This is a genomic window from Aeromonas simiae, assembly GCF_000820125.1.
Lineage (GTDB): Bacteria > Pseudomonadota > Gammaproteobacteria > Enterobacterales > Aeromonadaceae > Aeromonas > Aeromonas simiae.
In genome coordinates this window covers 1-57,671 of sequence record NZ_CDBY01000039.1, presented here as the reverse complement: position 1 = coordinate 57,671, position 57,671 = coordinate 1, and the positions used below count along the sequence as shown (strand labels likewise).

Here is a 57,671-nt window from a genome sequence, read left to right as displayed (position 1 = left end):
TGGAGCCCTGCCGCCCGCAGGAGGCCGAGATCGCCAGCCTGCTGCCCCACAGGGAACCCCATCCGCAGGATCATCTGCTGCACGAGCGAGTGCGCCAGATCAGCCATGTCGGCCTGCTGCAACCGGTCGACAACGAGCTGATCCGCGACGATTACCTGCAATATGGCGCGACAGGGCACAACGCCAACGAGTTGCAATGCTTCGGCCACCCCGTGGAGGTCGAGCCGTTCGAGATTGAAACCCTCTACTACCTGCAACTGCGCAGCGAGCCGCGTTACAGCCACCGCACCGCGGTGGTGGTCCAGCAGGGGGAGAAGAGCTACCTGGGGTGGTCGCGCGACATTTCGGTGCAAGGGCTCTGTCTGGAGATGGAGCAGGGGGTACCCTGCCAGCGGGGAGAGGTGCTGCACATTGCACTGCCGCGCTTACAAGCGCTGTCGAAAAACATGGAGCTGCGCCAGCTCCCTTATCGGGTGGTCGGCCTCAACAGCAATGGCACCGTGCTGCACCTGTGCATAGAGGGAGCGGCGGAGACCCACGTCGGGCGCCAGTTCTTCGCCCTGCTCATCGAGAGCAACCTCAACAAGCTCAAGGAGGTGCGGGAGGGACGGCGCTATCGCGGTTATGCCAGGGCGCTGCGCAACCTCTACGCCCATCACCTGTTTACCCACCCCTTCTACATCAACCGCCTCAAACAGGGGCAGCGCGTGACCGCCATCGCCCATGCCGGGGCGCCGCGCGCTCTCGATGCCCTGCTGGCCGCCCAGGCCGAGCAGGAGGGCAACGACAACCTGACCCCGCTGCTGGCCGGGGAGCGTTTCAAACTGCTGGTGCAAGAGCCGCTGCGCGATCGCCAGCGTGAGGATACCCCCCTTGAGCAGGAACTCTACGTAGCGCTGTGGCAAGAGAAAGCGGGGGGCTGGGAGAGCGATGCCATGCTGCTCACCGCCTTCCCCGATGCGGCGGCGCGCCGCGCCTTCGTCACCCAGGCGCTGACACGGGGGCGCTTCTTCTCGGTGCGGATGATGCTCTCGCGCACCGGGCGCCCCGATATCCACTTCATCGGCAACGAACTCGACTACATTGCCAAGTTCGCCATCCACAAAGCCAAGCAACTGGAAGAGGAGCTGTGGAGCGTAATCGGCCTCGGCGAGCTCATCGACACCACGGCCGCCACCCTGGCCGCCCTCGGGATCAGCGCGCCGGCGGCGCCTTGAGCCACTCGGCGATGGCCGGGAAGTGATCCTCCTGGGCCTGGGGGGCGGTCAGCATGTTGATGTGGTCGTAGTCGAGCCGGTTGCCGTTGGCCTGGGCCAGCAGGGTGAAGCGCCCCTTGGCCCCCATCTCATCGAGAAAACGCTGCACGTCGATAGGGTGGCCGAGCACCTTGTCACGCCGGGCGGCAATCATCCAGACCGGCGGCCACGACACTGCCGCGGCGGCACTGTCGTAGGCAAAACCGTCATAGGGATCGACCCAGGGCTCCCCCTTGACCCAGGGGATGCTCTCCTCGAGATAGCGCAGCGGCTCGTCGTCAGCCCCCACCTTGTAACGGCGGGCGGCAAAAAAGCCCTGACGGCGAGCCAGCCAGGGCGCCAGCCGGTTCCACACCAGATCCACCTTGAACCAGCGCTCCGGCCCCTGCACCGAGACGCTGCGCTTGGTGCCAAAGAAGAGCAGGCTCGCCACCTGTGTGGCCAGCTCGGGGTAGCGCACCAGCGTCGACGCCATCAGCACCCCGCCCCATGAGTGGGCCAGCCAGTGCACGTTCGCTCCCGCGTGGCGCTCACGCACCCAGCGGTGCAGGGCGGGGATGTCCTCGGTAATGAGTTCAAACTGGCCGTGCTCCGCCTGCTCGGCAATGGCCGGCTGGCTGGCTCCGCGCCCGCGCAGATCGGCCACATAGACCTGATAGCCGTGACGGGCCAGGAAGCAGGCGAGCCCCTTGCCAGACTCGGTATAGAAGATGCGGCCGTTCTCGATGGCGCCGTGCACCATCAGCAGCGGCTCGCCATGAACGGGCACGGCGGGCCCGATGGCCCGCACATGCAGGGTATGGCCGCCAACGGCGACGTAATGAGATTTCTGCTCCAGTGACATCTCCCCTCCTTGGGAATCTGGCCTCAGCGCGTCCAGCGCAGGGTGGCGGCGCGGCTCGCCTGTAGCAGACAGAGCACCCCATCGAGATCGTGATGCTCGATGCTGGCCGCCGCCTGGGCCCGCACCACCGGCTTGGCGTGGATGGCGATGCCAAGGCCCGCGGCCGCCATCATCTTGAGGTCGTTGGCCCCATCCCCCACCGCCACCCGCTGGGTGAGCGCAATACCATACTGCTCGCCAAGCGCGGTCAGCTCTTCGGCCTTGACGGCGGCATCGACGATGCGCCCCGTCACCTTGCCGGTCAGGCGTCCCTCCGCCACCGCCAGCTCATTGGCGTGAATGGCATCGAGCCCCAGCGCGCGCTGCAACTCACCGGCGAAGCGGGTAAAGCCACCGGAGGCAATGGCCACCTTCCACCCCGCCCCCTTGAGGGTCTCCACCAGCTCGGGCAGCCCCGGCATCCAGGGCATGTTGGCCGCCACCTCGTCGAGAATGGAGACCGGCGCCCCTTCCAGCAGGGCCACCCGGTTGCGCAGGCTGTCGGCGAACTCCAGCTTGCCCTGCATGGCGGCGGCGGTGACGGCGGCCACCTGCTCCCCCACCCCAGCCAGACGGGCAATCTCGTCGATGCACTCGATGCGGATCGCGGTCGAGTCCATGTCCATCACCAGCAGACCCGGCTGCGCCAGGGTCGGCAAGGTGCGCAGATGGCAGACATCGAAGGCAAAGGTGCGTTCGCGCAGGGCCGCCACCAACTCGGGAGAGAAGCGATCGCACCCCAGCAGCAGGGTGGGACGGGCCGCCTCGGGCAGCGGATAGAGCACGGCGCTCACCCGCTGTTCGTCGAGCAGCGCCCCCAGTTGGCTCAGGGCCGCCGGGTTGAGCGCCTCACCGACCGCCACCAGCCAGGCAGAGTCCTGAGCGTGCTCGGTCGCCACCAGTGTGTCATCGGCCAATTGCCAGAGAGGAGCAGTACAGAGCGTCCGCTGCCACTCGGAGAGGGCCTCGGGAAGGGTCGAAATCCATATCACGGCACAGGTTTCCTATTAACGAAATGGGGTCAGGGTAGCGTATTGCTTTTTGCCGAGGCAAGGGCGAAGATCCCGCCACCTCAGCCCACGGAGCCCAACCCTTGCGTTACCTGCCTCTCAAACGAGCCCTCAGTCTTGCCGCCGGCGCCCTGCTCTGTGCCTGGGTACTGGTCATGCTGCTGCGGCTGCAATCCGAGAGCCAGCAGGCGATGCACGTCCAGGCTCGCGAGCAGGCGCAGGCGCTGGTCAGCTATGCCGCCCGCAACATGAGCCGCTGGTTGCAGGAGAAAAACAAGAGCGAGCTGGCGCTGCTGGCCGACAATCTGGCCAAGGACCCACTCATCACCGACGTCACCCTCTACGATCAACGCGGGGTGCCGATCGCCCAGTCCGGCAATGCCCTGCCGCTGGAATCCCTGCTCCCCATCGGCAGCGAGAACGCCACCAGGCCCAAGCAGGGTGAAGGGCGCCAGCCGTTCATCGAGGAGATCAATCTGGAGGGCAAGACCCTCGGCTACCTGCGCATCACCCTGGAGGAGCAGCAACTGCTCGAGCCATTGCAGACCAAGCTGCGCAGCGATCTGGAACGACTGCGATTGATGCTGCTGGTGATGCTGCTGGCCGGATTGTTCATCTCGTTCGGGGTGCGCCGCAACTATGTCCGGGTACGCAAGCACCGTAAAAAGGAGAGTGCGCCCACGCCGAAAGAGGAGGCGTGACGCTGGATTGCCCCTCACGACTTGTATATAACTCTGGCTAGCCTACTGCACGGAGCCCTGCATGCACGTCGCCCCACTGCCCCTGGACGAAGCTGACCGCTTGCAGCGGTTGCGCGTCCTCGGCCTGTTTGACCATGAGCCCATCGCCTCCCTGGATCGCCTCACCCGGTTGCTGACCCGCCATTTTGATCTCCCCATCGCCCTGGTCTCCCTGGCCGACAGCGAGCGCCAATGGTTCCTCTCTCATGCCGGCACGTCGCTTTGTGAAATCCCCCGTGCACTCTCCTTCTGCGGCCATGCCATGCTGCGCCCCGACATCATGCAGGTGGAAGACGCCCGCCTTGATGCGCGTTTTGCCGACAACCCGCTGGTGACCGGTGCACCCCATGTGGTCTTCTACGCCGGACGGCCACTGCACGCCAGCGACGGCACCGTGCTCGGCACCCTCTGCCTGGTCGATCACCAGCCGCGCCGCCTTGATGCGCAGCAGTGCCAGGATCTGGATGACTTCGGCCATCTGGTGGAGAACACGCTACACGATATGGAGCGGCGCATTCAGCTCGACTGCCTGAGCCGGGAGCTCGACGACAAGACCAACCTGTTTGCCCGCATCTTCACCCACAGCTCGGTCGGCATGGCCCTCACCGCCCTCGACGGCAGCTGGCTGCGGGTCAACCCAGGCCTGCAACAGCTGCTCGGCTACAGCGAGACCGAGCTGCTGACCCGCACCTGGCAGTCGATGACCCATCCGGACGATCTGCCGATCGAAGCGACGCTCTTTCACTCCCTGCTCGCCGGCGAGCGTGGTCACTACCGGCTAGAGAAACGGCTGCGCCGCGCCGATGGGGGATACTGCTGGGTGCAGCTGAGCGTGGCCCTCTGCCAGGGGGGCAGCGAGCCTCCCTACCTGGCGGCAGTGTTTGCCGACCTAAGCGAGCGCAAACAGATAGAGGCCGAGTTGCGCACCCTGCAAGGGGAGCTGGAGCAGCAGGTTGCCGCGCGCACCCGGGATCTCACCGACACCATCTCCCGCCTTGATGAGGAGCGCATCCAGCGCGAAGCGATGCAGACCCATCTCTGGCAGCAGCAGCGGCGCTTTGAGCACATGTTGCGCCACACCAGCAACGCCTTTCTCGAAATCGATGACCAGGAGCGCCTGACCGGCTGGAACCCGGCCGCCAGCCGCCTGTTTGGCTACACCCAGGAGCAGGCCATCGGCCAGCCACTGCGCGCCCTGCTGGGCGACGATAGCCCGCTGGCCGACCTGCTCTGCTCGCCGCTGACCGAGCCGCAGCGGCTCGAGAGCCACATCACCACCCGCCATCACGAGCCACTCTGTGTCGAGGTGGTGGCCGAGCGCCACGACTTCGGCGGCGCGGCCCGCCGCATCGCCTTCCTGCACGATATCTCGGAGCGGGTACAGGCCAGCGAGGAGCTGGCCCGCAGCCGGGCACGGCTGCGCGAGATCACCGACAACCAGCCGGTGCTCATCAGCATGATCACGCCAGACGAGCGCTACCTGTTCGTCAACCGGGCCTACTACGACTATTACCGGATCGAGCCTGACCGCATCCTCGGCATGCATGTCCGCGATGTGCTGGGCGAGGAGGCTTACGCCGAATCGGCCCCCCTGATCGCCAACGCCAGAGCGGGCAAGCGAGCGGTGCAGGAGCGCAGGGTCACCCGCTACGGCGAGCCGCGCATCATCCGGGTCGAGTTCATCCCTGCCGGCGGTACCGAGCCCGGCACCTATGTGCTGGCCACCGACATCACAGAGTACCGCCTGCTGCAACATCAGCTCGAGCACGAAGCCACCCACGATCCGCTCACCGGCCTCCCCAACCGGCGCGCCTTCACCCTGCGCCTGACCCGGGAGCTGGAGCGGGTACAGCGCGGCGAGACCGCGCTCGGCCTGCTGTTTATCGATCTGGACGGCTTCAAGCAGATCAACGATCACTTCGGCCACGACATGGGGGATCTGGTGCTGCGCCACGTCGCCCAGTTGCTGGGCGAGGCGGTGCGGGGCGGCGACATGGTGGCCCGTCTGGCCGGGGATGAGTTCACCGTGCTGCTGCCAGGGCTGGAGCTACAGGAGCTGGGGCTATCGCAGTTGAGCCAGCGCCTGCTCGAGGCGATGGCCATCCCCCTCACGTGCGGCGATCTGGTGTTACAGACGGCGGGGAGTATCGGTGGCGTGTTGTGCCGCCCCGGCAGGGAGTACGATCTCGACCACCTGCTGCATCAGGCCGATGAGGCCATGTATCGGGCCAAGGCGGCCGGCAAGGGGCGCTACCAGCTAATCGAAGAGGAATAAAAAACGGCGGCCCTTGGGCCGCCGTCTCATTGGTGCGAAGGCATTACTGGTCGCCCAGCAGCACCGACTCCAGCGCGATCTCGATCATGTCGTTGAAGGTCAGCTGGCGCTCTTCGGCGGAGGTCTGCTCACCGGTACGGATGTGATCGGAGACGGTGCAGATGGTCAGCGCCTTGGCACCGAACTCGGCGGCCACGCCGTAGATGCCGGCGGCTTCCATCTCGACCCCCAGAATGCCGTACTTCTCCATCACATCGAACATGGAGGGGTCCGGGGTGTAGAAGAGATCGGCAGAGAACAGGTTGCCGACGCGCACCGGGGTGCCCTTGTTCTTGGCCGCTTGCACCGCGTTGGCGACCAGATCGAAGTCGGCAATCGCGGCGAAGTCGTGATCCTTGAAGCGCAGACGGTTCACCTTGGAGTCGGTGCTGGCGCCCATGCCGATGACCACGTCACGCAGCTTGACGTCTTCACGCACCGCACCGCAGGAGCCGACGCGGATGATGGTCTTGACGCCGTACTCGGTGATCAGCTCCTTGGTGTAGATGGAGCAGGAGGGGATGCCCATGCCATGGCCCATCACGGAGATGCGGCGGCCCTTGTAGGTGCCGGTGAAACCGAGCATGTTGCGCACGTCGCACACCTGCTCGACGTTCTCGAGGAAAGACTCGGCGATGTACTTGGCGCGCAGGGGATCACCCGGCATCAGCACCACGTCAGCAAAGGCGCCATCTTTCGCATTGATATGAGGAGTTGCCATTCTCTTGATTCCTTCACACTGATTAAATTGTTTTGTTGTTGTCTGCCTGCCCCGCGAAGGGCGGGCGGCTAAGTTACAGGAAGCTAGTGCCGTACTGCAACTTGGGCAGGCCGTGATAGGCCGCGATGCTCTGACCGATGTCGGCAAAGGTGTCGCGACCGCCTACACTGCCGGCCTTGACCGGTTTACCGTAGAAGATCACCGGGATGTGCTCACGGGTGTGATCGGTGCCGCCCCAGGTCGGATCACAGCCGTGGTCGGCAGTCAGTACCGCCACGTCGCCATCCTGCATCAGGGCGAACAGCTCCGGCAGGCGGGAGTCGAAATACTCCAGCGCATCGGCGTACCCCTTCACGTCACGGCGGTGGCCGTAAGAGGAGTCGAAATCGACGAAGTTGGTGAAGACGATGGTGTTGTCACCGGCCGCCTTCACCTCTTCCAGGGTTCTGTCCCACAGCTCGGTGAGACCGGTGCCCTTGACCTGCTTGGTGATGCCCTGCTGGGCATAGATGTCGGCGATCTTGCCGATGGAAACCACCTGACCCCCCGCCTCCTTCATGTAGTCCAGCACGGTCGGCGCCGGCGGCAGCACCGAGTAGTCGTGACGGTTGCCAGTGCGCTTGAACTCGCCCTTGCGCGCCCCCACGAACGGGCGGGCAATGACGCGGCCGATGTTATAGGGCTCGAGCAGCTCGCGCACGATGTGGCACAGCTCGTAGAGCTTCTCGAGGCCATAGGTCTCTTCGTGGCAGGCAATCTGAAACACCGAGTCGGCCGAGGTGTAGAAGATAGGCTTGCCAGTGCGCATGTGCTCCTCGCCCAGATCGTCGAGCACCTGAGTGCCGGAGGCGTGGCAGTTACCGAGGTAGCCCGGCAGGCCGGCTTTCGCCACGATGGCGTCGAGCAGCTCGGGCGGGAAGCTGTTGGTGGTGTTCGTGAAGTAGCCCCAGTCAAACAGCACAGGCACGCCGGCGATCTCCCAGTGGCCGGACGGGGTGTCCTTGCCGGAGGAGAGCTCCTTGGCGTAGCCGTAGGCCGCCACCACCTCGGTCTGCTTGTCGAGACCGGCGGGGAACAGACCGGAGGAGAGCTCGCAGGCATGCCCCAGCCCCAGCTTGGTCAGGTTGGGCAGCGAGAGCGGGCCGCGCCCCGCCACCTGGCCCTCGGCACACGCCTTGGCTATGTGGCCGAGGGTGTTGGCACCGACGTCACCGAACTTGTCGGCATCGGCGGCAGCGCCGATACCGAAAGAGTCCATCATCAGGATAAAGGTACGTTTCATGGGAGTCCCCTTGTTACAAATCGGCCAGAGTGATGCGGCGATAGACCTCGGGCAGGGCCTCGGGCTGCGCGTCATCAATCCGGATGGCGGCGCGCACCATGGCGGCCGCCTGACTGAACTGTTCCTCGTTCTGAGCATGGATGAAGGCGAGTGGTTTATCCGCGCCGACCTCCTGCCCCAGACGAATAAAATCGGTCAGGCCCACGGCGTAGTCGAGCCGGTCAGCCGGGGCACGCCGCCCGCCGCCCATGGCCACCACCGCCAGACCCAGCTCACGGGTGTCCATGGCGCTCACAAACCCGCTGCGCTCGGCGTAGACAGGGCGGACGATGGCACTCTTGGGCAGGTAGTGGTCATAACGCTCGACGAAATCGGCCGGGCCACCGAGCCCCGTGACCATGCGCCCGAAGATCTCGGCCGCCTTGCCGTTATCGAGCACCGCTTGCAGCTTAGCGCGAGCCCCTTGCTCATCCGCGGCCAGCCCGGCGGAGAGCAGCATCTCGGCGCACAGGGCCAGGGTCACCGCATGGATGCGCGGGTTGCGGTACGCACCGGTCAGGTAACGCACCGCTTCACGCACTTCCACCGCGTTGCCGGCACTGGAGGCCAGCACCTGGTTCATGTCGGTGAGCAGGGCCGTGGTGCGGCACCCCGCCCCGTTGGCCACCGCGACTATGCTGTTGGCCAGCGCTTCCGAGGCCTCGAAGGTGGGCATGAAGGCGCCAGATCCCACCTTGACGTCCATCACCAAGGCGTCCAGCCCGGAGGCGAGCTTCTTGGAGAGGATCGAGCCGGTGATCATGGCGATGGATTCGACGGTGGCGGTCACGTCGCGCACCGCATAGATGCGCTTGTCGGCCGGGGCGAGATCGCCGGTCTGACCTATGATGGCGACACCGGCCTCACGCACCACCTGGATGAAGGTGTCGTTGTCGACCGAGGTCTGGTAGCCGGGGATGGCATCGAGCTTGTCCAGGGTGCCGCCGGTGTGGCCGAGACCACGGCCGGAGATCATCGGCACGAAGCCGCCGCAGGCGGCGACCATGGGGCCGAGCATGAGAGATACCACATCGCCCACCCCGCCGGTGGAGTGCTTGTCGACGATGGGGCCGCCGAGGTTAAGGGGAGCCCAGTCGAGCACCATGCCGGAGTCCCGCATGGCGCAGGTCAGCGCGACACGCTCGTCCATGGTCATGTCACGGAAGTAGACCGCCATGGCCAGCGCCGCAATCTGCCCTTCCCCTATGGTGCCCTGGGTGATCCCCTCAACGAAGAATTGGATTTCCTGAGTCGTCAGCGCGTCACCATTGCGCTTCTTGCGAATAATTTCCTGAGGCAAAAACATCTTTGATTCCTTCCGCGCCAAGGCGCGCAATGCAAGCCAGATAGGAGTCCTGAAGCGGGGCGGCACGCCGCCCCGGTAATGCGCTTAGTAACCGCTGGTGTCGGCCGGCTTGTCGCCGTAACCCAGGGTCGCCAGCAGGCTGGCCAGCAGGCTGGAGGCACCGAAGCGGAAGGTGCGGGCGCTGACCCACTCCTTGCCCAGGATCTCCTCGGCCATGGCCAGATACTGGCCGGCGACGGCCGCATCCTTCACGCCACCGGCCGGCTTGAAGCCCACTTTCGGGTTCTTGGCCTTGATCACTTCCATCATGATGCGGGCCGCGCTCGGGGTGGCATTGACCGGCACCTTGCCGGTAGAGGTCTTGATGAAGTCGGCCCCGGCGTCGATGGCGATCTCGGAGGCGCGGCGGATCAGGGCTTCCTCTTTCAGCTCACCGGTCTCGATGATCACCTTGAGCAGCACCTGGTCACCGCAGGCAGCCTTGCAGGCCTTGACCAGATCGAAGCCGATCTGCTCATTGCCAGCCATGAAGGCACGGTAGGGGAAGACCACGTCCACTTCGTCGGCGCCATAGGCAACGGCGGCGCGGATCTCGGCGACGGCGATCTCGATGTCGTCGTTACCGTGCGGGAAGTTGGTGACGGTGGCGATGCGCACCTGTTCGGCGCCGATCTCGCGCAGGGTCTTGCGGGCGATGGGGATGAAACGGGGATAGATGCAAACGGCGGCGGTCAGGCCGGCCGGGGATTTTGCCTTGTGGCACAGAGCGATGACCTTCTGATCGGTATCGTCATCGTTCAGGGTGGTCAGGTCCATCAGGTTCAGGGCACGCTGTGCCGCCATCTTCAGATCACTCATCTTGATTCTCCACTCGTTAAGTCTTGCGCCACGACGGGATGGGTAGCGTGTACCATCCAGCCGGGCACGCATTGTTTACAGCAAAACTGCACAGGCAATCCGACTGCAAATAAGGCATGAGCCCTGTCACTTTCTTACAAAAGTGCGGACTTGGTTCCATGAAGACTTGGAGAAGAGATCGCGGTGACCCCAAACCCAATCAATTCCATTTGACCGCCAATACCCGGTTGTCACCGGATATTAGTCATTGTCAGCACCCTGCTGACCCTGCCTATTTGAGCCGAGATACCCCTGCTTTGCAAGCCGGAATTTCTCGTTTGGCGAGGGGGCTTCACCTCGCTGTGAAGCAGGCCCCACGCCGCTTTCAGGAGAAAAAGCGGGCTACGATCCAGGCGTAGCCAAGCCCTCCCAGATAGACCCCGACTATACCCATCACACCGGAGAGCACAGGCGGAGCAGGGATCGGTAGCTTGAGGATGGAAAACAGCACCCCGACTATGAATCCGGCGACCAGCGCCAGCATGACCTCATTCATGGAACCTCCGATTGACGCTTTGATATTGTTGTTTTTGTAAGGAAAACGGTTGTCACCGCTTCAAATGCGAACGCCACAGCATCTGCTGTGGCGTTCGTCGTTATTGGGCACTCTAACCTGTGCGCTGCTTACATCCCGGAGAGGGCCAGGAAGAAGCCGGCTATGGTGGCCGACATCAGGTTGGACAAGGAGCCAGCCAGCACGGCCTTGAGGCCAAAGCGGGCGATGTCGCCACGACGGTTCGGCGCCATCGACCCCAGACCGCCGAGCAGGATGGCGACGGAAGAGAGGTTGGCAAAACCGCACAGGGCAAAGGAGATGATCGCCTTGGTATGGTCAGACATGGCCACGCCATTGATCAGCACCTCATCTTTCAGATAGGGAGCGAAGTTCAGGTAAGCCACGAACTCGTTAACCACCAGCTTCTGACCGATGAAGGAGCCGGCCACGGTCGCTTCACTCCAGGGCACACCGATGAGGAAGGCGAGCGGAGAGAAGAACCAGCCGAGCAGTAGCTCAAGGGAGAGCTCAGGCATGCCGAACCAGCCACCCACGCCGGAGAAGATGCCGTTGATCATGGCGATCAGGCCGATGAAGGCGAGCAGCATGGCGCCCACGTTCAGGGCCAGTTGCAGACCGGCCGAGGCACCGGCGGCGGCGGCATCGATCACGTTGGCCGGCTTGTCGTCCAGCTCGGCATCGGCGTTATCTTCTTTGTAGCTGGGGGCCTGGGTCTCCGGCACCAGCAGCTTGGCAAACAGCAGACCACCGGGGGCCGCCATGAAAGAGGCGGCAATCAGGTACTCCATCTTGACGCCCATGGCGGCATAGCCCGCCAGCACAGAGCCCGCCACGGAAGCCAGACCACCACACATGACGGCAAACAGCTCAGAGTCGGTCATCTTGGCGATGAAGGGGCGCACCACCAGCGGGGCCTCGGTCTGACCCACAAAGATGTTGGCGGTGGCAGAGAGGGACTCGGTGCGCGAGGTGCCCAGCACCTTTTGCAGGCCACCGCCCAGCAGCTTGATGACCCACTGCATGATGCCGAGGTAGTAGAGTACGGCGATCAGGGAGGAGAAGAAGATGATGACCGGCAGCACGCGGAAGGCAAAGATGAAGCCGCCACCACCGAACACGTCGAACATCTTGTTGCTGACCAGGCCACCGAACAGGAAGTCGATACCATTTTGGCCATAACCGATAACGCTGGAAACCGCACCAGAGGCGCCGCCCAGAATATCTTTGCCAACCGGGACATAGAGCACGAACGCACCCAGGCTAGCCTGGATGGCAAACGCACCGGCCACGGTACGTATGTTGATAGCCTTGCGGTTGCTCGAGAAGCACACCGCGATGAGGATGAGCGTCGCCATCCCCACCAGACCCATGATCAAGTTCATTTGTTATTTTCCTCTAGTAGCACCTTGCCCCTGGTTAACGAGTTGTATCAACAAACCCGCTCCCGAGGCGGCGCATTATACTGAATGAACGCTGACAAAGTATTGGTTAGGTCACATTTTGTGTTCGTAAAATTGGTATGATGACCGGTTTTTAGACCGCAAACGATTTTTGTGCACGAATTTTGTCACGCTCCCCGCCGCTCTGGTTAATCCGTTGTGAATTATCGCAACAGACGCGGAAACAACGCTTCGCTCGACTCACGTAACAGTTCGGCAACCTTGGATGGTGCCTCCCCTTTCAATCTGGCCAGACACGCCAGCACCTCGGGCAGATACTCGGGGCTGTTGCGCATCCCCTGCCGGCCCGCCAAGGGCATGTCGGGCGCATCGGTCTCCAGCACCAAGGCTTCCCATGGCATCGCAGCCACCGCCTCACGGGTCTTGCTGGCCCGCTCGTAGGTAATGGTGCCGCCGATACCGAGGCGAAATCCCAGCGCCCAGAAGCGCTCGGCCTGGTGCAGCGAACCGGAGAAGGCGTGGATCACCCCCCCCGCCGCCGGGCGGTAACGCTTGAGCAGCGTGGCCACCGTGTCATTGGCGCGCACCGAGTGCACCAGCAGCGGCAGCTGAAACTGATGAGCCAGCTCAAGCTGCCCCTCGAACAGCTCGAGCTGGCCCGCCTGGGAGACCGTCGAGCGGCCATCCAGCCCGCACTCGCCGATGGCCACCAGGGCGCTGGGGCGGGCCGCCAAGCGGGAGGCGAGCCGGGCCAGTACGCCGCTGGTCTGTCGTGAGGCCCACATGGGGTGCACGCCCAGCGCATAAAAAATCCCGGCCTCCGACGCGGCCAACCCCTCCAGCGCCGCCCAGTTCTCCTCACCGACGGCAGGAACGATATAGCGCGCAACCCCGAGCGACCGGCTCGCCGCCAGCACGGCGGCGCGATCGCCGTCAAAGTCAGCGAAGTCGAGATGGCAGTGGGTATCGATGAGGTGCATGAGCGCTCCTTGACATGATGCTCTGGTGACAGAGGCGCGGAGTCTGCACTGGCTCGCAGAGGCGCCAGATGGCCGGCCCGCCCATCCTCACCGCGCAGGGGGCAACCGGCATCAGAAGAAGGGAGCAGCCCCCCTTTTCAGGGCCAATCGCCGCAGCGCCCCTTTTCCTCTCTATGAAAAAGGCTTCCCGCAGGAAGCCTTTATGACACGATGCCGATCGGCTCTCAAGCGCGGCGTAGCCGGGCCACCGCCTCCACGTGCAGGGTGTGGGGGAACATGTCGACCGGCTGCACGGCCTCCAACACGAAGCCGCGTGCGGTGAGCCAGGCCAGATCCCGCGCCAGACTCTGGGGATGACAGGAGACATAGACCAGCCGTTCTGGCGCCATGGCGACCAAGGTGTCGAGCAGGGCCTTATCACACCCCTTGCGCGGCGGATCGATCACCACCACGTCGGCACGCTCACCGGCATGATAGAGCTCGGCGACCTTCTCTTCGGCCTTACCCACGTGGAACTCGGTATTGCCGATGCCGTTGCGCTCGGCATTACGGCGGGCATCGTCGATAGCCTCGGGCACCAGCTCGATGCCGACCACTCGGGCCGCCTGACGCGCCAAAAACAGAGAGATGGTGCCGATACCGCAGTAGAGATCGAACACGGTCTCGCTGCCGGTGAGGCCCGCAAACTCCAGCGCCTTGCCGTACAGCATGTCGGTCTGAACCGGGTTCACCTGATAAAACGAGAGCGGCGAGATGACGAACTCGAGATCATGCAGCCGATCCGTGATGATCCCCTCCCCACTCAGCACCCGGTTGGTCAGCCCCAGCACCCGGTTGCCCGGCTCGGGGTGAATATTGTGTACCACAGTGGTGATGGGCAGCCCTTCCAGGGCGGCCAGCAGCTCGGCCTCGGCCGGCAGCTGCTCGGTGCGGGTCACCAGCACCAGCATCCACTCCCCGCTGGCAAACCCCTTGCGGGTCATCACGTGGCGCAGATCGCCCTCATGATGCGCTTCGTCATAGGGGTGCACTTCGTGCTCGCGCATCCAACGGCGCAGACGGGCCAGCAGTTCACCGTGCAGGGGATCTTGCACCGCACAGTCGTCACAGGCGACCAGGTCGTGGGAGTGCTTGCGATAAAAACCGATCTCGGCTCCTTCGTCGGTGGCTCGCACCGCGAACTGCGCCTTGTTACGCCAGGCAAACGGGCTCTGCATGCCGAGCACCGGCTCAACCTCCACCCCCAGCCCCTGCTGGGTCAGGGCGCGGCGCACCAGCTCGCGCTTATATTCGAGCTGGGCCGGGTAGGCCAGCGGGCGCACCTGGCAGCCGCCACACTCACTATGGGCGCAGAAATCGGCGATCCGATCCGGACTCGCGGTCACCACCTTGTCGAGACGCCCATGCAGGTAGTTGGGCTTGACCAGGGTGAGCGTCACCTCCACCTCTTCACCGGGGAGCGCGCCTGCAACATAGAGCGGCACTGCATCAAGCCGGCCTATGCCATCCCCCTTGTCGGTCAACTCGAGGATCTGGATGCGCTGCTGCTCTCCGACTGCGGACATGATGTTCTCCACTGGCGTAATGGGGGTGTGGGCAAGGGTGGCAGAGTGTAGCGAAGATGGGGGCAAAATGCAGGCATAAAAAAACCGCCGGACAAGCCGGCGGTTCGCGCGTGGGCGCACTCATTACATGCTATAGGCCTTCTCGCCATGAGAGGTGACATCCAGCCCTTCGCGCTCGGCATCCTCCTTCACGCGCAGGCCGATCAGCATGTCGACCAGCTTATAGGCAACCGCCGACACCACACCGGTCCACAGCACGGTGACCAGCACGCCGATCACCTGAGCCTTGACCTGAGCCAGAATCGAGTACTCCGCTGCCACACTGTTGGTGACATAGTCCCACACGCCGATCCCCCCCAGATCCGGGCTGGCAAACACCCCGGTCAGCACGGCGCCGAGGATGCCGCACACCCCGTGCACACCGAACACATCCAGGCTGTCATCGGCCCCCAGCAGGCGCTTAAGACCGTGTACCCCCCACAGACCGGCCACGCCGCTCAGCAGACCGATGATGAGGGCGCCGCCCACACCGACGAAACCGGCCGCGGGAGTAATGGCCACCAGACCAGAGACAGCGCCGGAGACCGCACCCAGCAGGGAGGGGCGCCCCTTCATCAGCCATTCGGCCATGGTCCATGAGAGCGCAGCAGCCGCCGGGGCAACCCAGGTGTTGGCAAAGGCCAGAGCCGCACCACCGTTGGCTTCCAGTGCCGAGCCGGCGTTGAAGCCAAACCAGCCGAACCACAGCAGGGAGCCCCCGATCATGGTCATGGTCAGGCTGTGCGGCGTCATGGGGTCACGGCCATAACCGATGCGTTTGCCCACCATGTAGGCCCCCACCAGCCCCGCCACGGCGGCGTTGATGTGCACCACGGTGCCGCCGGCAAAGTCGAGTGCCCCATGCTGGAACAGATAGCCTGCGGTGGCACCGGCTACCTCAGCCGCAGCGGCATCGGTATAGGCATCGGGGCCGGCCCAGTACCACACCATGTGCGCCATCGGTATGTAGGCAAACGTGAACCAGATGACGGCAAACAGCAGCAGGGCCGAGAATTTCATCCGCTCGGCAAACGCGCCGACGATGAGGCAGCAGGTGATCGCGGCAAAGGCCCCCTGGAACACCACATAGATGAGTTCGCTGATGCCCACCCCCTTGCTGAAGGTGGCGGCGATAGAGTCAGGCGTGACCCCCATCAGCAGCACCTTGTCGAAGGAGCCGTAGAAGGCGCCCCCCTCGGTGAAGGCCAGCGAGTAGCCATAGACCACCCACAGCACCGTCATGAGGCAGAACAGGGTGAACACCTGCATCAGCACGCTGAGCATATTTTTGGCGCGCACCAATCCACCATAGAAGAGAGCCAAGCCGGGGATGGACATCAGGATCACCAGGGCGGAAGCCACCAGCAGCCAGGTGTTGTCCCCCTTGTTGATCACCAAGGTAGCCGCAGGGGCTGCGGCAGCCTGCACCTGTGTCGCGGCCTCTTCTGCCCAGGCGGGCAGTGCCAGTGTGGCCAACAGACCTGACAGAACGACGGGTTTGAGCATAAAACTCTCCTTCCTTAGTTATCCCGGTGGTGCCGGGCCGGTTCCTGGTATTCGGAACGGTGCCGCGCAGGCACCGTACTGAACTCTCTCTTTGCAGAAACCGTTCCAACAAGGAAAACACAATAAAAATCAGAGAGTAAAATCACTACGACAACAATAACGCACCATTTTGGTGCTATCGCTGCGCCAGCCTGGATCGGGATGCCCGCAGAAAGCGCACACTTTTTGTGCTGCACCATGAAGGCGCAATTGGGGTCATGGCCCTATGGGACGCGAATGGGAAAACCGCAGAGAGAGGCCACCACTACGCACGAGATGCGTCAGCCCTTTCCCGATGAGGGCAAGAGGTGGAGATGGCAGGCAGAAAAAAACAAAAACAGCGCCCACACCACGATGGAGATGGGAGATGGAAGATGGGAGATGGGAGATGGAAGATGGGAGATGGGAGATGGGAGATGGCTGCCGCCATGTTGCCGCCACTCGCCCTCAGAAAAACATAAGGCCACCCGCTTGGGTGGCCTTATGTCATTGAATTTGATGTGGTGCCGGGGTCTCTATCAAATTTAGAGCATAACGCAATGATTTATAACATTTAAATACACCAAAAAGATCGCATGTACCCCCATAAGTACCCCCAGATATAAAATTCATATGAACTCCGCAACGCCAAGTGCAAACACGGCATAACCCTCAAGACAGATACAACCATGCTCAAAATTGCGGTTTTGGCCTCGTTTTGCATGACCGTGCCCAAACCACCTGTTTAGAGTGACGGAAAGTGAAAGATTTTGAAGGATTCTGAAGGATTCCCAGCCCCCGCAAAATGCCATTAAGGCATTGATTTAAATTATAAAAAAACACTTTACAAAGTGAATGGAAATGAGTGCGCGAAGCGCAAAGCGTGCAGGCGCGGGGAATTGCGCGCTGACGGGGCTGGCAGGGGTGGCAGGCTGCGCCAGTCGCTCAGTGGCACGTGAAAGGATCTTGAGAAGGGTTGGTCGGGTAGTCAGCAACTAATGCAGCAGCGGGCGGCTCATGCGCTCAGGTGCAAGCCAATAAAGGCCCGCCATGTGGCGAGCTGGATTGCAATTAGTGCTGGGTCAGATCGAAATGTCTACATGCAGCAAATTGCTCCCGAAGAAGTTCTACGTGTTTTGGTAACCAAAGAGGCACTGCTCGGCGAAAAAAAGCCCGCGCTGGGCGGGCTCAATGCACACGGTGTGCGAAAACCGGAGTCATGCCTCTCGCAAATTATTACTGCGGGCCAACATTGCATCCGGTGACCAGTTATCACGGCTTGCCTGCACGGCAGATTTGGGTTCTTCCGTTTGATCCATGCGCACGGCCTGTTTTGCACGAGCACTACATTTGGCTGATGGGCTGCCGACCAAATCAAGACGGATCAGATTGCTCGGCGGAATACGCTTAATCTCGTCCATGACCACCGGATCCAGTTCCGGATCGGTATCTCTCCAAATTGGCTCAAGCAACTCAACCACCAATGATTTCACCATATCGAGCGGGTGGATTTCTGCCGGAGCTATCAGGCCAGAGGGAGTGAATACAGTACTGGTGTCATCTTGCAAGAATGAGCCGATGGCCGCCTTCTGTTTACCTCTGAATACTAATCTGGCCAGCATTGGCAAGAGTGGAGCCAAGGCTTCTCGGGCTTCATCCAAATCACTGGCGATCAATTCATCCAGATAGGTTTGTGCAAGAGCGGAACGTTGCTTAAGGTGCTGGCGCCACAACGCCTGCCCAGAACATGAGCGCTCAAATGCACCGCCTTCTAACTCTTCGGCAACGACCTCCATGTCAGCCAACTCACTCTCAAGTGACGAGATATGAGTAGACAGCTGGCGATACTCTTTTTTGTTCGTGTTTCCCTGGGCGATCGCTGCTCGCCGGAGCTCACGCCCCCTCTGGATATCCTGTTTGATTTCATCGATACGTGTGGTGCTGATACAGGTCAGCAACCGATGCTCGCCTTCATGCCACCCCATATATTCACGATGCGCTTGTTGGGCTACTTGTACTAAATCGGTGATGTTATTCATTTCCGGTCTCCAAATCGGGGTCAATTCAGCAATCTGTTTCGGTCAGGTGTTTCAGGTCACTAGTTAGGCGTTCCACGTTTTCAGCCGTGAAGTTCATAACGCCAGCCAGGCCAGTGGATACAGCCCCCAACTGCTGCGACAAACTGAGCAGCATCTTTTCGTCACGCAGTTGAAGCGGGGTCTTTGCCAACTCGCTGGCATTGGAGGCATATTCGCGTAGTTCGCTGTTGGTCATGCCATCCAGGTTATCCAGCAACACTGCCTCCTGTTGCAGAGTCAGCTTGGGCATAGCGGCAAAAATACGACCGCAAATGGCGCCATGATTAAGCGGCTTGGTCATGATTTTCTCTCCAGTGGTTGATGGTGTTCTTGACGAGGGTTTGGGCGGTTCGATTAGGCTGCTGTCGCAAGATGTTTTGACCTGAAGCACTCAAGACGACCACCCCACAGGTGTGTTCGGTAAGGTAGTGCCACGGGTCTAACTTAGCCTCGGATTGAGCCGGTAGGGCGGCTTTCGCCAGTTCACTGCGGAAGATCGTCAGTAGCAGTCCTGCCTGTTCAGGAGAAAGCGGTCCTGCTATGTGCAATACACCACACACAGCCTGGCAAATCGTTAACCAGGTCGAGCCGGGCTGGAAGATCCCGCCTCGGTCATATGTCGTGGTGATTGGCATGATCAGGCAGCACTTCCAGCATGGGCGGCTTCCAACTTTGCCAGATCGATCCCATGCAGCTTTAACGCGGGTTCAATCTCGGCACGAATGAAGCGGTGTCGGCCATTGCGCCCGAGGCGAATTGGGCGCGGTAATTCGCCACGTTCAACCATGCGGTCAATCGTGTCGTGACGGCATCCAATAAGGACCGTTAGCCTTTTTCGTTCGATAAATACGGAATCTGACATTTTGCATCCCTCGATGTTTTTAACGCCTTTGAATGTTGCAACGACTCTGGTGCATACAGCGACCTTGCCCGGGTGTGTGGAGGCGCTACACACCCACGGATGATCCTGTTGATTGCTTTACGAAGGTTGCAATGGTTTAGGCAGGGAAGCGATCAAGTGCTGTTGTAAAACCGCCGTATACAACGGCGGTTTTCACTATCCCGGCTATAAGCGATGATGCGGTGGTATCAAACGAAATGTGAGCGACAGCCAGTGTATCCACTGTCAGATACACTGGCTGGGTCAGAGATTGCGGCGGGACTGGGGAGGTGGGCAGCCAAATCGGGTTATCGGTGATCGGATCACTATGGATGCAGGTCAAGCCCGAGTGCTTGGTTAACTTTGTTGGTTTTTTTGACTGCCTTTGCAACCGGATAGAGGGCTTGCTGGATCTCGGTGGCGAGCGGGCGCAGTTCCGCCAACGCCGCAATCGCGGTATCTGCTTCAGCCTTTGGCTCTATCGCCCTGGGATCTCGAAGAATCGCAGCAAATGCGGCCAAGATAGGTGACAAGATCCCTCTCATCCGCACTTCAGCCGCTGTGACAGTCTGCTTGGCCCAGTGTTCAGCTCGAATGGCTATTGCCTCGGCCTGCTTAACCTTCAGCAAAGACACCTCTATGCGTGCCTGAGCCTGTTCCTCGGCCTCCTTAACCCTCTCGGTTGCCTCAACTATCCGGTGCGCTATCGTTGCCTCATGGGCAGCCAGTTCGGCCAATCTGGTCTCGGCAGCGTCGATCTCGGGAGTACGAAGGAGCACTGTTTCAAGCATGGCTTGACGCTGGGAGGCATTGTGCCTGGCACCATACAGCGCAGCAGCCTTCGTCGCGGCCAGTAGCTGATCTTTTGTGTAGAGCGGCTCGCCCCGTCCAAACAACCCGGTTCGGTGCTCAACCTCTTGCATAGCGATGATCTGATTGATTTTCCCCATGGCTGGCCCTTTCGGCTGCGTTGCCCCGATGAGTGCAGCATGGGCAGACAACGCCCTCTGTTCGGCGTTCCACACCTCCCTCGGCAGTCGCCGCCGACCCGGTCCGAGACGGGCAAGCCCAAAGTCTGCGGACACGGTGTGGATCTCGTCCTGCCAAGCTCTCATGGCCTGATTGAACGCGAGACGTTGCAGACCCTTTCGCTCCCCTCGCGCAGCTGAGGCCCGCGTAGCAGCCACACCAGGATGTACCGCACCGAACGATTCGCCGGGCAGCGGGACCAGGTAAAAATGGATGTGTCGATGCCGTTCATCACTATGCTCGACCACCGATTTTAGCCTGTCACCATGCTTGGTTTTCAGATACCTGATCATGGCGTCACGATACCCTGGCCAGAGCTCATCTGGCAGGTTCTCCGGGACACTGACCACACCAGCACCTAAACACAGTCCGTCAATCCTCAGCTTACGCCCTCGCGGGTCTACGGCCTGCTCCGCCCATGCGGTGGCCTGCTGTACGGCCTCCGATGGCGTTACCCCAAAACGTTGGATCGGCGGCTTAGGGTCTTTGACATGTGGATGGGCGCCGGGTCTGCGCTCAGCCTCATCCGCTATCTGCTGTGCTGACAGTACCCGCCCCGTCTTTGTCTTCCCGCCTTGTCGTGCATACCCGTCAATGTGTGCAAACTGATATCCCGCCATACATGGCTCTCCCGCGTTATTTCAGTCCACGCTACTGCAAAAGAGAAATTTGGTGGGGGAAAATATACGCATAGTGACCGACTTGGCTTATGCGCTTGAGTCCTTCGTCCTCTTCGGCATAAGCGTCGGCCCTGCGGGGCGCGGGCACTGCTGGCAACAGCAGAGCTTGGGAGGGAAACCTCGAGCCCTAAACACGGCCAGCCAGAGAAGGGATCGACCATGATTACCCCGTTCCCAGGGTTGGAACTATTGCCAGTCAGCAGGGAGGAAGCGGATTTCTGTCTGATGCACCGGCGACGAACGTTACAAATTAGCAACCTTTCCGACAAAAATCACGGCCAAGCGCAGCGTGCGGATGGAAGTCAGAAAAATAGTTCCGACCATTCCAAATCGCTACAGCCCAGTAGCTGCAAGGCTTGCGGAGATGGAATCTATTTTCTCCCACATTCCAATAGGTCCATTTCTTCCGGAATTCGTCCAAATTGGTCTGCCATAAAACCCATAATCTCATCTGACCATCAACAAATTAGAAACACTCTTCCTTGGTGGCAGTCCTGCTTAAAGGTGGAACTATTGGAATTATTTGGAAGTATCTAAAAAAATAGTTCCGGATCTCTACCCCTTATTTAGCAAGGCTTTCAGAGCAATTGGAACAAATGGAACTATTTTTAGCGGTATTTATGATTGCAAGCACCTACCCATGCCCACAGATACAAAAAGGGGCCGCACTATGGCGACCCCCTGCTTCTCTCTGGCTGGCCTGCTATGGCGTAAACATCACCGGCTTTGGCATGAACTCCTCAACCTCATCGGTTAGTACGATGTTGGTGATAACGCCGTCGCTGCGGCGTGTCTTGTACTCGCTCCCCAGCTCCTTAGCCATCTGCTTGAGTGAGCGGCTGACCGCATTAACCGAATGCGGGCGCTCTAGGCCGTGGTACTCCATGTATGCCAGGTAGGCGTGATAAAAGTAGCGGCGCGGATTGCGTATCACATCAGTCTTGCCACCCATGCGCAGCCCGTTGGGCGCCGCGATAAACTCCACCATGGCACACAGGTCGAACAGGGGATCCGTTGCCCGCTTGACGGCGATTGCGTCGGTAGAGTTCCGCTGCTCCAATAACAGATCCTTCGCCACCAAAGGATCGGCGAACCGGTCCAGCAGGTGACGGATGATCACCGGCAGCTCGGCGGCGATTTTCTCTCCGAGCTGCGGATCCTTGTCAGCCTCGGCCACCACGTTGTTGAAGGTGAAGATCACCCTTCGTCGTGACATGCCACCATTACGCTCGGTGATCACCATCGGCTCGTTGTTGGTCGCCAGCACTACGGCACGCACCTTGGCGCTGAACATCGGCTTTCCTTTCTGGTTGATGGAGACCTCGTCACCACCCGTGATCGCCTTGAGCGTCGCACCGTCACCGATATATTTGGGCTGATCTGGCAACAGGATCAGCCGCTTGTCCCACACGCTCTCCAGGCCAAAATCACTCTCCAGGCGTTTCATGGAGCTGCTGCCCACGTTGCGGCTACCGACCAACAGCTCACACAGGTTTGCCATCACCGACTTTCCGCTTCCCCCTTCGCCGGTCACCTCAAGGAATAGCTGCCAGTCGTAGCGGTTCGCCAGCACCATAAACAGCGCGGCCTTGATGCGCTCCATCTTGGCGACGTCGCTCTCGGCGGCATGAGCCAACCACTTGCTAAAGTAGGGGGCGCTGGTTTCCAGCGTCTCACCGGGGAGCGGCTCCCCATAGGTGATCCCATTGTGGCTTAACAGGCCATCGGCGGGCGAGTGCGGTCTAAATGCGCGGTCAGCCATGTCATAGACCCCGTTCGCAAAACCGATCAGGTCGTCGCGGGGCACCGCCATCAGCGGGATCATCTCCTTCATGGTATCGACTACCCCACTCAACATCTTGCTACTGAACGGCACACCATGATCGGCATAGATCGCAGCCATCTCCCGGCGCTGTATGGCATCTGATACATGTTCCCACAGGCTTCCGGTGTATCGGTACACGGTCGCGGCCACTATGTTTACCGCCACCTCGCCAAGCCGTTCCCGCAGAAGCTCGGCCCGTTGGCTAGGTGCCATCTTACCGATTTCAACGCCCTGGTTGCTCAAGCCGGGGCGCAATGTGATCACCTCCGCCGCCTTGGGCTCTTCTTTGGCGGCCTCGGCTCGCGGCCCTTCCTTCTGGCTAGCGCCTTGCTCTTGTTGGTCATTGCTTGGGTCAATCTGGCGCATGATCTCGTCTCTTACTGCGGGCAGCCCGTGGGCTTGGTGGTAGTCGTTCCAATCGCCGACGGTGGGCGGTAGTGCAACCACTGCTCCCACGGCCACGGCAGCCTGCTCGGCCTTGGTCTTGCCGGGGTTGCCCGGGGTGTTGGCATCGTTGTCGGCGGCAAGCCATAACCGGCACGGTTGCAAGGGGTCGTCCATCCCCCTCACCACCTGAGCGATGGCCAGCAAGTTACCCGCATCCATGGCGCAATAGACGGTCGCCCCGGTTGCGAGGTGAACGCTCAGACCGGTGGCATAACCCTCGCAAACCGCCACCATGGCACTGCCAGGGATCCGGTGGCAGGCCGCTTGTTTCTGACCACCGGCCAGGTAGTGCCTCACCCCGTCATGGCGGATCAGCTGTACGTTCACCAGTTCGCCGGTCTCGTTGTAGAGCGGTACCACCAAGGAGCCAGCGGGGAACGCCTCTTCCCCCACTCGGATCAGGGTGCTATTCAACAGCCCACTGGGCCAGCTCAAGTGTTTATGTGCCAGATAAGGAGATTGGCCAGGCTTGCAGTCGCGCAGGATATCAGCGGCGCGTCTGGCGGCTTTCTGGCGCTTAATCTGCTGCTGTTGTTGCTCTGCATCAGCCTGCGCCCGCTGTTGTTGCTGCAATTGCTCTCGGTCAGCGTCTGATATGACAACATGGGAAAAGCCAAGTACCCCTGCAACCAGTTCCGCAGCATCCTTCGGCAACTTACCGGTTACACGGCGGATCAGATCCAGCCCGTCACCCGCGCCACACTGGCTACAGATCCAGGTACCACGCCCGCCCTTGTCATCAAGCCGAAAGCGGTCTTTCCCACCACAAGCCGGACAAGGCCCATGCTGCTTACGTGGCGGCACCGTCACCCCCAGATTTGCCAGCAGTTCAGGCCAGTGGCCACAGGCCGCGGCGGCCACGTCAGAAACGAATGTTGCCTGGCTCATGCATCACCCCCCACCAGAACGGTCACCAGCTCATTGAAAGCGCGTTCATCCAACCCAGCCTTCAGCTGGCGGGCCTGTTTAGCGGTAACGGCCCCCGCCATACCGTTGGTGCTGACAATGAAGTCATCGCGTTGCCTGCGGCCGGCAAAGGCGCTCAGGCAGCCAGCTTGTGAGCGTTTGCCGGTTTTTTGGTTGGCTGGGCCTGTGAATGTGGGTTGTTGATCCGCTGGAGCCCATGCGTAATAGGTCATACACCCTCCCTGAGCTTGGCCAGCTCAACGGCTTCAAACTCGGCAATGACTGGGGCGAGCAACACACTGATCACACACGGCTCGATATGGGACTGATTGCCATTGAGCACCTTGAGCAGGACGGAGGCATAACGATTGATGCGTTCAGCTGGCTCCGCCAATGGCGTCCCGGCACAACCAGTCTCCAATTCATCAAGTTGGGTCTGCAATGGATGCAACAGGTCGGAGAGCTCCAAATAGAGCATCCTCTCTGTATTGGACTCACAGATGCAGCTCAGGGCAGAAGCAAGCATTGCAGACTGCTCAAACAGAGCTTCAGCTTGGATAACCTGGCGAGTTCGAATGGTGCGTTTCATGCTGCGGCCCCCTTGCTCGGGGTACGGGACAAAAACACCAGGGGCAGACCGGGCAGCGCAGAACGAGCTTGTGCTTCGTTGTTGGCAACGGCGGAAATGGTCCGGATACGGCGTAGGTCTGCCAAACGGCAGGTACGGGAATGCTGGATCAAGAAGGTGTAGATCATGGCCTGTACTCTCTCGTGGTTTAGTGAGTCGGCCATGCTGCAAATGGGGATGCGGCATGGCGTCAACTACCTCCACGAGAAGGCGGGCCTTATTCACCCTTGCGGGCTTATTGGGGCCTCTCAACCATACCGCAAAAGCGGATACACTCCCGCCGCGTTGGGCGTGAATGTGAAGTTCATCTGTGCGACAGCCTGGGGTAGTAGCCCAAATGGCAGGCACAAAAAAACCGCTAATTGTCGGTTGCGGGTAACCGCTCGTGGAAGTAGTACTGTTGGGGTTAGTAGCCCCAACGGATAAGATCGTACCGTGTCGGATCGTGTCACGCAATATCATTTTTCGCCCCCTTCGCGTTCAACCCAGGCAGCCAGCATGGCTGTTAGCCTCATCTTGCGTTCCGCAAAAGGCATATCCGCGTCGAGGAAAGTGGCATTACTGCGCTCAAGAAAGGCGACCAACGCCAGTTGATATGCGCTCAGGTGTTTCCGTACCTCGCCTTTCAGGCCGTGTTCGACCAGCCATGCTTTGCCATCCATCCCAAGCACCAACCGATTGATCATGCCCAACTCATTGCTGTAATGGTGACCAGCAGTCTCCTTACCCTGCCTGGTACGGTGCTGCAGCAGAGCGCGACACATTAGCCCGTGATAGTCCTTGCTGGCGTCCCGTTCGGCTTGCCAATGGGCTTGTGCCGACACTTGCTGTTGCGGGGCAACCTCGGCCAGCCGCCGTTCGCAGTCAATGAAGTAGCGGCGCGCACGGCGGCCCTCAGTGTTTCGCTCGACCATGGCCAACTCCTTGGCCATGTCCAAAGTAAGGGCGTAACCCTTGACTCTCCGCCCCCGTGCTTTGGCGCTATTTCGCCGATAAAGATGCGCCTCATTTGTATCTGATAAATTTATCGTGCTCAAAATGACTTCATCGAATCTGGCGAAATCATCCCCTTCAATAAACTCATATTCGGCAATACGGGCTTTCATCCAATGGGAATATTCTTGTCCCGACTTCAAGAAGGCGTGAAGCTCACGAGCATTAATGGTCTGGATGCGCTTACTACCAACCATATTTTCATGCAGTGGCAACAATTCAGATATGGCGTTCGCAATATCATTAGAATGAAGAGTGTGAGCAGTATTTTTTTTGGGCAAGGCTTCGCCCCGAGCGATATGCCCCTGTTGCTTGTTATTCATTGCAATAAAAACCTTAAGCGGTTCCGCTGACTGGCTTAGCAATCAGAATACTGATATTATTGATCAGCGGTAATTGGTGAATGATTGGTTTGGGCTGCTCCTGCTACGGGCGGCCCTTTCTTTTGGATAACACCCTGATACTAAGCAGCCTTGCCCTGGGCATTCATCCAATTCCGTACATCTTCGGCCCGCCAAGCGGTCACACGTTCAGACAGTTTCACCGGCTTAGGTAATTTACCATTAGCAGTCCAGCGCCAGACGGTCACAGTGGCGATCCCCAGCAATCTGGCCAGCGTACCCACCCGGACAAACCCTTCTACTGGCAATTCAGATGATGTATGTAATGACATGGTTTATTGCTCCTTTACGTGTCGTGTCGTTTCTGGAGCAATCAAACCATAGCTGTCTGAGGAAATGGCTGAGTTATAGAAAACTCAGCGGAGTTATGCATAAATCATGAGGATTATTTACCTGACTCCACCTTTTTTTAGCCAACTTATCAGTGTGTTATCGTCAACATCAGGGTCACCAACACCTGGAACCCTGCTAGCAATCTTATTGCGTAGTTCACCAATGCTGCCCTGAAAATCGGTATCATCCAGACCGTATGACCGTAGCAACTCAACAATAAAACCGCACTGTTTACTAGTGACTCGTTCATTGCTAATAGCTGGATTAACATTGATTTGTAATGAGTGCATTTTTTCTGAATGCAAAATATTTACATTCTTGCTCATCATTTCACCAGTTGTAATATGATGATTCATTTTCAACAAATCCTCACGCATCACTCGTATCCTAGACGACATGTCAGATATTTCTGCGGCGATTAAATCAATGCCAAAAGTGTCTTCTGGTGACGACTCATCACCAATATAGTTTGCGGAGAGATACCATGATGTATTTTCATCGATTGACTTTGCGTATTGCTCCTGAATGAAGTTGAACTTGCTGATTTTCCAGAATCCAGAAATATCAACAAAGCAGTCATGCAAATTCACCGCCGGATCCATCAAACGGATAGCCGCACCAAATTTAAACAACTTGGCGTTTGAATAAAGAACTTTTGGCGTTACATTTATTGGTCCTTCCTCCGAGACAACCATCGATTTCACATATGTATTACCGTCATATTCCCATTCAATATCTCGGCGCTCTTCGTATGTAATAAGATCTTCATTAGAATATACCTCTCCAACAAGATATGTTTCACCATCACTAATATCTCTATCACGGAACTGAGCATATAGATTGATCGCCCCTACATCAGCCCAGTGATATATATCCTCAACTTCACACCCCAGTAACTTGGCCGCACGTTCAGGACTGCAATATTCTAGTGGTAGCAAGGGTTTATTATCTGACTCAGTTTGTTTGCTGTTTAAGGTTGCCATATTGTTGTCTCTGCACACTTGCCTTGAATAGGTTACAGGTAAGCCTGACAAGGCTTCCCACTTTTCTCTCCGTCAAGATAGGCCCAGCCAAGTCGTTAACCTGCTCGGTTGAAATTCACTGGTAGCACATTGCTACCCCGTTGCGAGTCATAGAAATCAGCCAGCCACTGCAACAGCTTGCGCCGGTCGTCCAGGTACTCAGCTCGGTGATAGGCTGCCCGCACCTTGTTGCGTTCGGCATGGGCAAGCTGGCGCTCTATCACGTCCGGATCAAAGCCTTCCTCGTTCAAGGTGGTAGAGGCCAGCGCCCTGAAACCATGCGGGCAAGCAATCCCTTTGTAGCCCATCCGCCCCATGGCATAGCTCAAGGTGTTCTCACTCATGGGATTAGTCAGTTTGCGCTCGCTCGGGAACAGCAACTCACAGTGGCCTGTCAACTGACGCAGCTCACCGAGCACAGCCAACGCCTGACGAGAAAGGGGAACAAGGTGCTCGGTTCGCATCTTCATCCGCGCAGCAGGGATCCGCCATTCTGCTCGCTCCATATCGAACTCATCCCAACGAGCAAAGCGCACTTCACCAGGACGGGTCATAGTCAACATCAGCAGATGGAGGGCAAGACGAGTCGCTGGATTAAGTGGCTCGGCTTCCAAACGTCGGAAGAATTCTGGCAGTTCTGAACGGGGCAAAGCGGGTCTGTGCTCCTGCTTGGTTGCCTTGAGTGCACCTTTCAGGTCTTGGGCCGGGTTGTAGCTGGCTCGTCCAGTCTGAATGGCGTAGCGCATGATCGCGCTGACCCGTTGCAATATCCTTCCCGCTGTTTCGGTTGCCCCCCGCTTCTCAACTTTCCGGAGAGCCTCCAGAATCATGGGGGCAGTCAGTTCGGTAACAGGGACAAGCCCGAGGTCAGGGAAGGCATCGACTTCCAGAGATTCGAGTACCCGAGAGGCGTGGCCAGGACTCCACAGGGCAAGCTGGCTCTGGTGCCATTCCCGCGCCAGCGCTTCGAAGTTATTCTCGCTAGCCAGCTTGTTGGCGATCTTGCTCTGCTTTTTGACTAGGCCTGGATCCACACCTTCAGCAATCTGTCGACGAGCCTCATCCCGTTTGGTTCGCGCCTCTTTCAGTGACACCTCGGGATAAACCCCTAAAGCAAGCGTCTTCTCTTTGCCGCCGTGGCGATACTTGAGCCGCCAATATTTACCAGACTGGTTGACCAGCAGGAATAGCCCCTTCTCATCAGAGAGCTTCTGAGGCTTGCCAGTGAATTTGGCCTGCCGGGCGGTGATATCGGATAGCGGCATGGGGGTATCTCCCGTCTCTGCTTGGGGGTACTTATCACATGCTGGGGACAAAAGATGGACATTCGGCGGGCCAAGAACGGCGCGGAATGGTGACCTGTGGGGGTACTTTTTACCCCCATCTGGACTGATACCCCCAGATGTACCCCCAATAATGGGGGTATGTTATGAGGCTATATGATACGACAGTACATAACAAAAAACCCGCACAGCCTTAGGCTATGCGGGTTTCAGCCATGTCATGATACGACATGAAATTCAATAATGGTGCCCGGGGTCGGACTCGAACCGACACGGTTTTACCCGGCGGATTTTGAATCCGCTGCGTCTACCGATTTCGCCACCCGGGCAGTGCGAGCGATTATACGAACGGCAGGGGAGCTGGCAAGCAATTTATCCAATTCTCCTTGGCGTTTGTCTATTTATTCAACGCCTTGCCGTAGCAGAGTCGCCTCCCTACAATGCCCCGCATCACTACAAGGAAGAAAATCATGGCCAAACGTCCCCCCATCACCCCTGCCAAACCGCAGACCTCCCCCCATCCTCAGGCCAACTTCTGGCGCCGCCTGGGCGCCTGGCTGTATGACGCCCTCATCGTCCTAGCACTGCTGATGGTGGGTGGCGCCCTCGGCCTGGGTGTCGCCAACCTGCTGGTCGCCACCGGTCTGGCCACCCTCAAGGAGGGAGAGGACGCGGCTCACCTGTTGCAGCATCCTCTCTACAGCGCCTGGTTGGCGGCCATCATGATCGGTTTCTATGGCTGGTTCTGGGTGCGTGGTGGCCAGACCATCGGCATGCGCGCCTGGCGTCTGCGCATCCAGAACCAGGACGGCAGCAACATCCGCTTCACCCAGGCGTTGATCCGCATGGCCACCTCGGCCTTTGGCCTCGGTAATCTGCTGGCGCTGTTCGGAAAGCGCGCCTTTCAGGATATCTGGGCCGAGTGTGAGGTCGTGGTGCTGAGCAAAGAGGAGAACCGGGCCCTGCTCGATCGAGAGTGATGACCCCTGCATATGATGTCTGAATACAAGAAGGGCGCCCGAGAGGCGCCCTTCTTCATGGTCAGCGTTTGCGATTGAGGATGTAAAGTGCCCCACCACCAAACAGCAGGCTGGGGGCGATGGCACCAATGATGGGCGGCACCGCATAGACCAGACTGACCGGGCCAAACAGCCGATCGCTCACATAAACCAGGAAACCGGTCACAATCCCCATCAGCATCCGCGCCCCCATGCTCACCGAGCGCAGCGGGCCAAAGATGAAGGAGGAGGCCAGCAGGATCATGGCCACCACGGTGAGCGGTGACAACACCTTGCGCCACATCTCAAGCTGATAGCGTCCCGCATCCTGCTGGTTTGACTTGAGATAACCGATGTAATCGCGCAGGCCGCTCACCGAGAGGTTCTCGGGATCGATGCTCACCACCCCCAGCTCCTTGGGCGTCAGCTCCGACTGCCAGGTCATGGTCGGCACCCGGCTCTGGGTGACCTGCTGTTCGTTATCGACGCGGGTGATCAGGACATTCTTGAGCTGCCAGTGCTGCTCCTGATAGATCCCTTCGCTGGCCATCACCACATCGGCTAGGCGCCGCTGCGGGCTGAAACGATAGAGCGCAATCCCGACCAGGGTGCCGTCGTTACGCACCCCCGAGATGTTGACATAGTTGTTGCCATCACGGGCCCACACCCCGTCCGCCACCAGGGTCAGACGCCCCCCCGAGATGGCCCCCGCCCGGATATCCTCACCGGTGCGCTTGGCGATGGGAGCCACGTACTCCCCCACCAGGGTGAAGACGATCATCAAGGGGATAGCGGTCTTGAGCGCCGCCATGACGATGCTGAGCTTGGAGCGCCCGGCCGCCTGCATCACCACCAGCTCGGAGCTGGTCGCCAGCTGGCCGAGGCCGATGAGACCACCGAGCAGGGCCGCCAGCGGGAAGAAGAGCACCGCCTCCTTGGGCATGGAGAGGGCCACATAGAAGAACGCCTTGAGCAGGGTGTACTCGCCGTCCCCTACTGACTTGAGCTGCTCGACATACTTGATGAGGCCAGCCAGCCCCACCAGCGTCAGCTCAGAGAGCAGGATCGACATGAAAATGACCCGCCCTATGTATCGGTCGAGAATACCAAACATACAAATACCTCTTGGGTCATCACGCCTTGGATTTCAGCCACTTAGCCTTGTGCTGGTTCCACCATGCCGTTCCCTGCAGGTTCAGGGGCAGGCCGATAAACAGCAGATAGCCGAGCGGGATAAGGAACATGCCCGGCCAGTGCGGCAAGGCACCGCTGGCAATCGCCGAGCGACCGGCACTGAGCAGCAGGAAGTAGGAGAGATAGAGCAAAATCGCCGGCAGCAGCTTGGCATAACGCCCCTGACGCGGGTTGACCCGGGCCAGCGGCACTACCAGGAAGGTGAGCACCAGGATGGAAAGCGGCAGCGAGATGCGCCACTGCAACTCGGCCATCAGCTCATCGTCGATGTCGGCATGGAGCAACTCCGTCGTCGGCTTGGCCGTCGACTTGCGGTTGGACTGCTCCAGATCGCGCTGCTGGATCACCACGCCGTAGCGTGCGAACTCGGAGATCCGAAACTCTTTGCCGGCAAAGTGCCCCTCGAAGCGCTGACCATTTTTCAGGGTCAGCCACTGCAACCCCTCCTTGTCCATGGTCACTTCCCCCTCGTCGGCCACCACCAGTGAGGGAGGAACCTTGCCCTCGGCGCGCTGCACCACGAAGACCCTGTGTAGCTGGGTGCCCCGGTTGTCGAGATCCTGGATGTAGGCGATGGTGCGCCCCTTATCGAGCACCATGAAGCGCCCCTCCTGCAACAGAGAGATGCCGGGGTCGGCCTTGAACTCGTCCATCACCTGATACTCGCGCTCCTTGGCGGCCGGGGCGATCCACAGGGTGTTGACCACGGCCACGCTCGCCGTGAGCAGTGCAAGCACCATGGCGTTATTCATCACGAAGCGATGGCTAAACCCCACGGCATGCATCACCGTCATCTCACTTTCGGCATACAGACGACCGTGCGCGAACAAGATGGCCAAAAACAGGCTAATCGGCAGCATCAACAACGCCATGTTGGGCAAGTTAAGCCATAGCAGCGTCGACACCAGCCGGGTCGGGACATCCCCTTCGGCCGCCTCGGCGATGATCTTGATGAACTGCTGGCTGATGAAGATAAGCAGCAGCACAAACAGTACAGCCAACTGAGTCTTGAGTGTTTCTTTGAACAGATATCGGAAAACGATCACAGTCATTCCCACGTAAACTTGTGTTTTTGGTCGAATGCCTGAAAAATAGGGCTTTGCTTTGAATTTTTGCCTATTTTGGACAGCGGGGCACGAGCTGTTCGCTCCGCCGGGTCGACCCTCGACGAGCGCCTCATTATTCATGAAAAGCCGTGGCTTGTCTTTAGATCTAGGAGATTGCATGGAGTTCAGTGTTAAGAGTGGCAGCCCCGAGAAACAACGCAGCGCCTGCGTTGTCGTCGGCGTCTTCGAGCCGCGTCGCCTCTCGCCAGTAGCCGAGCAACTGGACAAGATCAGCGACGGCTACATCAGCTCGCTGCTGCGCCGTGGCGACCTGGAAGGCAAGCCTGGCCAGATGCTGCTGCTGCACCAAGTACCCGGCGTACTGAGCGAGCGGGTGCTACTGGTGGGCTGCGGCAAAGAGCGCGAGCTCGACGAACGCCAGTACAAACAGATCATCAACAAGACCATCACCACCCTGAACGAAACCGGCTCCATGGAGGCGGTCTGCTTCCTCACCGAGCTGCACGTCAAGGGTCGCGACACCTATTGGAAGGTGCGTCAGGCCGTCGAAGCCACCAAGGCCGGCCTCTACTCCTTCGATCAGTTCAAGACCAACAAGGCCGAGCCACGCCGTCCCCTGCGCAAGCTGGTGTTCAACGTGCCGACGCGTCGTGAACTGACGGTAGGCGAGAAGGCCATCGCCCACGGGCTGGCCGTGGCGCGCGGCGTCAAGGTGTGCCGTGACGTGGCCAACATGCCGCCCAACGTCTGCAACCCGGCCTACCTGGCCTCCCAGGCCCGCCGTCTGGCCGATGCCTACGACAACATCACCACCAAGGTGATCGGCGAGCAGGAGATGGCCGAGCTCGGCATGAACTCCTACCTGGCGGTGGCGCGCGGCTCCGAGAACGAAGCCATGATGGCGGTGATCGAGTACAAGGGTCACCCGGACGCCAAGCCGGTCGTGCTGGTGGGCAAGGGGCTGACCTTCGACTCGGGCGGCATCTCCATCAAGCCAGCCGATGGCATGGACGAGATGAAGTACGACATGGGGGGCGCTGCCGCCGTGCTTGGCACCCTGCACGCCCTGGCCGAACTGCAACTGCCGATCAACGTGGTCGGCGTGCTGGCCGGTTGTGAGAACATGCCCGGTGGCAACGCCTACCGCCCCGGCGACATCCTCACCTCCATGTCCGGCCAGACCATCGAGGTGCTCAACACCGACGCCGAGGGGCGCCTGGTGCTGTGCGACGCCCTCACCTATGTCGACCGCTTCGAGCCCGATACCGTGATCGACGTGGCGACCCTGACCGGCGCCTGTGTCATCGCCCTGGGTCACCACACCTCGGGCCTGCTGGCCAACCACAATCCGCTGGCCTCCGAGCTGCTCGGCGCCTCGGAGCAGGCCGGTGATCGCGCCTGGCGTCTGCCCCTGTTCGACGAGTACCAGGAGCAGCTGGAGAGCCCGTTCGCCGACATGACCAACGTCGGTGGCCGCCCGGCCGGCACCATCACCGCCGCCGCGTTCCTTTCCCGCTTCACCAAGAAGTACAACTGGGCGCACCTCGACATTGCAGGCACCGCCTGGAAGAGCGGCAAGGAGAAGGGCGCCACCGGGCGACCCGTGCCCCTGCTGACCCAGTTCCTGCTGAACCGGGCCGGCGTGGACATCGAAGTCAAGGATTGAGGAATCCACCGCGATTCCCACTCACGCAAGGAAGAGGCGCCCCCTCTTCCTTGTTTCATTGATGGGCCCGCAGGAGAGAACATGAGCCACGTCACCTTCTACCTGATGCAGGACGACGACCGCGAAGCCCTGGTATGCCGGCTGATTGCCGAGACCTGGAGCGGCGGGCACATCTATTGCCTGTGCCGTGACGAGGGCGAGTCACTCGCCCTCGACGAGCGCCTGTGGCAACTGCCGGCCGATCGTTTCGTGCCGCACCAGTTGCAAGGCGAAACGGGTCAGGCACCGGTCGAAATTGGCCATCAGCCGCCACGCCGACGCTATGCCCGCCTCATCAACCTCACCGATGAGGCACCTTTGTTTGCAGGAGAGTTCGCTCAAGTGGTAGATTTTGTCCCCACTAACGAGCGCGACAAGCAGCAGGCCCGCGAGCGATACAAGGCCTATCGTCAGGCCGGGCATACGCTCGAGATGCTCGAGCCGCCTCCGGCGCCCGCCCCCTGACTGTCACCCCTTTTAGATTCTTCGGAAAACAGCGACACCATGGAAAAAACCTTCAACCACAACGCCATCGAACAGGCGCTCTACCAGCACTGGGAATCTCAGGGCTACTTCAAGCCGCACGGCGACACCAGCCAGGAATCGTTCTGCATCATGATTCCGCCGCCCAACGTCACCGGCAGCCTGCACATGGGTCACGCCTTCCAGCAGACCCTGATGGATACCCTGATCCGCTACAACCGCATGCTGGGCAAGAACACCCTGTGGCAGGCCGGTACCGACCACGCCGGTATCGCCACCCAGATGGTGGTGGAGCGCAAGATCGCCGCCGAAGAGGGCAAGACCCGTCACGACTACGGCCGTGATGCCTTCATCGACAAGATCTGGCAGTGGAAGGAGGAGTCCGGCGGCACCATCACCCGCCAGATGCGTCGTCTCGGCGACTCCGTAGACTGGGAGCGCGAGCGCTTCACCATGGACCCGGGCCTCTCCAAGGCCGTGCAGGAGGTGTTTGTACGCCTCCACGAAGATGGCCTGATGTACCGCGGCAAGCGCCTGGTGAACTGGGACCCCAAGCTCGGCACCGCCATCTCCGATCTGGAAGTGGAAAACAAGGAAGTGAAGGGCCACATGTGGCACCTGCGCTACCCGCTGGCCAACGGCGCCAAGACCGCCGAGGGCAAGGAGTACCTGATTGTCGCCACCACCCGTCCGGAAACCATGCTCGGTGACACCGCCGTCGCCGTTAACCCGAACGATCCGCGCTATCAGGCCCTGATCGGCCAGCACATCCAGCTGCCGCTGGTTAACCGCCTGATCCCCATCGTCGCCGACGAGCATGCCGACATGGAGAAGGGCACCGGCTGCGTGAAGATCACCCCGGCCCACGACTTCAACGATAACCAGGTGGGTAAGCGCCACAGCCTGCCGATGATCAACATCTTCACCCTCGACGCCCATGTGCGCGCCGAAGCCGAGGTGTTCGACAGCGAAGGCAATGCCGCCGACGTCTATGACGCCGCCCTGCCGAGCGAGTTCGCCGGTCTGGAACGCTTCGCTGCCCGCAAGGCGATCCTGGCCAAGCTGGAAGCGCTGGGCCTGCTCGAAGAGACCAAGGATCACGTGTTGCAACAGCCGTACGGCGATCGCGGCGGCGTGCCCATCGAGCCGATGCTGACCGACCAGTGGTACGTGCGCGTGGCCCCGCTGGCCAAGACCGCCATCGAGGCGGTGGAAGATGGCCGCATCCAGTTCGTGCCCAAGCAGTACGAAAACATGTACTTCTCCTGGATGCGCGACATTCAGGACTGGTGCGTCTCCCGTCAGCTGTGGTGGGGTCACCGCATCCCGGCCTGGTATGACGAAGCCGGCAACGTATTTGTTGGCCGCAGCGAGGACGAAGTGCGCGCCAAGCACAATATCCCGGCGGTGACCGTGCTGCGTCAGGACGAAGACGTGCTCGACACCTGGTTCAGCTCCGCCCTGTGGACCTTCTCCACCCTGGGCTGGCCGGAGAAGACCGACGCGCTCAAGACCTTCCACCCGACCGACGTGCTGATGAGCGGCTTTGACATCATCTTCTTCTGGATTGCCCGGATGATCATGATGACCATGTACTTCATCAAGGACGAAGACGGCCAGCCGCAGGTGCCGTTCAAGACGGTCTACATCACCGGCCTCATCCGCGATGAGGAAGGGCAGAAGATGTCCAAGTCCAAGGGCAACGTGCTCGATCCCCTCGACATGATCGACGGCATCTCTCTGGACGATCTGCTCGAGAAGCGCACCGGCAACATGATGCAGCCGCAGATGGCCGAGAAGATCGGCAAGCGCACCGCCAAGCAGTTCCCGGAAGGGATCGAGGCCCACGGCACCGACGCCCTGCGCTTCACCCTGGCGGCGCTGGCCTCCACCGGCCGCGACATCAACTGGGACATGAAGCGTCTCGATGGCTACCGCAACTTCTGTAACAAGCTGTGGAACGCCTCGCGCTACGTGCTGATGAACACCGAGGATCAAGACTGCGGCCTCAATGGTGGCGAGATGCAGTTCAGCCTGGCGGATCGCTGGATCCAGTCCCAGCTGCAACTGGCCGTGCGCGACTTGCGTGCCGCCCTCGATACCTACCGCTTCGATATCGCGGCCGGCGTGCTCTATGAGTTCATCTGGAACCAGTTCTGCGACTGGTATCTGGAGCTGACCAAGCCGGTGCTATGGAACGGCTCCGAGGCCGAGCAGCGCGCCACCCGCCACACCCTGGTCAACGTCCTCGAGACCTTGCTGCGTCTGGCCCACCCCATCATCCCCTTCATCACCGAGACCATCTGGAAATCGGTGGCCCCGCTGGCCGGCATCCACGCCGACACCATCATGGTGCAGGCGTTCCCGGCGTTCGATGCCGCCAAGGTGGACGAGGCCGCGCTGGCGGATCAAGAGTGGGTGAAGCAGTTCATCGTCAGCATCCGCAACATCCGCGCCGAGATGAACGTGGCCCCGAGCGTCCCGCTTGAGGTGCTGCTCGCCTGCAACGAGGTCGATGCCCAGCGCGCCATGGCGAACGAGACCTTCCTCAAGACCCTGGCCAAGCTCGCCTCCATCCGCGTGCTGGCAGAAGGCGAAGCCGTGCCCCTTTCCGTCAAGAAGCTGGTCGGTGACACCGAACTGATGATCCCCATGGCCGGCCTCATCGACAAGGAGGCCGAGCTGGCTCGTCTGGCCAAGGAGATCGCCAAGCTCTCCGGCGAATGCGGCCGCATCGAAGGCAAGCTCGGCAACGAGGCCTTCGTGGCCAAGGCACCGGAAGCGGTCATCGCCAAGGAGCGCGAGAAGCTCGCCGACTACCGTGGCCAACTGGCCAAGCTGGAGGCCCAGCAGCGCGATATCGCCGCGCTTTAAGCTGAACCTCGAGTGAATAAGACCCCCTGTCACAGGGGGTCTTTTCATTTGGCGGAGCCGATCACACTTGCTCACCGCTACCGACGCCTCAGACTCAGGTTTTACAAGCGCAACGCGGGTAAATTCATTAGAATGCGAGCGCACTGTCTTACCGGAACCATCACACCTCTATGGAATTATTGATCCTCATCGGATTGATTCTGCTCAACGGCATCTTCGCCATGTCTGAAATCGCCATCGTCACCGCCCGCAAAGCTCGACTCAGCCGACTGGCCGAAGAGGGGAGCAAGGGGGCACGTATCGCCCTGCGACTGGCAGAAGAGCCGACCAATTTTCTCTCTGCCGTGCAGATCGGCATCACCAGCATCGGCCTGCTCAACGGTATCTACGGCGAGGCGGTGCTGGCCCAGCCGTTTGCCCTCTGGCTACAGGAGTGGGGACTCACCCCGCGCGCCAGCTCCCTGCTCGCCACCGTCTCTGTGGTGGTCGTGGTGACCTATCTCTCCATCGTCATCGGTGAGCTGGTGCCCAAGCGGCTCGGCCAGATCAGTGCCGAGCGCATCGCCTGCCTGGTGGCCCGCCCCATGTTGTGGCTGGCCATGCTGACCCGCCCCTTCGTCTGGCTGCTTTCCGCCTCGACCAATGCCAGCCTGCGCCTGCTGCGGGTGCGCCAAGATGGCGCCAACAACGTCACCGAGGAGGAGATCCACGCCATGCTGGTGGAGGGCTCCCAGGCCGGGGTGATTGAAGATCAAGAGCACGCCATGCTGCGCAACGTGTTCCGCCTGGACGAGCGCTCCCTCTCCTCGCTGATGGTGCCGCGCAGCGACATCCACTTCATCGACCTCGAGCAGCCGCTCGAGGAGAACCTCCAGCGCATCACCGCCCACCAGCACAGCTACTACCCGGTGTGCGCCGGCTCGCTCTCCAACGTCATCGGTATCCTGCACGCCACCCGGGTGCTGGAAGCCTTCGTGCGCGGCGAGCCGGTCAACCTGCGCGCCATGGTACAAAGCGGCAGCCTGCTGCCCGAGACCCTGCACGGCTTTGAGCTGCTCAATCACTTTCGCACCCACCCCGAGCCGCTGGCCCTGGTGGTGGACGAATATGGCGAGTTGCAGGGGCTGGTGACCCAGCGTGACCTGCTGGAAGCCTTGGCTGGCGACTTCCCGGTCGATGCCTCCGACGAGAACTGGGTGGTGGAGCGCGCCGACGGCAGCCTGCTGCTCGATGGCCTGATCCCGCTGCCCGAGCTCAAAGACAGCCTGGCCCTCGCCCGCCTGCCGGAAGAGGACAAACACCACTACCATACTCTGAGCGGCCTCATCATGTTCCTGCTGGGCCGTATCCCCAAAACCGGCGAACTCCTGACCCTAGAGCAGTGGCAACTGGAGATCGTCGACATGGATGGTCTGCGTATCGACAAGGTACTGGCCAGCCGATCCCCCGAACACACCGAGCGGAGCGAGCAATGATCGAGCAGTTTTATCACCTAGCTCATGCGTTCATGAATCTGGATCTGGTCGCCCTTTCCGATCCCAAGTTGTCTATCATGCTGTGCGTCATGCTGGCGCTGTTCATGGTCCTGGAAAATGGTTTTCTGCCCACCGCCTTTCTGCCGGGGGACAGCCTGCTGGTGTTGACCGGCGTACTCATCTATCAGGACGTGGTCTCCTGGCTGGTACTGCCGATGCTGATCGCCTGCTCCTTCTTCGGCACCTGGCTCGGCTACATGCAGGGGCGCTTCTTCGGCCACACCCAGCTCTACCATCGCCTGCTCTCTCACATCGACAAGCCGCACCAAGAGAAGGCCTACTACCTGCTCAACAAGTACGGCATCCTGACCCTGATCACCGCCCGCTACATCGCCTTCGTGCGCACCGTCTACCCCTGCATCGTGGGGGCGGCCGAGATCCCGCAGGGGCGCTTTCTCATCATCAACCTCATCAGCGCCATCATGTGGTGCACCCCCCTGGTGTCCTTCGGCTACTACATCAGCCACACCAAGCTGGCCGAGACCTACCAGAGCCAGTTCCTGAGCTTCATCCTCTACCTGCCCATCGTGCTGCTGGTGCTGGGGCTGGGGGCCATCATCTGGCGCCAGCTACGCAAGCGCGGCGACAAATAACGCAATGACGGCAGCGCGCCGGCGAGCAGAAAAAAAAGCCGCCGGCGCTCTTGTTTTCCCCCTGCAAAAATGAGTGAATCTAGCGCCCTTTTTCGATGGGCAAGCGCCCGTCGTGCTGTCAGGAGTCGTTGTATGGGGTTCTCGTTGCGTGTCTTTGGTTTGTTGGGGCTGCTGACCGGCGCCCTCCTGTTTACCCCGGCCTCCCAGGCCAAGTCTGCCAGCCCCGGCGTCATGTCCGGCAACGCCCTGGTGATCGATGTCGCCACCGGGCGCACCCTGTACCAGAAGAACCCCAATCAGGTACGTCCCATCGCCTCCCTCACCAAGCTGATGACGGCCGTCGTGGTGCTTGAAGCGCGCCAAAGCCTGGGGCAGACCCTGACCATCGACGACAACGATCGCGATCGCATCAAGAGCACCCACTCCCGCATCCAGATGGGCACCAAGGTGAGCCGCCGCGATGCGCTGCATCTGGCACTGATGTCCTCCGAGAACCGCATGGCCTCGGCACTGGCCCGCCACTATCCGGGCGGCAAGGCGGCCTTCGTACGCGCCATGAACCAGAAGGCGCGCCAGCTCGGCATGCGCAACACCCGCTTCGTCGACTCGACCGGGCTCTCGACCCGCAACGTCTCCACCGCCCGCGATCTCGCCAAGCTGGTGGCCGTCGCCTATCGCCAGCCGCTGATCCGCCAGTTCACCCAGGATCCGAACCGCGAGATGCGCTTCGCCAAGCCGAGCTACAGCCTGATGTTCAACAACACCAACCCGCTGGTGAAGAACCCTGACTGGAGCGTTCGTCTCTCCAAGACCGGTTACACCAACGAAGCGGGCCGCTGCCTGGTGATGCGCGCCAAACCCGGCAGCCGCGAGCTGGCCATCATACTGCTCAACGCCCAGGGCAAGCGTACCCCGGTGGGGGATGCGAACCGCATTCGCAAGTGGCTCAGTAGCTGATGCCAAATAAAGAAGGGCCCCGATGGGGCCCTTCTTTATTGCACGCCGTCACTCAGTGATGACGGTGTTTCTTGTGCTTCTTATGTTTCTTGTGCTTGTTGTGGTGGTAATTGTGGTTATCACCGCGACTGTCATGACCATCACCGGTCTTGGCACCGATCGCCGCCCCGGTCGCACCACCGACCCCGGCACCGATCAGCTGACCACTGTCGCCTCCCACGCTCTTGCCGAGGGCGGCACCACTCAATGCCCCCACGGCGCCACCGATGGCCGCCTCATTCTTGTTGCCGCGATCGGCCCCGACACTGCCCCCGGCAGCCCCACCGACGGCAGCACCGATCAAGGCGCCAGTATCACCACCCAGCTCTTTGCCGATGACCGCCCCGGCGGCACCACCGGCCCCCCCTCCGAGCACAGTTCCCAGAGTTTCCGACGCCAGCGCCGGTACGCTACCAAGCAGCATGGTCAGGGCAAGGCAAGTGAATCTACGCATATCTCTTCCATTGGGTTGATATCTCGCATGTCACTATACAAAGGCCCCCTGGTTTAGGAACGGCCACTATGATGCCAAGCGAGACCAAGACGGTGTGGATTTATATATAAATTTGATTTAATTGAATTTTTTGTTTATCAATGGAGGGACTTTTCCGACAACTCTTGTCGGTTATTGCTCCTTTCGGGTCTGACAGTGGTATGCCGGAGATCCCGGAAGGTGTAGTCTGAACGCCGTGCCGGCCCTTCGGCACTGCCCTCGCCACCAACTTGCAAGGAGTTGTCATGAGCAATGCGTTTATCGACCAGATCACTCATCGCCGTACCATCTATGCACTGGGTGATAAGGTCTCCCACACCCCGGAGCAGCTCACTGCGCTGATCCAGGAAGCCGTCCGCCAGAGCCCTTCCGCATTCAACTCCCAGAGCTCCCGCGTCGTCATTCTGTTTGGTGAGCACCACCACCAGCTGTGGGATATCGTCAAGGCCGAGCTCAAGAAGCTCGTACCGGCCGAGGCCTATGCGCAGAGTGAAAACAAGGTTAACGGCTGTTTCCGCGCCGGTTTTGCCACCGTTCTCTTCTTCGAAGATCAGGACGTCGTCAAGGATCTGCAGGCCAAGTTCGCCTCCTATGCAGACAACTTCCCGATTTGGAGTGAGCACTCCACCGGGATCGCCCAGTTCGCGGTCTGGACCGCCCTGGCTCAAGAGCAGCTCGGCGCCTCCTTGCAGCACTACAACCCCATCATCGACGAGGCGGTCCGCCAAGCGTGGAATCTGCCGGAAAGCTGGCGTCTGCGCGCCCAGATGCCGTTTGGCAGCATTGAGCAGCCGGCTGGCGAGAAACCCTTCATGGATGACGCCGCCCGTTTTCGCGTCTTCAAGTAATGCCCGCGCCCCACACCGGGGCCGGTCATGCCGCAACGGCCGCGCACCTGCGCGGCCGTTTGCTTCCCCTGCCTTGCCGCCCCTTCGCCATCGGCGTAGGGTAAACGTCGACGATCCCGCCCGAGGAGCCCCTCATGAAATACCTGTTGCCACTGCTGCCCTTGCTGCTCGCCGGATGCAGCAGCGCCCCGGATGAGGCAGGCAAGCCCACGCCCTCAGTGGGTATGGCCAATCCGGCCTCGGTCTACTGCTTCGATATCGGGGGCAAGCTGGAGCTGCGCGATGAACCGGCCGGCGTCACCGGCTACTGCCACCTCTCCGATGGCCGGGTGGTGGAGGAGTGGACCCTCTACCACGCCGAGCACGGCAGCCAGCAGTAACCCTGCAAGGCGGTCACCACAGAGCGGGAGCCCATGGGCTCCCGCTCTTCTTGCCGAGGTGTCGGCTCAATCGGCCAGGGCGGCCGCCAGATCGGCGATGAGATCGTCGGCATCCTCCACCCCGATGCTGAGGCGGATGAGATCGTCGCTGACGCCGGCCGCGCCACGGCTGGCCGCATCCATGGCGGCATGGGTGGTGCTGGCCGGGTGGCAGGCCAGACTCTCGAGATCGCCGAGGCTCACCGCCTGGGTGAACAGGCTCAGCCGATCGAGAAAGCGCGCCGCGCGGGCAAAGCCCCCCGCAAGCTCAATGCTCACCATGCCGCCAAAACCGCTCGCCACCGCGCCCAGCGTCTCGTGGCCGGGATGATCAGAAAGACCGGGGTAGATGACGCGCTGCACGGCCGGGTGCTCCGCGAGAAACGCCGCCACCTTGCCGGCATTGTGCAGATGGGCATCCATGCGCAGGGGCAGGGTCTTGACCCCGCGTTGCAGCAGGTAGGCCTCCTGCGGGCCGATGGGGGAGCCGATGTGCTTGAGCGCCACGGTGCGCACCCGGCTCATCAGGGCCGCGCCCCCCGCCACCACCCCGGCGATGATGTCGCCGTGGCCGCCCAGGTACTTGGTGCCGCTGTGCATCACCAGATCGACCCCCAGCTCGAGCGGTCGCAGCAGATAGGGTGTCAGGAAGGTGTTGTCACACACCGTGATGGCGCCAACCCGCCGGGCCGCCTCCACCACCAGCCGCGGATCGATCACCTTGAGGGTCGGGTTGGTGAGCGTCTCGAACAGCACCAGCTTGGTGCCGGGCTTGAGGTTGGCATGCAGATCCCGATCGCTCTCGTAACCGGTCACCGTGACCCCGGCGCGGCTGAAGGTCTGCTTGAGGAAGGCCTCGGTGCCGCCGTAGAGCGGGCCTATGTAGGCGATCTCATCCCCCTGACTGGTCAAGGCATAGAGAATGGCGCTCACCGCCGCCATGCCGCTCGCCACCACCAGCGCCTCGTCAGCCCCCTCCAGCGCGGCCAGTTTCAGCTCCAGCTCGGCGGTGGTCGGGTTGGCAAAACGGCTGTAGATGAAGCCCGGGTTCTGGCCACTGAAGCGGGCACGCCCCTCTTCGGCGGTGAAGTAGCTGAAGGTGCTGCTCTGGTAGAGCGGGGTGGTCAGTGCCCCGGTCTGGGGATCGAGGCGCTGACCGCTGTGTACGCTCATGGTCTTGAATTTCATGGTCTTCTCCGATGCCGGCCGGTGTCATGCGACCGCAGGTTGAGGGTAGTGGCGCGCGGCCACGTCCGGGTGGGAGCGCAGTCGGCCCTTGAGAACATTGTCGCCCACCTGGGTAAAGAGGGGGTTGGCCGGATCGCTCTGCGGCCCTTCGGCCAGGGCGGCCAGCTCGGCCGGCAGGGCCATCAGCGGCACCTCGGTATCGAGGCGGGCCGCCATGAAGACCGCGCAGGAGAGGCGATCGATGCCGGCCGCTGGGCTCACCACCCGGTGCAGGGTGGCGCGCAGGTAGCCGTCGGAGGCGAGCTCCAGCAGCTCGCCGATGTTGACGATGAGCGCCCCCGGCAGGGGCGGCACCGCCACCCACTGGCCGTTCATCTCCACTTCCAGCCCGCCCCGGCTGTCTTGCAGCAACAAGGTGAGATAGCCCGGGTCCTTGTGGGCACCGACCCCCTGGCGCTCGCCGCCGCTCACGCCGGGATAATGGATGAGCTTGGTGTGCAGATAGGGTTCGGGGGAGAGATTGTCATGAAACATATCCGGTGACTGGCCGAGCGCCTCGGCGAAGGCGGCCAGCAACTGGCTGCCGATCTGGCCCATGCGTGACTGCCAGCCAAGCAGGAGGGGACGCAGCTCGGGCAGGCGCTCCGGCCACTGATTGGGGCCGATGAGGCGCTGCCAGGGTAGCCGCACCTCGGCCAGGGCCTGGCCCTCGTTCATGATGTCGAACTGCTCGCGCTGATCCGGGCGACCACGGGTCAGCTCGGCACCAAAGCCGGTGTAACCGCGAAAGTGGGGGGAGTGAAGCATGGCCACCGCCCGTTTCTGCTCGGCCGGCAGGGCGAACAGACGCTCGCCAAGAGCCAGCGGCGCGGCCAGGGCCGCCGCCTCCAGGCCATGACCGGTCAGGTAGAAAAAGCCCACCTCGCGAGCGGTACGGCGCAGCAGCGCCAACTGTTCGGTGCGGGCCTGCGGGCTCCCGAGCAGGGCGCCCAGATCGATGATCGGCAGCGGTGCATGTTCCATCTCAATCTCCCCTTCGTCACGGGGCCACCCCCATGGATGAGGCGATATTACGATTCGAAATAAAAACAAATAAACAATAAAAAATTCTTAGTTATGCACCATTTCAGAATTGGATTTCGAATACACCCATTCACCCCGGCCATGGGGGCCTTGATCTCGACGTGGTTCCCTGCCCTTCAGAGGCCTCGTTGGCTCCCGGTGGGGGGTGCGCTGCCTCCGCCAAAAGGAAGCCCGCCACAAGGAGGCGGGGATAGCCCAGCTCGCCGCCGCATCGCCTCACTACTGACGGCGCGAACCGCCACCATGCACAAAAAAAGCGCCGGGGTCTCCCCCGGCGCCATGCAGGCCGCTCAGGCTACTGCTGCGAGGCAATCCACTGGGCGTTCTTCTGCTCCAGCACCGACATGGGCAACATGCCGTACTCCAGCACATGGTGGTGGAACGCCTTGAGATCGAAACCGCTGCCGAGGGCCTGCTCGGCGGCGGCGCGCATCTTGAGCAGCGTCAGCTGGCCCGCCTTGTAGGAGGTGGCCTGCCCGGTATAGGCCATGTAGCGCGGCACCTCGGAGCCGATATCGCCATCCCCCAGCGCCGAGTTCTCCTTCATGTACTGCACCGCCTGGTCGTGGCTCCAGCCATACCAGTGCAGGCCGGTGTCGACCACCAGCCGCATCGCCCGCAACATCTCCTCGTTGAGGCGGCCGAAGTATTGCAGCTGGTTGTTGAAGGCCGGCGAGCCCTCCACCTTGGGGTCGCCCTGGGTCGGATCATAGAGGCCGCGCCCTTGGTAGATCCCCATGTCGTGGTCGGCCAGGTACTCGGTGTAGAGCGCCCACCCTTCGGCATAGGCGGTGTAGTCAGAGTTGGCGATATAGGCAGGGAACTGCGGGTCCTTGGCGGCCAGCTCCTGGGCTATGGTGATCTGGAAGTGGTGGCCGGGGGCCCCCTCGTGGGAGAGCAGGGTGCTGATGTTCCAGCTCTGCAACCCATACGGGTAGAAGGTGTTGAGGAAGAACTGCCCCTTGCGCCCGCTCACCGGATCGCCGTTCTGGTACCAGGCCACCCCGCCATAGGGGGCATCCCCGTAGCCAACCGGCACTATCTCATAGTCCAGTCTGGGAATGGTCTTCTCGGCATCGAAGAGGTCGGGCAAGATCTGCGCCGCCTTGTTCTTGAAGGCGTGGTAGTCGGCCAGCGCCCGGTTATGCTCGGCCAGCGCCGCCTGCTGCGCCTCGTTCAACGCGCTCCCCGGACTCTCCGGATTGACCGATTCGCTCCACGCCTCATAGGGGTTTTGGTAGAAGAACTGGGGTTGGTTCAGGTAGCGGAAGAAGGCGTAGATCTCGCCGCTCTGCTTGGCCTCGGCCACCTCGCTGCTGGCACACTTGCCGACCGTGTGGCACACCCCTACCATGGCGGTGAAGATGCGATCCACCTCGCCCAGCCCGAGCTGGTGTACCTCTTCCGGCGTCATGGTGGTGGTGGTGTGTTTTTTCAGCAGCCAGCGATACCATGCGCGGCCATCGGCCATGCCGCAGAAACCGTCGTCGCATTCACCGCTGCCGATGCGCACCGCATATTCTCCCCCGTTGCGGTAGTCGAGGTAGTCGCGCAGGGCCACGTAGTGCTGGTTGATGGCATCCAGGGTCAGCTTGTACTCATCGCGCAAGGCGCTGTCGATGTCGCCCGGCATGGCGCTCCAACCGGCATAACTCCCCTCCAGCTGTTCCCCCTCCAGCTTGCTCGACAGCTGCTTGACCACCCGATCCACCAGCTCGTCCGGCAGGGTGTTGCCCCGTGCCGATCCTTGCTCAAACTGCTGCTTCACCTCCAGCAGATAGGCGTCATAAGCCTTGAGCCAGGCCAGGTGCTCCTGATACCAGGCGGTTGGCGTCTGCGCCTGACGGGCCAACGGGGCCGGTTGCGGCGTCGGTCGATCGTGACGGCCGAGATCCTGGCGCCAGGTGCGCTCGGTGATGGCCAGCAACTCAGGTGTGGCATCGCCAAAGTAGTCATAACCGGGGGCGACCCGCAGCGCGCCGCTGCGACCGGTAGCCGGGGCACTGCCGACCTCACCGGCCAGATCCGCCACTCGATTGCGGAAGTGGTGGATCGGGATCTGCGACTGGGGCAGCGCCGTCCCTTCCGCATCTAGCGTCAGATCCCAGTGGATCATGTCGTAAAAGAGGCGATCCCGCTGCGCCAGTACGCTCGGGTCCAGCGCATCGAGGCGTGCCAGCAGGGCGCGATCCAGCTCACCACGGGCGGCGATGGACTCAGCGTCGATAGCAAAGCCGTAAGGATCCAGCCGGCTGGAGCCGGCCAGCGCATCGCTCATCACCGTCATCAGTGCGGCGCGAGTGGCGACAGGATCCACCTTGGGAGGAGAGGAGTCATTGCTGCTGTTACATGCAGAAAGAACCAGTGCGATGGCGCAGGCCTGCGCCACCTTATGGTGTGATTGTGCCATTGTTTGCATCCTTGTTGCTGTTATTGTATCGCCTGAAGGCGGAGCCAATATGCCCTCCTGGCCGCTCCGATTTTGTGAGCCCACAGGCAAAAAATCACCCTATTTTTCAATGCGTTTCTTTACTGAAAAGGTATGCAGCTGAAATGCAAAGAGCCCGTGACTCACGGGCTCTTTGGTTGATATTTATTCAAGTTAAATCTTAGGAACTCTCCGCATGCAGCTGGGACTGCTGATAGTTCTCCAGACCGATGCGATCGATGAGATCGAGCTGGGTCTCGAGCCAGTCGACATGCTCCTCTTCATCTTCGAGGATCTCCCGCAGCAGATCCCGGCTGATGTAGTCCTGGATCGACTCGGCATAGTGGATCCCAGCCTTGAGATCCGGAATCGCCGCCAGCTCGAGTTCAAGATCGCAGCGCAGCATCTCCTCGACATTCTCGCCGATACACAGCTTGCCGAGATCCTGCAGATTCGGCAGCCCCTCGAGAAACAGGATCCGCTTAACCAGCTCGTCGGCGTGCTTCATCTCGTCGATCGACTCGTGGTACTCCTTGTGACCAAGGCGCTTGAGCCCCCAGTCATCGAACATGCGGGCGTGCAGGAAATACTGGTTGATGGCGATCAGCTCGTTGCCAAGCGCCTTGTTGAGGTGAGTAATGATCTTGGTGTCGCCTTTCATGGATAACCCTCCCTGTCCATCCGACAAAGGATAGACAAGAAAGATGACCGCAGCGGATCAGGCGACTTCGTAATAGCGCGGCTGCTGGTCGAGTTCGCTGCGGATGATCTCTTGGGTCATGCGCACACACTTGCCGCACTGGGAGCCGACCTCGAGCGCCTGCTTCAACTGGCGAAAATCATCCTTACCCGACTGAACGGCCTGGCGGATCTGGGTATCGGTGATGCCACGGCAAAGGCAGACGTACATGCTGGATGACCTCAATGGGGATGGAACAGCAAAAATGTAAATGAGAATGGTTCGCCACTCAAATAACGTTTAGGCATAAGTTGCTTGTCTCCCCCCTTCCCCTTGGGGAGAATGCGCTCAACACGGAGGATCCCATGCTGAAGAAACTGTTCACCGCCTTGTTCGGCTCCACAGCCAGCCCCCAAGCCCCGCAGGTAACCCCGACCGAGTATCAGGGCTACCTCATCTATCCCGAGCCGATGGCCGAGGGGGGGCAGTTCCGCCTGGCTGGCCGCATCACCCGCGAGATCGAAGGTGAACTCAAGGAGCACCGCTTCATCCGCTCCGATCTCTTCGTCAACCCGAACGATGCCCGCGACTTCATGCTGCGCAAGGCGCAGACCTTTATCGACCAGACCGGGGACAAGATGTTCGAGCCGCGCCCGGGTCGCGGTGCATGACCCTGCGCCAGCAGCTGCGCCAGAGTGGTGAACGCCGCCTCGTCTGGCTCGAGGGGGATGAGCCGGAGTGCATCGCCCGCGCCGAATCGTGGTTGTGGGGCGAGATCTTCTGGCTGGGGGAAGGGCCTGCCTGCCATGGGCCGCTGCCGGCGGCCAAGGCGCTGCGCCGCCTCGGCCAGGAGTGCGACACCCTGGTGTTCAACGCCTTCAGCGGCTTTCATCCCGATGCCTTCGGCGCACTGGCTGGCACACTGCGCGCAGGCGGCCTGCTGATCCTGCTCTCGCCGTCACGGGAGCGCTGGCCGGCCTTTGCCGATCCGGATCGATTGCGTCTCGTGGCCGATCCGGTCGATCTGCCGCGCTGCGGTCACGGCTTTGTGCAGCGGCTTGCTGCATTGCTGCCGGGGGATCCGGCCCTGGATCTGCAACCTGCGCCGGCCGGCGATCCTTGGTTGCCGCTTGGCGATCAACACCGCTATACGGCGGATCAGGCGGCCGCCATCGCGGCGATCCGCCAGGTGCTGCGCGGCCACCGCAAGCGACCGCTGGTCTTGAGCGCCGACCGCGGCAGAGGCAAGAGCAGTGCATTGGGGCTGGCGGCACGGGCGCTGCTGGATGAGGATCCGTCGCTGCGGATCGGGGTGACGGCCCCCGCGCGCGCCACGGTGGATCCGCTCTTTGCCCACGCCAAGGCGGACCCGCGCATATCATTCTTCAGCCCGGATCACCTGCTCGACGAGCCCCGCGAGCTGGATCTGCTGCTGGTGGATGAGGCCGCCGCCATCCCCGCCGCCCTGCTAGAGGGGCTGCTCGGCCACTACCACCGCATCGTCTTTGCCACCACAGAGCATGGATATGAAGGCACCGGTCGCGGCTTTCACCTGCGCTTCAAGCGCACCCTGGAGCGGCGCACCCCGGGCTGGCGCGAGCTGCACATGGACGACCCCGTGCGCTGGAGCCGGCGCGATCCGCTAGAGCCCCTGGTGCACCGCCTGCTGGCGCTCGACGCCACCCCAGCCGAGCCGACCCTGAGCGCGGCCCCAGCGTGGCGCCGCCTCAGTGCCGCGGCGCTGGCCGGTGACGAGCCCCTGCTCAACCAGGTATTCGGCCTGCTGGTGCTGGCCCACTACCAAACCAAGCCGAGCGACCTGCGCACCCTGCTGGAAGCGCCGGATCTCGACATCCACCTGCTCGAGTCGGGCTGCAGCCTGCTAGGTGTGGCCCTGGTGGCCCATGAGGGACCCATCGAGGGGGAGCTGGCCCAGGCCATCTGGGCCGGCCGACGCCGGCCGCGTGGCCAGCTGCTGCCCCAATCGCTGCTCGCCCACGCCGGCTTCAAAAGCGCCGGCGAGCGCCGCTATGCGCGCATCATGCGCATCGCCATCCACCCCGTGCTGCACCGCCGCGGCCTGGGCCATACCCTGCTTGGAGCCCTGAGCACCCATTACCACGCCGAGGGATTTGACTACCTCGGCAGCGCCTTCTCGGCCGGTGAGGATCTGCTGCCGTTCTGGCGCGCCGCCGGCTTCTCGGCCGTGCGCATCGGCTTACAGCGGGACGCCGCGAGCGGCAGCCACGCGGTATTGATGCTGAGCCCGCTGCGGGAAGGGGTGTCCGCTGAGCTGAGCGAATGGCAGCGCCGCTTCCTGCTCACCCTGCCGGCCCTGCTGGCCGGCGAGCTGCGCGCCATGGCGCCAAGTCAGCTCGCCTGGTGCCTGCCCGAGCACGTTAACGTGCCCCCCCTCGAGCCATGGGAGTGCGATGAACTGACCTGCTTTGCCCACCACCACAAACCCTTCGAGCTGTGTCAGGAAGCGCTACGGCGCTGGCTGCTCATCCACGCCGATGAGCTGCATCGCTGGCCACCGGAGCAGCAGGCACTGCTGATCGGCGCCATCTGGCAATACACCCCGTGGGAGACCCTGGCCCGGCGCCACCGCCTCGCCGGCAAGCCGGCTCTGCTGAACCGGCTGCGCCAGATCGTCGCGGCGAGACTGGCTTGAATCCATCCCTTTAACTCTGCTATCACATTGTTAAAAAAGCCTTTTTCTGACCCGAATCACAACTTGTCGATACTCCGCTGGTCGAATCCCATTCGCTGCCGATAATCCGGTAAGTAGCGAAGCGACCGTCCACTGCGGCCGTGTAGTCAAGGATATGGTTGTTAGGGAGTCAGCATGAGTGAGAAAGGGAGCGGGATGCAGAGTGCGATCCTGACCGAAAGCGGCACCAACGAACTCGAGATCATCGAGTTCCACCTTCACAAACAGATGCCGGATGGCAGCAGCAAGACCGCCTACTACGGCATCAACGTCGCCAAGGTGCGCGAGGTGATCCGGGTGCCGGAGACCACCGATTACCCCAATGCCCAGCCCCACATGGTGGGGGTCTTCTCCTTGCGCGATCGCCTGATCCCCATGGTGGATCTGGCCGGCTGGCTGCGGGTCAAGACCCGGCCGGATCAAGCTGGCAAGGTGGTGATCGTCACCGACTTCAACAACATGGCCAATGGCTTTCTGGTCGACAGCGTGAGCCGGATCCACCGGGTATCGTGGGAGGACGTGGAGTCCCCCAGCCAGTTTCTGGAGGCCGGTGAGAACGACTGCGTGGTGGCGGTGGTGCGCCGTGACGGCAACATCATCATGATCCTCGACTTCGAGAAGATCGTCGCCACCATCAACCCCGAACTCAGCATGGAGAAGTACGACGTCACCCAGGATCGCCGGGTCGCCTTCAACGACCGCATCGTGGCCCAGCGCGAGTCCAGAACCATACTGGTGGTCGATGACTCGGCCTTCATCCGCAAGCTGATCGAAAACACCCTGAGCACCGCCGGCTATCACGTCATCACCGCCAAGGACGGGGGCGACGCCCTGGAGATGCTGACCGACATCGAAGAGCATTCGCGGGCCGAGAACCTGCCGGTCAACACCTTCCTCAACGCCCTGGTGAGCGACGTGGAGATGCCGCGCATGGATGGCATGCACCTGCTCAAGCGCCTGCGCGACAACCCGGTCTTCACCGCGCTGCCGATCGTGATGTTCTCGTCGCTGATGAGCGATGATAACCGCGCCAAGGCGCTGCAACTGGGGGCCAATGACACCATCACCAAGCCCGAACTGGGGCGCATGGTGGGGATGATCGACAAGATGGTGGGAATAGCCGAATGAAACCCTGAGTGAATTCAGGTTATTAGAGCGACGATACCATATCCAGCGTTGCATTATCAGTCTTGCCGGGCGCGGTTTTCTGGCTAGACTGTGGTAAACCGGAGGCCATGAAAAACCGCCGGTTTTTTTGTGCCTGCCAACTACCTAACAGTTGAAAGGACCCCGCCATGCGTATCGAAGAAGACCTGAAGCTCGGTTTCAAGGACGTTCTGTTCCGCCCCAAGCGCTCCACCCTTAAGAGCCGTTCCCAGGTCAATCTGACCCGCCAGTTCACCTTCAAGCACTCCGGCACCCAGTGGCAGGGGGTGCCCGTGATCGCCGCCAACATGGACACGGTCGGCAGCTTCGCCATGGCTCGCGCCCTGGCCGGTTTCGAGATGTTGACCGCGGTGCACAAGCACTACAGCCTGGAGCAGTGGCAGCAGTTCGTGGCCCACAGCGACGAGTCGGTGCTGCGCCACGTCATGGTCTCGACCGGCACCTCTGAGGGAGACTTCGCCAAAACCCGCGAAATCCTGGCCCTCTCCCCGGCGCTGCGCTTTATCTGCATCGACGTGGCCAACGGCTATGCCGAGCCCTTCGTCGCCTTCGTGCGCAAGATGCGCGAGGCCTGCCCTAACCACGTCATCGTGGCCGGCAACGTGGTGACCGGCGAGATGGTCGAGGAGCTGATCCTGGAGGGGGCCGACATCGTCAAGGTGGGCATAGGCCCCGGCTCGGTCTGCACCACTCGGGTCAAGACCGGGGTCGGCTACCCACAGCTCTCCGCCATCATAGAGTGCGCCGACGCAGCCCACGGCCTCGGCGGCCAGATCATCGGTGACGGTGGCTGCACCTGCCCGGGTGACGTGGCCAAGGCCTTCGGTGGCGGCGCCGACTTCGTGATGCTGGGGGGCATGCTGGCCGCCCACGAGGAGTGCGGCGGCGAGCTGGTCGAGGTGGAGGGCGCCCCCTTCATGAAGTTCTACGGCATGAGCTCGTCGAGCGCGATGGACAAGCATGCCGGCGGCGTCGCCGGCTACCGCGCCTCCGAGGGCAAGACAGTGCTGCTCCCCTACCGCGGCCCGGTCGAGAACACGGTGCGCGACATCCTGGGCGGGGTGCGCTCCACCTGCACCTATGTGGGGGCGGCCCAGCTCAAGGAGCTGACCAAGCGCACTACCTTCATCCGGGTGCGCGAGCAAGAGAACAACGTCTACGGCAAGGAGTAACCCCGTAGAGTGGCCCTGACCGGCGTGCTACCCTGCACGCCGGTTTTTTTATTGCCCGGGAGAGCCCATGCCCTTTGCCTTCGACATCTTCTGTACCGTGGTCGACAACTTCGGCGACATCGGCGTCACCTGGCGGCTGGCGCGCCAGCTGCACGACGAGGGGCATGGCCCGGTGCGCCTGTGGGTCGACGATCTGGCGAGTTTTTCCCGCATCTGCCCGGCCATCGATCCGGCGCGCGAGACCCAGTGCGAGCAGGGGATCACCATCCAGCACTGGCACGCCGATGCCGATCGCGAGCCGGCCCGCGTGGTCATCGAGGCATTCGCCTGCGAGCTGCCCGCCCCCTACAAGGCGCGCATGCAGGCCATGAGCCCCCCGCCGGCCTGGATCAACCTCGAGTACCTCTCGGCCGAGGCCTGGGTCGAGGGGTGCCATGCCCTCCCCTCACCCCAGGGGCGGCTCAACAAATACTTCTTCTTTCCGGGCTTTACCGAGCGCACGGGGGGCCTGCTCTGCGAGCGGGATCTGCTGGCGCAGCGCGCTGCCTGGCAGGCGGATCAGGCGGGCCTTGCCGCCTACTGGGCGAGCCTGGGTCTTGCGCCCCCCGCGCCGGGCGAGCTGCGCATCAGCCTGTTTGCCTACGAGAGCGCGGCCGTGCCGTCACTGATCGACGCATGGCGGCAAGGCCCGCACCAGGTCACCCTGCTGGTGCCGGTCGGACGCGCCCTGCCCCAGGTGCTGGCCGCACTCGGGGTCGAGGCGGCCCAACCGGGCGCTCGCGTCCAGGATGGGGCGCTCACGGTCGCCATACTGCCGATGACCGATCAGGCCGGCTACGATCGCCTGCTCTGGTCGTGCGATCTCAATATCGTGCGCGGCGAAGACTCCTTCGTGCGCGCCCAGTGGGCCGCCCGCCCCTTTCTCTGGCACATCTACCCGCAGGAGGAGGATTACCACCTGGTCAAGCTGGAGGCCTTCCTCGCGCGCTATCTGGCTCCGCTGCCGGCGCCCCAGGCCAGCTGGGTGCAGGGCATGATGCTGGCTCTCAACCAGGGGGAATCGTGCAAGGATCTCTGGCAAAAATGGGAGCAATACCGGGAAATCTGGGGCGAACATGCCGCACAATGGCCCCGAGACCTGATCGCCGGCGGCGATCTCGTCACTCGGTTAGTGAAATTTTTGGAAACGAAGATATAATCTGGCAGTTTTTATCCGTCCGTTTCACGAACAGGAAATTTTTTACATGAAAACCGCACAGGAAATCCGCGCTGGTAACGTGGTCATGGTCGGCACCGAGCCCATGGTGGTTCAGAAGACCGAGTTCAACAAATCCGGCCGTAACGCCGCCGTGGTTAAGATGAAGCTGAAGGGTCTGCTGACCGGCAGCGCCGCCGAGCCCGTCTTCAAGGCTGACGAGAAGATGGAAGTGGTCATGCTGGAGCGCAAGGAGTGCACCTACTCCTACTTCGCCGATCCCATGTATGTCTTCATGGACACCGACTACAACCAGTACGACGTGGAGAAGGACAACCTGGGCGACGTGCTGAACTACCTGGTAGACGGCATGGAAGACCCCTGCGAAGTGACCTTCTACAACGAGAAGGCCATCTCCGTCGAACTGCCGACCACCATCGTACGTGAAGTCGAGTACACCGAGCCGGCCGCCCGTGGCGACACCTCCGGCAAGGTCACCAAGCCGGCCCGTCTGGTTGGTACCGGCTTCGAGCTGTCTGTTGCCGCCTTCGTGGAAATCGGTGACAAGATCGAAATCGACACCCGTACCGGTGAGTTCAAGCGTCGCATCTCCTGATGCGGGTTTGACCCCAGTCGATAAAAAAGCGAGCCACCGGCTCGCTTTTTTGTTGCCCGTAGAGCACCACGGCTTGCACATATCCTCCGGCAGGCGAAAACAGGATGTCACGCCTCATCGGTGCCCATGGGATCCGATGATAGTGGCACGCCCCGGTTAACGGCGATGGGCCAGGGCCCGAACCAGCCGATCCCCTGTGCCCTGCACCAGTTGCACCAGCAGCAGTAACACCAGCACAGTCCCCACCATCACCTGATCGTTGAAGCGCTGATAGCCGTAGCGGATCGCCAGATCCCCGAGCCCGCCACCGCCAATGACTCCCGCCATGGAGGAGAAGCCGATCAGCATCACCACCGTCAGGGTCAGCCCGGCCAGCAAGGCTGGCAGCGCCTCCGGCAACAGCGCCTTGGTCACCACGTGCCAACCATTGCCCCCCATGGCGAGCACCGCCTCGATGCGCCCTCTGTCCACCTCATCGAGGGCACTCTCGACCACCCTGGCGAAGAAGGGGAAGGCGCCAAGAGTGATGGGCACGATGGCGGCGGTGCTGCCGAGGGTTGTCCCCACCACCCATCGGGTCAGCGGGATGAGGGCGATCAACAGCACCACAAAGGGGAGCGAACGCCCCATGTTGATGACCAGCCCCAGCACGGCATTGAGCCGTGGCAGCGGCCACACACCGCCGACGCGGGTCACCACCAGCAGCACCCCGGTTGGGAGTCCCAGCAGCAGGGTGAAGAGGGCCGCCATCCCGACCATGTAGAGGGTTTCAAGGGAAGCCTGATACATCAGATCGAACCAGGCCTCCCAGCTCAGGCGACTCTGCATAGACGCCCCCCTTCAGCCACCCCGTGACGGCGCAAGAAAGCCTGCTGGAGCTCGGGATCCGGCAACAGGGCCCGTCGCATTCGGGAGTCCGGATTGGCCAGCAGGGTACGCAACGCCCCGCTCTCGACCAGCAGCCCCCGCTCAAGCAGTGCCGCGTGGTCGCAGATGGCCTTGACCACCTCCAGCTCGTGGGTGATGAGCACTATAGTCAGCCCGAGGCGACGGTTGATGTCCGCCAGCAGCGCCAGCACCGCGCTGGTGGTCTCCGGATCTAGGGCACTGGTCGCCTCGTCGCACAACAGGTGACGCGGGTTGCCAGCCAGGGCGCGGGCAATGCCGACCCGCTGCTTCTGGCCGCCCGAGAGCTGGGAGGGAAAGGCGTGGCGATGCTCGCCAAGCCCCACCAGCTCGAGCAACTCGCTCACCCGCCTCTCCCGCTCCCGGCGCGCCACCCCGGCTATCTCCAGCGGCACCGCCACGTTGTCCGCCACGTTACGGGCATGCAACAGGTTGAAATGCTGAAAGATCATGCCGGTGGCCTGGCGGTGGCGGCGCAGTGCCGCCCCCTCCAGCCGGGTGATGTCGCTCCCATCGACCAGGATGCGACCGCTGCTTGGCCGCTCGAGCAGGTTGAGGCAGCGAATGAGCGTGCTCTTACCGGCGCCGCTGCGCCCGAGGATGCCATAAATGGCCCCATCCGGGATGAGCAGCGACACCCCATCAAGCGCCGGCTGAGCCTGCCCTGGATAGCGCTTGCCGAGCCCCTCCAGCGCGATCATGACGACTGCCCCGCCACCGGGATCACCGATCCCTTGTAACTCTTGCGGATGAAGTCGGCGATCGCCTTGGACTCCAGATCCCGCGCCAACTGGCGGATACGGGGATCATCCTTGAGGGCTGGCGTGGTCACCAGGATATTGGCATAGGGGTTGTGCTCGGCGCTCTCCAGCCCGAGCGCATCGCGGGCCGGCTCCAGCCCCGCCTCCAGGGCGTAGTTACCGTTGATCACCGCCAGATCCACATCATCGAGCGAACGCGGCAGTTGCGGCGCCTCGATCTCAAGGATCTTGAGCCCCTTGGGATTGCTGGCAATATCCTGCACCGTCGCCAGATCGCGCGCCGGATCCTGATAGCCCGCCTTGAGGGTGATGAGCCCCTTGCTCTGCAACAGATAGAGCGCCCGGCTCAGGTTGGTGACGTTGTTGGGCAGGGCGATCACCGCCTTGGCCGGCACTTGGTCGAGGTGCTTGAACTTTTTCGAGTAGATGCCGAGCGGCTCCACATGCACGGTCGCGGCCACCACGAACTCGGTGCCAAGCGCCTTCTCCTGATCCTTGAGGTAGGGAACATGCTGGAAGTAGTTGGCATCCACGTCCCCCGCCACCAGCAACTCATTGGCATTGATACCGCCGCTCAGCTCGATCACGTGCAGATCCAGCGCGGGATCTTGGCGTTTCACCTCACCGAGGATCTCGGCATGGGGCAGCGGATCGGCGGCAACCCGCAGCGCCTGCGCGGCTTGGGAAGAGAAGGCAAAACCGAGGGCCAGCGCCACGCCGGCGAAGGAAAACAGTCCATTCTTTTTCATCGTGTGCTCCTTGCAGTGCAATCAGTAGGTGTCGCCGACCGCCAGCGCCTGCGGCGCCGGCAGCAGATCGGCATAGTGGCGCTGTGCCACGTCAGGATGAGAGCGCAGCCGCCCCTTGAGGTAGTTCCATCCCACCTCCCGCAGCAGCGGGTTGAGCGGATCGGTGGCCGCCCCCCTGGCCTCTCTGGCCAGCGCCTCGGGCAGGGGATAGACAGGCACCACGGCATCCAGCTGAGCGCCGAGGAAAAAGGCGATGGAGAGGCGATCATGCCCTACCGCAGGCGGCACCACCCGGTGCACCGTGGCACGCAGGTAGCCGTTGCTGGCCAACTCCAGCAGCTCCCCTATGTTGACCACAAAGGTGCCAGGGCGCGGCGGCGCGTCAATCCAGTGATCCGGCACCACCTCGACCTGAAGGCCAGGCTGGCTATCTTGCAGCAGGAAGCTCAGAAATCCGGAGTCCTTGTGCGGCCCGACCCCCTGGGTGGCACCGTGCTCACCCGGGTAGCGAATCAGCTTGATGTGCTCATTGGGTTGCTCTCCGTGCAGGGCATCGAAGGCAGCGGGCGGCAGTTCAAGCACCTCGGCGAAGGCGCCAAGCAGGGTGCGCGACATCCGGGTCATGGCCTGCTGCCAGGCCAGCAGCACGGGTCTAAGTTCTGGCAGCGCGGCAGGCCACTGATTCGGCCCCTGCAACCGTCCCCAGGGGGGCGAGTCGACAGTCAGCGTCAGGGCGCGGCGCTCGGCACCGATGTCGAACTGCTCGCGCCAGTCGGGCTGGCCACGGGTCAGCTCGGCGCCCGGCCGGTTATAACCGCGAAAGTGGGGGGA

General features: G+C 61.5%; 52 protein-coding genes and 1 tRNA gene (1 of these 53 running past the window's edge). 18 read left to right on the top strand and 35 right to left on the bottom strand.

Annotated elements, in window-relative coordinates; genetic code table 11:
* Positions 1-1,217, top strand: partial view of a PilZ domain-containing protein gene (locus BN1134_RS06940; RefSeq protein ID WP_042046179.1) — the 3' portion only. 1,162 nt of this gene lie to the left of the window's left edge; the window shows 1,217 of its 2,379 coding nt (coding positions 1,163-2,379); the start codon falls outside the window, past its left edge; its stop codon occupies positions 1,215-1,217.
* On the opposite strand, the gene BN1134_RS06935 is transcribed toward BN1134_RS06940, so the two are convergent.
* Together BN1134_RS06935 and serB are read right to left on the bottom strand one after the other, a co-directional pair.
* Positions 1,195-2,100 carry an alpha/beta fold hydrolase gene (locus BN1134_RS06935; RefSeq protein WP_042046178.1) on the bottom strand — a complete coding sequence of 302 codons (906 nt, stop codon included), beginning with the start codon at positions 2,098-2,100 and terminating at the stop codon, positions 1,195-1,197. The two genes, BN1134_RS06940 and BN1134_RS06935, sit on opposite strands and share 23 nt — an antisense overlap.
* A gap of 23 nt (positions 2,101-2,123) precedes the next feature.
* Positions 2,124-3,128 carry a phosphoserine phosphatase SerB gene (serB, locus tag BN1134_RS06930; RefSeq protein WP_042046189.1) on the bottom strand — a complete coding sequence of 335 codons (1,005 nt, stop codon included), beginning with the start codon at positions 3,126-3,128 and terminating at the stop codon, positions 2,124-2,126.
* A gap of 104 nt (positions 3,129-3,232) precedes the next feature.
* On the opposite strand from serB, the gene BN1134_RS06925 reads away from it, so the two are divergent.
* Both BN1134_RS06925 and BN1134_RS06920 read left to right on the top strand, forming a co-directional pair.
* Positions 3,233-3,850 (top strand): AhpA/YtjB family protein, encoded by a 618-nt coding sequence (locus BN1134_RS06925; protein ID WP_042046176.1) that lies wholly within the window; start codon positions 3,233-3,235, stop codon positions 3,848-3,850.
* Positions 3,851-3,911: 61 nt separating this feature from the next.
* Positions 3,912-6,164: a sensor domain-containing diguanylate cyclase gene (locus BN1134_RS06920; RefSeq protein WP_042046174.1), complete on the top strand. Its 2,253-nt coding sequence runs from the start codon at positions 3,912-3,914 to the stop codon at positions 6,162-6,164.
* Positions 6,165-6,207: 43 nt separating this feature from the next.
* Here BN1134_RS06920 and deoD read toward each other — a convergent pair whose 3' ends face one another.
* From deoD to BN1134_RS06825, 21 genes are all read right to left on the bottom strand, one after another.
* Complete coding sequence (gene deoD / locus BN1134_RS06915) at positions 6,208-6,924, bottom strand: purine-nucleoside phosphorylase (RefSeq protein WP_042046173.1); 717 nt, start codon at positions 6,922-6,924, stop codon at positions 6,208-6,210.
* Between the two features lie 73 nt (positions 6,925-6,997).
* On the bottom strand, positions 6,998-8,206 hold the full coding sequence (locus tag BN1134_RS06910; RefSeq protein WP_042046172.1) for a phosphopentomutase: 1,209 nt from the start codon (positions 8,204-8,206) through the stop codon (positions 6,998-7,000).
* A 13-nt stretch (positions 8,207-8,219) separates the two neighbouring features.
* Entirely contained in the window at positions 8,220-9,551 is a 1,332-nt protein-coding gene (gene deoA, locus BN1134_RS06905) for a thymidine phosphorylase (protein ID WP_042046170.1), read from the bottom strand.
* 84 nt (positions 9,552-9,635) lie between these two features.
* On the bottom strand, positions 9,636-10,409 hold the full coding sequence (gene deoC / locus BN1134_RS06900) for a deoxyribose-phosphate aldolase (RefSeq protein WP_042046169.1): 774 nt from the start codon (positions 10,407-10,409) through the stop codon (positions 9,636-9,638).
* Between the two features lie 364 nt (positions 10,410-10,773).
* Positions 10,774-10,944 (bottom strand): XapX domain-containing protein, encoded by a 171-nt coding sequence (locus BN1134_RS06895; RefSeq protein WP_042046167.1) that lies wholly within the window; start codon positions 10,942-10,944, stop codon positions 10,774-10,776.
* Between the two features lie 128 nt (positions 10,945-11,072).
* Complete coding sequence (locus tag BN1134_RS06890; protein WP_042046166.1) at positions 11,073-12,347, bottom strand: NupC/NupG family nucleoside CNT transporter; 1,275 nt, start codon at positions 12,345-12,347, stop codon at positions 11,073-11,075.
* Positions 12,348-12,568: 221 nt separating this feature from the next.
* Positions 12,569-13,345, bottom strand: a complete 777-nt coding sequence (locus BN1134_RS06885) for a TatD family hydrolase (protein ID WP_042046165.1) — start codon at positions 13,343-13,345, stop codon at positions 12,569-12,571.
* A 224-nt stretch (positions 13,346-13,569) separates the two neighbouring features.
* Positions 13,570-14,910 (bottom strand): 23S rRNA (uracil(1939)-C(5))-methyltransferase RlmD, encoded by a 1,341-nt coding sequence (gene rlmD / locus BN1134_RS06880; RefSeq protein ID WP_042046164.1) that lies wholly within the window; start codon positions 14,908-14,910, stop codon positions 13,570-13,572.
* A 123-nt stretch (positions 14,911-15,033) separates the two neighbouring features.
* On the bottom strand, positions 15,034-16,455 hold the full coding sequence (gene amt / locus BN1134_RS06875; RefSeq protein WP_042046163.1) for an ammonium transporter: 1,422 nt from the start codon (positions 16,453-16,455) through the stop codon (positions 15,034-15,036).
* Positions 16,456-17,690: 1,235 nt separating this feature from the next.
* Positions 17,691-18,512 (bottom strand): hypothetical protein, encoded by an 822-nt coding sequence (locus tag BN1134_RS06870; protein ID WP_042046162.1) that lies wholly within the window; start codon positions 18,510-18,512, stop codon positions 17,691-17,693.
* A 25-nt stretch (positions 18,513-18,537) separates the two neighbouring features.
* Positions 18,538-18,852: a hypothetical protein gene (locus tag BN1134_RS06865; protein ID WP_042046160.1), complete on the bottom strand. Its 315-nt coding sequence runs from the start codon at positions 18,850-18,852 to the stop codon at positions 18,538-18,540.
* 336 nt (positions 18,853-19,188) lie between these two features.
* Positions 19,189-19,413 (bottom strand): helix-turn-helix transcriptional regulator, encoded by a 225-nt coding sequence (locus BN1134_RS19195; protein WP_084214740.1) that lies wholly within the window; start codon positions 19,411-19,413, stop codon positions 19,189-19,191.
* Between the two features lie 344 nt (positions 19,414-19,757).
* Entirely contained in the window at positions 19,758-20,753 is a 996-nt protein-coding gene (locus tag BN1134_RS06860; RefSeq protein ID WP_232300605.1) for a plasmid recombination protein, read from the bottom strand.
* Positions 20,754-21,843: 1,090 nt separating this feature from the next.
* On the bottom strand, positions 21,844-24,300 hold the full coding sequence (locus BN1134_RS06855) for a primase-helicase zinc-binding domain-containing protein (protein ID WP_042046159.1): 2,457 nt from the start codon (positions 24,298-24,300) through the stop codon (positions 21,844-21,846).
* The gene (locus BN1134_RS06850; protein WP_042046158.1) at positions 24,297-24,551 is read right to left on the bottom strand and encodes a hypothetical protein; all 255 of its coding nucleotides are present in this window, start codon (positions 24,549-24,551) and stop codon (positions 24,297-24,299) included. The genes BN1134_RS06855 and BN1134_RS06850 overlap by 4 nt, the downstream gene beginning before the upstream one ends.
* Positions 24,548-24,907: a hypothetical protein gene (locus BN1134_RS06845; RefSeq protein WP_042046157.1), complete on the bottom strand. Its 360-nt coding sequence runs from the start codon at positions 24,905-24,907 to the stop codon at positions 24,548-24,550. The genes BN1134_RS06850 and BN1134_RS06845 overlap by 4 nt, the downstream gene beginning before the upstream one ends.
* Before the next feature lie 497 nt (positions 24,908-25,404).
* A complete protein-coding gene (locus tag BN1134_RS06840; RefSeq protein ID WP_042046156.1) occupies positions 25,405-26,262 on the bottom strand; it encodes an antA/AntB antirepressor family protein in 858 nt (285 codons plus the stop codon).
* A gap of 140 nt (positions 26,263-26,402) precedes the next feature.
* Positions 26,403-26,612, bottom strand: coding sequence for a helix-turn-helix transcriptional regulator (locus BN1134_RS19185; protein ID WP_084214738.1), 210 nt, complete (start codon positions 26,610-26,612; stop codon positions 26,403-26,405).
* A 117-nt stretch (positions 26,613-26,729) separates the two neighbouring features.
* Positions 26,730-27,656 (bottom strand): hypothetical protein, encoded by a 927-nt coding sequence (locus tag BN1134_RS06835; protein WP_084214737.1) that lies wholly within the window; start codon positions 27,654-27,656, stop codon positions 26,730-26,732.
* A 95-nt stretch (positions 27,657-27,751) separates the two neighbouring features.
* On the bottom strand, positions 27,752-28,960 hold the full coding sequence (locus tag BN1134_RS06830) for a tyrosine-type recombinase/integrase (protein WP_042046154.1): 1,209 nt from the start codon (positions 28,958-28,960) through the stop codon (positions 27,752-27,754).
* A gap of 262 nt (positions 28,961-29,222) precedes the next feature.
* Positions 29,223-29,307: transfer RNA gene (locus BN1134_RS06825), tRNA-Leu, on the bottom strand.
* A 141-nt stretch (positions 29,308-29,448) separates the two neighbouring features.
* Here BN1134_RS06825 and BN1134_RS06820 point away from each other — a divergent pair.
* Positions 29,449-29,958 (top strand): RDD family protein, encoded by a 510-nt coding sequence (locus tag BN1134_RS06820; RefSeq protein WP_042046153.1) that lies wholly within the window; start codon positions 29,449-29,451, stop codon positions 29,956-29,958.
* Between the two features lie 61 nt (positions 29,959-30,019).
* Here BN1134_RS06820 and lptG read toward each other — a convergent pair whose 3' ends face one another.
* Both lptG and lptF read right to left on the bottom strand, forming a co-directional pair.
* Positions 30,020-31,090 carry an LPS export ABC transporter permease LptG gene (lptG, locus tag BN1134_RS06815; protein ID WP_042046152.1) on the bottom strand — a complete coding sequence of 357 codons (1,071 nt, stop codon included), beginning with the start codon at positions 31,088-31,090 and terminating at the stop codon, positions 30,020-30,022.
* Between the two features lie 19 nt (positions 31,091-31,109).
* Complete coding sequence (gene lptF, locus BN1134_RS06810; RefSeq protein WP_042046151.1) at positions 31,110-32,222, bottom strand: LPS export ABC transporter permease LptF; 1,113 nt, start codon at positions 32,220-32,222, stop codon at positions 31,110-31,112.
* Between the two features lie 172 nt (positions 32,223-32,394).
* Between lptF and pepA the strand changes: the two genes are divergently transcribed.
* From pepA to pbpG, 6 genes are all read left to right on the top strand, one after another.
* Complete coding sequence (gene pepA / locus BN1134_RS06805) at positions 32,395-33,903, top strand: leucyl aminopeptidase (RefSeq protein ID WP_042046150.1); 1,509 nt, start codon at positions 32,395-32,397, stop codon at positions 33,901-33,903.
* Positions 33,904-33,984: 81 nt separating this feature from the next.
* Complete coding sequence (locus tag BN1134_RS06800) at positions 33,985-34,407, top strand: DNA polymerase III subunit chi (protein ID WP_042046149.1); 423 nt, start codon at positions 33,985-33,987, stop codon at positions 34,405-34,407.
* Positions 34,408-34,446: 39 nt separating this feature from the next.
* Positions 34,447-37,299, top strand: coding sequence for a valine--tRNA ligase (locus BN1134_RS06795; protein ID WP_042046148.1), 2,853 nt, complete (start codon positions 34,447-34,449; stop codon positions 37,297-37,299).
* Positions 37,300-37,469: 170 nt separating this feature from the next.
* Complete coding sequence (locus BN1134_RS06790; protein ID WP_042046147.1) at positions 37,470-38,774, top strand: hemolysin family protein; 1,305 nt, start codon at positions 37,470-37,472, stop codon at positions 38,772-38,774.
* The gene (locus BN1134_RS06785) at positions 38,774-39,427 is read left to right on the top strand and encodes a DedA family protein (RefSeq protein WP_042046188.1); all 654 of its coding nucleotides are present in this window, start codon (positions 38,774-38,776) and stop codon (positions 39,425-39,427) included. The genes BN1134_RS06790 and BN1134_RS06785 overlap by 1 nt, the downstream gene beginning before the upstream one ends.
* 132 nt (positions 39,428-39,559) lie before the next feature.
* Entirely contained in the window at positions 39,560-40,384 is an 825-nt protein-coding gene (gene pbpG / locus BN1134_RS06780; protein ID WP_042046146.1) for a D-alanyl-D-alanine endopeptidase, read from the top strand.
* A 52-nt stretch (positions 40,385-40,436) separates the two neighbouring features.
* Here the strand turns inward: pbpG and BN1134_RS06775 are convergent, their stop codons facing one another.
* Positions 40,437-40,877, bottom strand: a complete 441-nt coding sequence (locus BN1134_RS06775) for a YMGG-like glycine zipper-containing protein (protein ID WP_042046145.1) — start codon at positions 40,875-40,877, stop codon at positions 40,437-40,439.
* Between the two features lie 284 nt (positions 40,878-41,161).
* Here BN1134_RS06775 and BN1134_RS06770 point away from each other — a divergent pair, with 284 nt between their 5' ends.
* Positions 41,162-41,764 carry a nitroreductase family protein gene (locus BN1134_RS06770; RefSeq protein ID WP_042046144.1) on the top strand — a complete coding sequence of 201 codons (603 nt, stop codon included), beginning with the start codon at positions 41,162-41,164 and terminating at the stop codon, positions 41,762-41,764.
* A gap of 134 nt (positions 41,765-41,898) precedes the next feature.
* Entirely contained in the window at positions 41,899-42,144 is a 246-nt protein-coding gene (locus BN1134_RS20285; protein ID WP_042046143.1) for a putative hemolysin, read from the top strand.
* Between the two features lie 66 nt (positions 42,145-42,210).
* Here the strand turns inward: BN1134_RS20285 and BN1134_RS06760 are convergent, their stop codons facing one another.
* From BN1134_RS06760 to bfd, 5 genes are all read right to left on the bottom strand, one after another.
* Positions 42,211-43,371, bottom strand: a complete 1,161-nt coding sequence (locus BN1134_RS06760; protein ID WP_042046142.1) for a trans-sulfuration enzyme family protein — start codon at positions 43,369-43,371, stop codon at positions 42,211-42,213.
* Between the two features lie 24 nt (positions 43,372-43,395).
* A complete protein-coding gene (locus BN1134_RS06755) occupies positions 43,396-44,394 on the bottom strand; it encodes an isopenicillin N synthase family dioxygenase (RefSeq protein WP_042046141.1) in 999 nt (332 codons plus the stop codon).
* A 355-nt stretch (positions 44,395-44,749) separates the two neighbouring features.
* Positions 44,750-46,864: a DUF885 domain-containing protein gene (locus BN1134_RS06750; RefSeq protein WP_042046140.1), complete on the bottom strand. Its 2,115-nt coding sequence runs from the start codon at positions 46,862-46,864 to the stop codon at positions 44,750-44,752.
* A gap of 199 nt (positions 46,865-47,063) precedes the next feature.
* Complete coding sequence (gene bfr / locus BN1134_RS06745; RefSeq protein ID WP_042046138.1) at positions 47,064-47,543, bottom strand: bacterioferritin; 480 nt, start codon at positions 47,541-47,543, stop codon at positions 47,064-47,066.
* Between the two features lie 57 nt (positions 47,544-47,600).
* Positions 47,601-47,792: a bacterioferritin-associated ferredoxin gene (gene bfd / locus BN1134_RS06740; RefSeq protein ID WP_042046136.1), complete on the bottom strand. Its 192-nt coding sequence runs from the start codon at positions 47,790-47,792 to the stop codon at positions 47,601-47,603.
* Between the two features lie 134 nt (positions 47,793-47,926).
* Here bfd and BN1134_RS06735 point away from each other — a divergent pair, with 134 nt between their 5' ends.
* The 6 genes from BN1134_RS06735 (at position 47,927) to efp (ending at position 54,424) form a co-directional block, all read left to right on the top strand.
* Positions 47,927-48,232 (top strand): HlyU family transcriptional regulator, encoded by a 306-nt coding sequence (locus BN1134_RS06735; RefSeq protein WP_042046134.1) that lies wholly within the window; start codon positions 47,927-47,929, stop codon positions 48,230-48,232.
* Positions 48,229-50,235: a tRNA(Met) cytidine acetyltransferase TmcA gene (locus BN1134_RS06730; protein WP_042046132.1), complete on the top strand. Its 2,007-nt coding sequence runs from the start codon at positions 48,229-48,231 to the stop codon at positions 50,233-50,235. Before BN1134_RS06735 ends, BN1134_RS06730 begins: the two co-directional genes overlap by 4 nt.
* Before the next feature lie 174 nt (positions 50,236-50,409).
* On the top strand, positions 50,410-51,402 hold the full coding sequence (locus tag BN1134_RS06725; protein WP_042046131.1) for a chemotaxis protein: 993 nt from the start codon (positions 50,410-50,412) through the stop codon (positions 51,400-51,402).
* A gap of 167 nt (positions 51,403-51,569) precedes the next feature.
* Positions 51,570-52,613 (top strand): GMP reductase, encoded by a 1,044-nt coding sequence (locus BN1134_RS06720; protein WP_042046130.1) that lies wholly within the window; start codon positions 51,570-51,572, stop codon positions 52,611-52,613.
* Between the two features lie 67 nt (positions 52,614-52,680).
* Complete coding sequence (gene earP, locus BN1134_RS06715) at positions 52,681-53,811, top strand: elongation factor P maturation arginine rhamnosyltransferase EarP (protein WP_042046128.1); 1,131 nt, start codon at positions 52,681-52,683, stop codon at positions 53,809-53,811.
* Positions 53,812-53,857: 46 nt separating this feature from the next.
* On the top strand, positions 53,858-54,424 hold the full coding sequence (gene efp, locus BN1134_RS06710) for an elongation factor P (RefSeq protein WP_042046127.1): 567 nt from the start codon (positions 53,858-53,860) through the stop codon (positions 54,422-54,424).
* Positions 54,425-54,580: 156 nt separating this feature from the next.
* Here efp and BN1134_RS06705 read toward each other — a convergent pair whose 3' ends face one another.
* The 4 genes from BN1134_RS06705 to BN1134_RS06690 form a co-directional block, all read right to left on the bottom strand.
* Positions 54,581-55,252, bottom strand: coding sequence for a methionine ABC transporter permease (locus tag BN1134_RS06705; RefSeq protein WP_042046126.1), 672 nt, complete (start codon positions 55,250-55,252; stop codon positions 54,581-54,583).
* Positions 55,237-56,031 (bottom strand): methionine ABC transporter ATP-binding protein, encoded by a 795-nt coding sequence (locus tag BN1134_RS06700; RefSeq protein ID WP_084214736.1) that lies wholly within the window; start codon positions 56,029-56,031, stop codon positions 55,237-55,239. The genes BN1134_RS06705 and BN1134_RS06700 overlap by 16 nt, the downstream gene beginning before the upstream one ends.
* Complete coding sequence (locus BN1134_RS06695; RefSeq protein ID WP_042046125.1) at positions 56,028-56,840, bottom strand: MetQ/NlpA family ABC transporter substrate-binding protein; 813 nt, start codon at positions 56,838-56,840, stop codon at positions 56,028-56,030. Before BN1134_RS06695 ends, BN1134_RS06700 begins: the two co-directional genes overlap by 4 nt.
* 21 nt (positions 56,841-56,861) lie before the next feature.
* A partial coding sequence (locus BN1134_RS06690; protein WP_042046124.1) for an isopenicillin N synthase family dioxygenase occupies positions 56,862-57,671 on the bottom strand: 810 nt, incomplete at its 5' end.

Coding starts and splice junctions, on each gene's coding strand:
- deoC (WP_042046169.1), bottom strand. CDS start 10,409: ATGAGTGATCTGAAGATGGCGGCACAGCGTGCCCTGAACCTGATGGAC.
- deoD (WP_042046173.1), bottom strand. CDS start 6,924: ATGGCAACTCCTCATATCAATGCGAAAGATGGCGCCTTTGCTGACGTG.
- BN1134_RS06700 (WP_084214736.1), bottom strand. CDS start 56,031: ATGATCGCGCTGGAGGGGCTCGGCAAGCGCTATCCAGGGCAGGCTCAG.
- BN1134_RS20285 (WP_042046143.1), top strand. CDS start 41,899: ATGAAATACCTGTTGCCACTGCTGCCCTTGCTGCTCGCCGGATGCAGC.
- BN1134_RS06720 (WP_042046130.1), top strand. CDS start 51,570: ATGCGTATCGAAGAAGACCTGAAGCTCGGTTTCAAGGACGTTCTGTTC.
- BN1134_RS06895 (WP_042046167.1), bottom strand. CDS start 10,944: ATGAATGAGGTCATGCTGGCGCTGGTCGCCGGATTCATAGTCGGGGTG.
- BN1134_RS06845 (WP_042046157.1), bottom strand. CDS start 24,907: ATGAAACGCACCATTCGAACTCGCCAGGTTATCCAAGCTGAAGCTCTG.
- pepA (WP_042046150.1), top strand. CDS start 32,395: ATGGAGTTCAGTGTTAAGAGTGGCAGCCCCGAGAAACAACGCAGCGCC.
- BN1134_RS06870 (WP_042046162.1), bottom strand. CDS start 18,512: ATGAATAACATCACCGATTTAGTACAAGTAGCCCAACAAGCGCATCGT.
- BN1134_RS06725 (WP_042046131.1), top strand. CDS start 50,410: ATGAGTGAGAAAGGGAGCGGGATGCAGAGTGCGATCCTGACCGAAAGC.
- BN1134_RS06790 (WP_042046147.1), top strand. CDS start 37,470: ATGGAATTATTGATCCTCATCGGATTGATTCTGCTCAACGGCATCTTC.
- earP (WP_042046128.1), top strand. CDS start 52,681: ATGCCCTTTGCCTTCGACATCTTCTGTACCGTGGTCGACAACTTCGGC.
- BN1134_RS06910 (WP_042046172.1), bottom strand. CDS start 8,206: ATGAAACGTACCTTTATCCTGATGATGGACTCTTTCGGTATCGGCGCT.
- BN1134_RS06755 (WP_042046141.1), bottom strand. CDS start 44,394: ATGGAACATGCACCGCTGCCGATCATCGATCTGGGCGCCCTGCTCGGG.
- BN1134_RS06770 (WP_042046144.1), top strand. CDS start 41,162: ATGAGCAATGCGTTTATCGACCAGATCACTCATCGCCGTACCATCTAT.
- BN1134_RS06860 (WP_232300605.1), bottom strand. CDS start 20,753: ATGATCAGGTATCTGAAAACCAAGCATGGTGACAGGCTAAAATCGGTG.
- BN1134_RS06735 (WP_042046134.1), top strand. CDS start 47,927: ATGCTGAAGAAACTGTTCACCGCCTTGTTCGGCTCCACAGCCAGCCCC.
- amt (WP_042046163.1), bottom strand. CDS start 16,455: ATGCTCAAACCCGTCGTTCTGTCAGGTCTGTTGGCCACACTGGCACTG.
- BN1134_RS06730 (WP_042046132.1), top strand. CDS start 48,229: ATGACCCTGCGCCAGCAGCTGCGCCAGAGTGGTGAACGCCGCCTCGTC.
- lptF (WP_042046151.1), bottom strand. CDS start 32,222: ATGACTGTGATCGTTTTCCGATATCTGTTCAAAGAAACACTCAAGACT.
- efp (WP_042046127.1), top strand. CDS start 53,858: ATGAAAACCGCACAGGAAATCCGCGCTGGTAACGTGGTCATGGTCGGC.
- BN1134_RS06835 (WP_084214737.1), bottom strand. CDS start 27,656: ATGGCAACCTTAAACAGCAAACAAACTGAGTCAGATAATAAACCCTTG.
- BN1134_RS06885 (WP_042046165.1), bottom strand. CDS start 13,345: ATGCACCTCATCGATACCCACTGCCATCTCGACTTCGCTGACTTTGAC.
- lptG (WP_042046152.1), bottom strand. CDS start 31,090: ATGTTTGGTATTCTCGACCGATACATAGGGCGGGTCATTTTCATGTCG.
- BN1134_RS19185 (WP_084214738.1), bottom strand. CDS start 26,612: ATGTCATTACATACATCATCTGAATTGCCAGTAGAAGGGTTTGTCCGG.
- BN1134_RS06695 (WP_042046125.1), bottom strand. CDS start 56,840: ATGAAAAAGAATGGACTGTTTTCCTTCGCCGGCGTGGCGCTGGCCCTC.
- BN1134_RS06820 (WP_042046153.1), top strand. CDS start 29,449: ATGGCCAAACGTCCCCCCATCACCCCTGCCAAACCGCAGACCTCCCCC.
- BN1134_RS06830 (WP_042046154.1), bottom strand. CDS start 28,960: ATGCCGCTATCCGATATCACCGCCCGGCAGGCCAAATTCACTGGCAAG.
- bfr (WP_042046138.1), bottom strand. CDS start 47,543: ATGAAAGGCGACACCAAGATCATTACTCACCTCAACAAGGCGCTTGGC.
- BN1134_RS06775 (WP_042046145.1), bottom strand. CDS start 40,877: ATGCGTAGATTCACTTGCCTTGCCCTGACCATGCTGCTTGGTAGCGTA.
- BN1134_RS06850 (WP_042046158.1), bottom strand. CDS start 24,551: ATGACCTATTACGCATGGGCTCCAGCGGATCAACAACCCACATTCACA.
- BN1134_RS06750 (WP_042046140.1), bottom strand. CDS start 46,864: ATGGCACAATCACACCATAAGGTGGCGCAGGCCTGCGCCATCGCACTG.
- rlmD (WP_042046164.1), bottom strand. CDS start 14,910: ATGTCCGCAGTCGGAGAGCAGCAGCGCATCCAGATCCTCGAGTTGACC.
- BN1134_RS06760 (WP_042046142.1), bottom strand. CDS start 43,371: ATGAAATTCAAGACCATGAGCGTACACAGCGGTCAGCGCCTCGATCCC.
- pbpG (WP_042046146.1), top strand. CDS start 39,560: ATGGGGTTCTCGTTGCGTGTCTTTGGTTTGTTGGGGCTGCTGACCGGC.
- BN1134_RS06890 (WP_042046166.1), bottom strand. CDS start 12,347: ATGAACTTGATCATGGGTCTGGTGGGGATGGCGACGCTCATCCTCATC.
- BN1134_RS06855 (WP_042046159.1), bottom strand. CDS start 24,300: ATGAGCCAGGCAACATTCGTTTCTGACGTGGCCGCCGCGGCCTGTGGC.
- deoA (WP_042046170.1), bottom strand. CDS start 9,551: ATGTTTTTGCCTCAGGAAATTATTCGCAAGAAGCGCAATGGTGACGCG.
- BN1134_RS06935 (WP_042046178.1), bottom strand. CDS start 2,100: ATGTCACTGGAGCAGAAATCTCATTACGTCGCCGTTGGCGGCCATACC.
- BN1134_RS06865 (WP_042046160.1), bottom strand. CDS start 18,852: ATGACCAAGCCGCTTAATCATGGCGCCATTTGCGGTCGTATTTTTGCC.
- BN1134_RS06840 (WP_042046156.1), bottom strand. CDS start 26,262: ATGAATAACAAGCAACAGGGGCATATCGCTCGGGGCGAAGCCTTGCCC.
- BN1134_RS19195 (WP_084214740.1), bottom strand. CDS start 19,413: ATGTCAGATTCCGTATTTATCGAACGAAAAAGGCTAACGGTCCTTATT.
- BN1134_RS06800 (WP_042046149.1), top strand. CDS start 33,985: ATGAGCCACGTCACCTTCTACCTGATGCAGGACGACGACCGCGAAGCC.
- BN1134_RS06920 (WP_042046174.1), top strand. CDS start 3,912: ATGCACGTCGCCCCACTGCCCCTGGACGAAGCTGACCGCTTGCAGCGG.
- bfd (WP_042046136.1), bottom strand. CDS start 47,792: ATGTACGTCTGCCTTTGCCGTGGCATCACCGATACCCAGATCCGCCAG.
- BN1134_RS06795 (WP_042046148.1), top strand. CDS start 34,447: ATGGAAAAAACCTTCAACCACAACGCCATCGAACAGGCGCTCTACCAG.
- BN1134_RS06705 (WP_042046126.1), bottom strand. CDS start 55,252: ATGCAGAGTCGCCTGAGCTGGGAGGCCTGGTTCGATCTGATGTATCAG.